This is a genomic window from Mesorhizobium qingshengii (assembly GCF_027563465.1).
Taxonomy (GTDB): domain Bacteria; phylum Pseudomonadota; class Alphaproteobacteria; order Rhizobiales; family Rhizobiaceae; genus Mesorhizobium; species Mesorhizobium qingshengii_A.
In genome coordinates, this window is the sequence record NZ_JAPFQA010000008.1 from 1 (window position 1) to 57671 (window position 57671).

General features: G+C 62.8%; 54 protein-coding genes (1 of these 54 running past the window's edge). 30 read left to right on the plus strand and 24 right to left on the minus strand.

Annotated elements, in window-relative coordinates:
* The 6 genes from OOJ09_RS18520 to OOJ09_RS18545 all read left to right on the plus strand — a co-directional run.
* Positions 1-172: 2-oxo acid dehydrogenase subunit E2 (locus OOJ09_RS18520; protein WP_269906787.1), on the plus strand; the 172-nt coding region annotated here is incomplete at its 5' end.
* A 247-nt stretch (positions 173-419) separates the two neighbouring features.
* On the plus strand, positions 420-1055 hold the full coding sequence (locus tag OOJ09_RS18525) for an SGNH/GDSL hydrolase family protein (protein ID WP_269906567.1): 636 nt from the start codon (positions 420-422) through the stop codon (positions 1053-1055).
* A gap of 16 nt (positions 1056-1071) precedes the next feature.
* Positions 1072-2517, plus strand: coding sequence for a dihydrolipoyl dehydrogenase (gene lpdA, locus OOJ09_RS18530; protein WP_269906568.1), 1446 nt, complete (start codon positions 1072-1074; stop codon positions 2515-2517).
* 102 nt (positions 2518-2619) lie between these two features.
* Positions 2620-2877 (plus strand): GlsB/YeaQ/YmgE family stress response membrane protein, encoded by a 258-nt coding sequence (locus OOJ09_RS18535; protein WP_019858028.1) that lies wholly within the window; start codon positions 2620-2622, stop codon positions 2875-2877.
* Positions 2878-3013: 136 nt separating this feature from the next.
* Complete coding sequence (gene lipA, locus OOJ09_RS18540; RefSeq protein ID WP_269906569.1) at positions 3014-3979, plus strand: lipoyl synthase; 966 nt, start codon at positions 3014-3016, stop codon at positions 3977-3979.
* Positions 3980-3991: 12 nt separating this feature from the next.
* Positions 3992-4450, plus strand: coding sequence for a type II toxin-antitoxin system RatA family toxin (locus OOJ09_RS18545; RefSeq protein ID WP_269906570.1), 459 nt, complete (start codon positions 3992-3994; stop codon positions 4448-4450).
* Here the strand turns inward: OOJ09_RS18545 and OOJ09_RS18550 are convergent.
* Positions 4426-4935, minus strand: a complete 510-nt coding sequence (locus OOJ09_RS18550) for a CinA family protein (RefSeq protein ID WP_269906571.1) — start codon at positions 4933-4935, stop codon at positions 4426-4428. The genes OOJ09_RS18545 and OOJ09_RS18550 overlap by 25 nt on opposite strands.
* Positions 4932-6161 carry a bifunctional 2-C-methyl-D-erythritol 4-phosphate cytidylyltransferase/2-C-methyl-D-erythritol 2,4-cyclodiphosphate synthase gene (locus tag OOJ09_RS18555; protein WP_269906572.1) on the minus strand — a complete coding sequence of 410 codons (1230 nt, stop codon included), beginning with the start codon at positions 6159-6161 and terminating at the stop codon, positions 4932-4934. The genes OOJ09_RS18550 and OOJ09_RS18555 overlap by 4 nt, the downstream gene beginning before the upstream one ends.
* A 244-nt stretch (positions 6162-6405) precedes the next feature.
* On the opposite strand from OOJ09_RS18555, the gene dusB reads away from it, so the two are divergent.
* The 8 genes from dusB to hflX all read left to right on the plus strand — a co-directional run bounded on the left by dusB (position 6406) and on the right by hflX (position 16548).
* Complete coding sequence (dusB, locus tag OOJ09_RS18560; RefSeq protein WP_269906573.1) at positions 6406-7434, plus strand: tRNA dihydrouridine synthase DusB; 1029 nt, start codon at positions 6406-6408, stop codon at positions 7432-7434.
* Positions 7431-8573, plus strand: a complete 1143-nt coding sequence (locus tag OOJ09_RS18565; RefSeq protein WP_269906574.1) for a two-component system sensor histidine kinase NtrB — start codon at positions 7431-7433, stop codon at positions 8571-8573. Before dusB ends, OOJ09_RS18565 begins: the two co-directional genes overlap by 4 nt.
* A complete protein-coding gene (gene ntrC, locus OOJ09_RS18570) occupies positions 8570-10030 on the plus strand; it encodes a nitrogen regulation protein NR(I) (RefSeq protein WP_091586407.1) in 1461 nt (486 codons plus the stop codon). The genes OOJ09_RS18565 and ntrC overlap by 4 nt, the downstream gene beginning before the upstream one ends.
* A gap of 132 nt (positions 10031-10162) precedes the next feature.
* The gene (locus tag OOJ09_RS18575) at positions 10163-12451 is read left to right on the plus strand and encodes a sensor histidine kinase NtrY-like (RefSeq protein WP_269906575.1); all 2289 of its coding nucleotides are present in this window, start codon (positions 10163-10165) and stop codon (positions 12449-12451) included.
* Positions 12441-13802: a sigma-54-dependent transcriptional regulator gene (locus OOJ09_RS18580; RefSeq protein ID WP_269906576.1), complete on the plus strand. Its 1362-nt coding sequence runs from the start codon at positions 12441-12443 to the stop codon at positions 13800-13802. Before OOJ09_RS18575 ends, OOJ09_RS18580 begins: the two co-directional genes overlap by 11 nt.
* A 99-nt stretch (positions 13803-13901) precedes the next feature.
* A complete protein-coding gene (locus tag OOJ09_RS18585; RefSeq protein WP_269906577.1) occupies positions 13902-14765 on the plus strand; it encodes a D-amino-acid transaminase in 864 nt (287 codons plus the stop codon).
* Between the two features lie 145 nt (positions 14766-14910).
* A complete protein-coding gene (gene hfq / locus OOJ09_RS18590) occupies positions 14911-15156 on the plus strand; it encodes an RNA chaperone Hfq (protein ID WP_006202172.1) in 246 nt (81 codons plus the stop codon).
* Positions 15157-16548, plus strand: coding sequence for a GTPase HflX (hflX, locus tag OOJ09_RS18595; protein ID WP_269906578.1), 1392 nt, complete (start codon positions 15157-15159; stop codon positions 16546-16548). It abuts the gene before it with no gap.
* Between the two features lie 6 nt (positions 16549-16554).
* Here hflX and mazG read toward each other — a convergent pair whose 3' ends face one another.
* Both mazG and OOJ09_RS18605 read right to left on the minus strand, forming a co-directional pair.
* Entirely contained in the window at positions 16555-17379 is an 825-nt protein-coding gene (gene mazG, locus OOJ09_RS18600) for a nucleoside triphosphate pyrophosphohydrolase (protein ID WP_269906579.1), read from the minus strand.
* 89 nt (positions 17380-17468) lie between these two features.
* Complete coding sequence (locus OOJ09_RS18605) at positions 17469-18653, minus strand: aromatic amino acid transaminase (protein WP_269906580.1); 1185 nt, start codon at positions 18651-18653, stop codon at positions 17469-17471.
* A gap of 243 nt (positions 18654-18896) precedes the next feature.
* Here OOJ09_RS18605 and OOJ09_RS18610 point away from each other — a divergent pair, with 243 nt between their 5' ends.
* The 5 genes from OOJ09_RS18610 (at position 18897) to OOJ09_RS18630 (ending at position 22485) form a co-directional block, all read left to right on the plus strand.
* Positions 18897-19430, plus strand: a complete 534-nt coding sequence (locus tag OOJ09_RS18610) for a sigma-70 family RNA polymerase sigma factor (RefSeq protein WP_420107524.1) — start codon at positions 18897-18899, stop codon at positions 19428-19430.
* Positions 19427-20200: an anti-sigma factor family protein gene (locus tag OOJ09_RS18615; RefSeq protein ID WP_269906582.1), complete on the plus strand. Its 774-nt coding sequence runs from the start codon at positions 19427-19429 to the stop codon at positions 20198-20200. Before OOJ09_RS18610 ends, OOJ09_RS18615 begins: the two co-directional genes overlap by 4 nt.
* 23 nt (positions 20201-20223) lie before the next feature.
* The gene (locus tag OOJ09_RS18620) at positions 20224-20940 is read left to right on the plus strand and encodes a Bax inhibitor-1/YccA family protein (RefSeq protein WP_091586422.1); all 717 of its coding nucleotides are present in this window, start codon (positions 20224-20226) and stop codon (positions 20938-20940) included.
* Between the two features lie 173 nt (positions 20941-21113).
* Complete coding sequence (locus tag OOJ09_RS18625) at positions 21114-21995, plus strand: aldose 1-epimerase family protein (RefSeq protein ID WP_269906583.1); 882 nt, start codon at positions 21114-21116, stop codon at positions 21993-21995.
* 97 nt (positions 21996-22092) lie between these two features.
* On the plus strand, positions 22093-22485 hold the full coding sequence (locus tag OOJ09_RS18630; protein WP_269906584.1) for a GFA family protein: 393 nt from the start codon (positions 22093-22095) through the stop codon (positions 22483-22485).
* Between the two features lie 71 nt (positions 22486-22556).
* Here OOJ09_RS18630 and OOJ09_RS18635 read toward each other — a convergent pair whose 3' ends face one another.
* Positions 22557-24074 carry a winged helix-turn-helix domain-containing tetratricopeptide repeat protein gene (locus tag OOJ09_RS18635; RefSeq protein WP_269906585.1) on the minus strand — a complete coding sequence of 506 codons (1518 nt, stop codon included), beginning with the start codon at positions 24072-24074 and terminating at the stop codon, positions 22557-22559.
* Between the two features lie 126 nt (positions 24075-24200).
* Between OOJ09_RS18635 and OOJ09_RS18640 the strand changes: the two genes are divergently transcribed.
* Together OOJ09_RS18640 and OOJ09_RS18645 are read left to right on the plus strand one after the other, a co-directional pair.
* The gene (locus OOJ09_RS18640; protein WP_269906586.1) at positions 24201-24461 is read left to right on the plus strand and encodes a DUF1127 domain-containing protein; all 261 of its coding nucleotides are present in this window, start codon (positions 24201-24203) and stop codon (positions 24459-24461) included.
* 457 nt (positions 24462-24918) lie between these two features.
* Positions 24919-25059 (plus strand): hypothetical protein, encoded by a 141-nt coding sequence (locus OOJ09_RS18645; RefSeq protein WP_269906587.1) that lies wholly within the window; start codon positions 24919-24921, stop codon positions 25057-25059.
* Between the two features lie 121 nt (positions 25060-25180).
* Here the strand turns inward: OOJ09_RS18645 and OOJ09_RS18650 are convergent, their stop codons facing one another.
* From OOJ09_RS18650 to OOJ09_RS18695, 10 genes are all read right to left on the minus strand, one after another.
* On the minus strand, positions 25181-25999 hold the full coding sequence (locus OOJ09_RS18650) for an MBL fold metallo-hydrolase (protein ID WP_269906588.1): 819 nt from the start codon (positions 25997-25999) through the stop codon (positions 25181-25183).
* Between the two features lie 3 nt (positions 26000-26002).
* On the minus strand, positions 26003-26797 hold the full coding sequence (locus OOJ09_RS18655; protein WP_269906589.1) for a TatD family hydrolase: 795 nt from the start codon (positions 26795-26797) through the stop codon (positions 26003-26005).
* A complete protein-coding gene (gene metG, locus OOJ09_RS18660) occupies positions 26797-28350 on the minus strand; it encodes a methionine--tRNA ligase (protein WP_269906590.1) in 1554 nt (517 codons plus the stop codon). Before metG ends, OOJ09_RS18655 begins: the two co-directional genes overlap by 1 nt.
* A gap of 89 nt (positions 28351-28439) precedes the next feature.
* Complete coding sequence (locus OOJ09_RS18665) at positions 28440-29495, minus strand: DNA polymerase III subunit delta' (protein WP_269906591.1); 1056 nt, start codon at positions 29493-29495, stop codon at positions 28440-28442.
* The gene (tmk, locus tag OOJ09_RS18670) at positions 29492-30166 is read right to left on the minus strand and encodes a dTMP kinase (RefSeq protein WP_269906592.1); all 675 of its coding nucleotides are present in this window, start codon (positions 30164-30166) and stop codon (positions 29492-29494) included. The genes OOJ09_RS18665 and tmk overlap by 4 nt, the downstream gene beginning before the upstream one ends.
* Positions 30167-30251: 85 nt before the next feature.
* A complete protein-coding gene (locus tag OOJ09_RS18675) occupies positions 30252-31418 on the minus strand; it encodes a D-alanyl-D-alanine carboxypeptidase family protein (protein ID WP_269906593.1) in 1167 nt (388 codons plus the stop codon).
* Positions 31419-31522: 104 nt separating this feature from the next.
* Positions 31523-32755, minus strand: a complete 1233-nt coding sequence (locus OOJ09_RS18680) for a septal ring lytic transglycosylase RlpA family protein (protein ID WP_269906594.1) — start codon at positions 32753-32755, stop codon at positions 31523-31525.
* 419 nt (positions 32756-33174) lie between these two features.
* Positions 33175-33306 carry a cytochrome bd-I oxidase subunit CydX gene (cydX, locus tag OOJ09_RS18685; RefSeq protein ID WP_269906595.1) on the minus strand — a complete coding sequence of 44 codons (132 nt, stop codon included), beginning with the start codon at positions 33304-33306 and terminating at the stop codon, positions 33175-33177.
* Positions 33307-33328: 22 nt separating this feature from the next.
* A complete protein-coding gene (cydB, locus tag OOJ09_RS18690) occupies positions 33329-34483 on the minus strand; it encodes a cytochrome d ubiquinol oxidase subunit II (protein WP_269906596.1) in 1155 nt (384 codons plus the stop codon).
* Positions 34484-34510: 27 nt separating this feature from the next.
* A complete protein-coding gene (locus OOJ09_RS18695) occupies positions 34511-36085 on the minus strand; it encodes a cytochrome ubiquinol oxidase subunit I (protein WP_269906597.1) in 1575 nt (524 codons plus the stop codon).
* A gap of 102 nt (positions 36086-36187) precedes the next feature.
* Between OOJ09_RS18695 and OOJ09_RS18700 the strand changes: the two genes are divergently transcribed.
* The 4 genes from OOJ09_RS18700 (at position 36188) to OOJ09_RS18715 (ending at position 43368) form a co-directional block, all read left to right on the plus strand.
* Entirely contained in the window at positions 36188-37846 is a 1659-nt protein-coding gene (locus OOJ09_RS18700; protein WP_269906598.1) for an ABC transporter transmembrane domain-containing protein, read from the plus strand.
* Positions 37843-39477: an ATP-binding cassette domain-containing protein gene (locus OOJ09_RS18705; protein ID WP_269906599.1), complete on the plus strand. Its 1635-nt coding sequence runs from the start codon at positions 37843-37845 to the stop codon at positions 39475-39477. Before OOJ09_RS18700 ends, OOJ09_RS18705 begins: the two co-directional genes overlap by 4 nt.
* A 143-nt stretch (positions 39478-39620) precedes the next feature.
* Entirely contained in the window at positions 39621-40793 is a 1173-nt protein-coding gene (locus OOJ09_RS18710) for an acetate/propionate family kinase (RefSeq protein ID WP_269906600.1), read from the plus strand.
* Positions 40794-40974: 181 nt separating this feature from the next.
* Entirely contained in the window at positions 40975-43368 is a 2394-nt protein-coding gene (locus tag OOJ09_RS18715) for a phosphoketolase (RefSeq protein ID WP_269906788.1), read from the plus strand.
* Positions 43369-43583: 215 nt separating this feature from the next.
* On the opposite strand, the gene mgtA is transcribed toward OOJ09_RS18715, so the two are convergent.
* The 7 genes from mgtA to OOJ09_RS18750 form a co-directional block, all read right to left on the minus strand.
* Complete coding sequence (gene mgtA / locus OOJ09_RS18720; RefSeq protein ID WP_269906601.1) at positions 43584-46181, minus strand: magnesium-translocating P-type ATPase; 2598 nt, start codon at positions 46179-46181, stop codon at positions 43584-43586.
* A gap of 68 nt (positions 46182-46249) precedes the next feature.
* Positions 46250-46429 carry a hypothetical protein gene (locus OOJ09_RS18725; RefSeq protein ID WP_269906602.1) on the minus strand — a complete coding sequence of 60 codons (180 nt, stop codon included), beginning with the start codon at positions 46427-46429 and terminating at the stop codon, positions 46250-46252.
* Positions 46430-46562: 133 nt separating this feature from the next.
* The gene (locus OOJ09_RS18730; protein WP_420107522.1) at positions 46563-46919 is read right to left on the minus strand and encodes a c-type cytochrome; all 357 of its coding nucleotides are present in this window, start codon (positions 46917-46919) and stop codon (positions 46563-46565) included.
* 43 nt (positions 46920-46962) lie between these two features.
* Positions 46963-47844 (minus strand): YiiX/YebB-like N1pC/P60 family cysteine hydrolase, encoded by an 882-nt coding sequence (locus tag OOJ09_RS18735; protein WP_269906603.1) that lies wholly within the window; start codon positions 47842-47844, stop codon positions 46963-46965.
* Between the two features lie 111 nt (positions 47845-47955).
* Complete coding sequence (locus tag OOJ09_RS18740) at positions 47956-48255, minus strand: YgaP family membrane protein (RefSeq protein WP_420107523.1); 300 nt, start codon at positions 48253-48255, stop codon at positions 47956-47958.
* A 15-nt stretch (positions 48256-48270) separates the two neighbouring features.
* On the minus strand, positions 48271-50115 hold the full coding sequence (locus tag OOJ09_RS18745) for a PHA/PHB synthase family protein (protein ID WP_269906604.1): 1845 nt from the start codon (positions 50113-50115) through the stop codon (positions 48271-48273).
* Positions 50116-50198: 83 nt separating this feature from the next.
* The gene (locus OOJ09_RS18750; RefSeq protein WP_269906605.1) at positions 50199-50582 is read right to left on the minus strand and encodes a phasin family protein; all 384 of its coding nucleotides are present in this window, start codon (positions 50580-50582) and stop codon (positions 50199-50201) included.
* A 212-nt stretch (positions 50583-50794) separates the two neighbouring features.
* On the opposite strand from OOJ09_RS18750, the gene OOJ09_RS18755 reads away from it, so the two are divergent.
* Genes OOJ09_RS18755 through OOJ09_RS18765 form a run of 3 tightly spaced genes read left to right on the plus strand, consistent with a single transcriptional unit; the run spans position 50795 to position 52419 of the window.
* The gene (locus tag OOJ09_RS18755) at positions 50795-51262 is read left to right on the plus strand and encodes a DUF2267 domain-containing protein (RefSeq protein WP_269906606.1); all 468 of its coding nucleotides are present in this window, start codon (positions 50795-50797) and stop codon (positions 51260-51262) included.
* Between the two features lie 3 nt (positions 51263-51265).
* The gene (locus OOJ09_RS18760) at positions 51266-51973 is read left to right on the plus strand and encodes a phosphoribosyltransferase (RefSeq protein WP_269906607.1); all 708 of its coding nucleotides are present in this window, start codon (positions 51266-51268) and stop codon (positions 51971-51973) included.
* Positions 51973-52419, plus strand: coding sequence for a pyridoxamine 5'-phosphate oxidase family protein (locus OOJ09_RS18765; RefSeq protein ID WP_269906608.1), 447 nt, complete (start codon positions 51973-51975; stop codon positions 52417-52419). Before OOJ09_RS18760 ends, OOJ09_RS18765 begins: the two co-directional genes overlap by 1 nt.
* Before the next feature lie 86 nt (positions 52420-52505).
* Here OOJ09_RS18765 and OOJ09_RS18770 read toward each other — a convergent pair whose 3' ends face one another.
* The gene (locus OOJ09_RS18770) at positions 52506-53342 is read right to left on the minus strand and encodes a universal stress protein (RefSeq protein ID WP_269906609.1); all 837 of its coding nucleotides are present in this window, start codon (positions 53340-53342) and stop codon (positions 52506-52508) included.
* Positions 53343-53516: 174 nt separating this feature from the next.
* Between OOJ09_RS18770 and OOJ09_RS18775 the strand changes: the two genes are divergently transcribed.
* Both OOJ09_RS18775 and OOJ09_RS18780 read left to right on the plus strand, forming a co-directional pair.
* Positions 53517-53915, plus strand: coding sequence for a c-type cytochrome (locus OOJ09_RS18775; protein WP_269906610.1), 399 nt, complete (start codon positions 53517-53519; stop codon positions 53913-53915).
* Between the two features lie 53 nt (positions 53916-53968).
* Positions 53969-55522 (plus strand): AAA family ATPase, encoded by a 1554-nt coding sequence (locus OOJ09_RS18780; protein WP_269906611.1) that lies wholly within the window; start codon positions 53969-53971, stop codon positions 55520-55522.
* Between the two features lie 23 nt (positions 55523-55545).
* Here the strand turns inward: OOJ09_RS18780 and OOJ09_RS18785 are convergent, their stop codons facing one another.
* Positions 55546-57671 carry the 3' portion of a bifunctional acetate--CoA ligase family protein/GNAT family N-acetyltransferase gene (locus OOJ09_RS18785; protein WP_269906612.1) on the minus strand. It continues 556 nt past the right edge of the window, so 2126 of the gene's 2682 nt are visible here — the last part of the coding sequence; its start codon lies off the right edge, out of view; the stop codon is at positions 55546-55548.

The window sequence follows — 57671 nt, forward strand, 5'->3', positions numbered from 1 at the left end:
GGTGGGTGCCGGCGAGGAGCGGGCGGTGGTCAAGAACGGTGAGATCAAGATAGCCACCGTGATGTCGGTGACGCTGTCGACCGACCATCGTGCCGTCGACGGTGCGCTGGGCGCCGAACTGCTGGTCGCCTTCAAGCGGCTGATCGAGAACCCGATGGGCATGCTGGTCTAGGCAAGGGGAGAGGCGGTGCGGAAATTCTTCACCAGCCTTTTCGCCTTCATCCTTTCTGGATTCGCCGGCGGCGTTGGTGGCACAGCAACCGGCTGTCATCACCAACGCACAGGAGGAGTACACCCTAGTGTTCTTGCTCTCAGCATTGGTAACAGTTGTCTTCACCCTCTTCTTTTCGTTGAGCGATGGCTTTTCGTGCGCTGGCGAGTGGAGCGCGGTTTGATTGAAGCAAGGACGGGTTGAACGGATGAAGACGGTTCTTTGCTACGGCGATTCGCTGACCTGGGGTTACAACGCCGAAGGTGGCCGGCATGCGCTGCAGGACCGCTGGCCGAGCGTGTTGCAGGCCGGCCTCGGCGGCGGCGTCCAGATCATCGCTGACGGCCTCAATGGCCGCACAACGGCCTTTGACGACCATCTGGCCGGAGCCGATCGCAACGGCGCCAGGCTTCTGCCGACGGTGCTGACGACGCACGCGCCGATCGACCTGATCGTCATCATGCTTGGCGCCAACGACATGAAACCGTGGATTCACGGCAATCCGGTCGCGGCCAAGCAAGGCATATCGAGGCTGATCGACATCGTGCGCGGCCATGACTATCCGTTCGACTGGCCGGCGCCGCAGATCCTCGTCGTTGCGCCACCTGTCGTCAGCCGCACCGAGAACGCCGACTTCAAGGAAATGTTTGCCGGCGGTGACGCGGCGTCGCAACAGCTTGCACCCCAATTTGCGGCGCTTGCCGACGAAGCCGGATGCGGCTTCTTCGACGCCGGTAGCGTGGCGCAAACCACCCCGCTCGACGGCGTCCATCTCGATGCCGAAAACACGCGAAACATCGGCAAGGCGCTGACATCGGTCGTGCGCGTCATGCTGGAATTGTGAATCAAGGAGAAAAACCGTGGCTGAGAACTACGACGTCATCATCATCGGCTCCGGCCCCGGCGGCTATGTCACGGCGGTGCGTTCAGCCCAGCTTGGTTTCAAGACGGCGATCGTCGAGCGTGAGCATCTTGGCGGCATCTGCCTAAACTGGGGCTGCATCCCGACAAAGGCGCTGCTGCGCTCGGCCGAGATCATGCATTATTCCGATCATCTCAAGGACTATGGGCTGAAGCTCGACGGCAAGGTCAGCGTCGACACATCCGCCGTCGTCGACCGCTCGCGCAAAGTCTCGCTGCGGTTGAACGGCGGCGTTGCCTTCCTGATGAAGAAAAACAAGGTCGATGTCATCTGGGGTGAAGCCAAGCTGTCCAAGCCCGGCGAGATCGTTGTGTCCAAGACCGCCAAAAAGCCGATGGAGCCGCAACCGCCGGTGCCGAAAGGCGTCAAGGGCGAGGGCACCTACACCGCCAAGCACATCATCCTGGCGACCGGCGCCCGGCCGCGCGCGCTGCCCGGCATCGAGCCCGACGGCAAGCTGATCTGGACCTACTTTGAAGCCATGGTGCCGACGGAGATGCCGAAATCGTTGCTGGTGATGGGATCGGGCGCCATCGGCATCGAATTCGCCTCCTTCTACCGCACCATGGGTGCTGAGGTGACAGTCGTCGAACTGCTGCCGGCGGTGATGCCGGTCGAGGACGCTGAAGTGTCGAAGTTCGCGCAGAAGCAGTTCGAGAAGCAAGGCATGAAAATCATTCTCGAAGCCAAGGTGACCAAGGTCGAGAAAGGCGCGAACTCGGTCACCGCGCATGTCGAGATGAAGGACGGCAAGGTCGAGAAGATCACCGCCGATCGCATGATCTCGGCCGTCGGCGTGCAGGGCAACATCGAGAATCTCGGCCTTGAAGCGCTTGGCGTGAAGACCGACCGCGGCTGCGTTGTCGTCGACGGTTATGGCAAGACCAATGTGCCCGGCATCTACGCCATTGGCGATGTCGCGGGCCCGCCGATGCTTGCCCACAAGGCCGAGCATGAGGGCGTGGTCTGCGTGGAAAAGATCGCCAGCTTCCCCGGCGTGCATGCCATCGACAAGCTCAAGATTCCCGGCTGCACCTACTGCAATCCGCAGGTCGCCTCCGTCGGCCTGACGGAAGCCAAGGCCAAGGCGGAGGGCAAGGATATCCGCGTCGGGCGCTTCCAGTTCGCCGCCAATGGCAAGGCTATCGCGCTCGGCGAGGACCAGGGCTTCATCAAGACCATCTTCGACAAGAAGACCGGTCAGTTGCTCGGCGCACACATGGTCGGCGCGGAAGTGACCGAATTGATCCAGGGCTTTGTCGTGGCGATGAACCTCGAAACGACCGAGGAAGAGCTGATGCACACGATCTTCCCGCATCCGACGCTGTCGGAGATGATGAAGGAAAGCGTGCTCGACGCCTATGGCCGCGCGCTGAACGCATGATAGATTTGTCGAACGAGACTCAAACACGCAAGCTGCGGGAGCTCGGCGGCAAGGGTGCTCGTTTGCGGATGCATTTTCACCCATCAGACAAGGAGAGGGCATATGCACTTGAACGGCGTCGGCTGGATTGCAGCCATCATCATCGGCGGCCTGGCAGGCTGGTTCGCCGAAATGGTCATGAAGAGCAATACCGGCATCTTCATGAACATTATCATGGGCATCGTTGGCGCGGTCGTGTTGAACGCCATCCTGCAGGCTCTCAATTTCGGCCCATTCGGTGTCGGCTGGACCGCCTATCTGATCACCGGCTTCATCGGCGCCTGCCTGCTGATCTGGGTCGGTCGCCTGGTGCGCCGCTAGTCGATATCGTTCCGGCTATGCGAAAACGGTTGTAGCGGCATGCGCCGCCGCAGCCTTTTTCTTTGTGCTGAAAAGTCCTAGATGACATTGGAGTGACGATCGCCGGCGGGCGGTCGCGAGAAAAGCCAGGGTTCTGATGGTCACTGTCCTCGACACGATCGCCAATGCGCCGCGGCTGCGGCATCCAGAGAAGGCGCACAAGCCTGACCAGGATGTGCTGCGCAAGCCAGACTGGATCCGCGTCAAGGCACCGGTCTCGAAAGGCTATGCCGAGACGCGCGAGATCGTGAAATCGAACAAGCTGGTGACTGTCTGCGAAGAGGCCGGTTGCCCGAACATCGGCGAGTGCTGGGACAAGAAGCACGCCACCTTCATGATCATGGGCGAGATCTGCACGCGCGCCTGCGCGTTCTGCAATGTCGCCACCGGCATTCCGACCGCGCTAGACCCCGATGAACCGGCCCGCGTTGCCCATGCGGTCAAGCAGATGGGCCTGACCCATGTCGTCATTACTTCGGTCGACCGCGACGATCTCGCCGATGGCGGCGCCCAACATTTCGCCGAAGTCATTCGCGCCATCAGGGCGGCGACGCCATCGACGACCATCGAAATCCTGACGCCAGACTTTTTGCGCAAGGAAGGCGCGCTGGAGATCGTCGTGGCGGCCAAGCCCGACGTCTTCAACCACAATCTGGAGACCGTGCCGTCGAACTATCTGACGGTTCGGCCAGGCGCCCGCTACTTCCACTCGATCAGGCTGCTGCAGCGGGTCAAGGAAATCGATCCGTCGATCTTCACCAAGTCCGGCATCATGGTGGGGTTGGGTGAAGAGCGGAACGAAATCCTGCAGCTCATGGATGATCTGCGTTCGGCCAATGTCGACTTCATGACCATCGGCCAGTATTTGCAGCCGTCGAAGAAGCATCATCCTGTGATCCGCTTCGTCACCCCGGAGGAATTCAAGTCCTTCGAAACGATCGGCCGGACCAAGGGCTTCCTGCTGGTCGCGTCAAGCCCGTTGACGCGCTCGTCGCATCACGCCGGCGACGATTTCGCCCGGCTGCGCGCGGCGCGCGAAGCGTTGCTCGCGAAATCGGCTTAACTCGCTGGTTTCATGCCGAAATTTGAAGCCACCCGCCGCGTTGCCCATACGCCGCAACAGATGTTTGCACTGGTTGCCGATGTCGAGGCCTATCCGCAATTCCTGCCGCTTTGCGAAGCGCTGACGGTTCGCTCGCGCAAGGAGCGCGACGGACGCACCGTTCTCGTCGCCGACATGAGCATCGGCTACAAGGCGATCCGCGAAACCTTCACGACGCAGGTGCTGCTGAAGCCCGACGAGAACACCATCGACGTGAAGTACATCGACGGCCCGTTCAAATATCTGAGCAATGTGTGGCGTTTCGAACCCGACGGCGGTGGCTGCGCGGTCCGCTTCTTCATCGACTACGAGTTCAAGAGCCGCATTCTGGGCGCGGTGATGGGAACCATGTTCGATCGCGCCTTCCGCATGTTCGCCGAGGCCTTCGAGAAGCGTGCCGACGTCATCTATGGCGTTGCGCCGTCGGGCTGATGCTGGCCAAGCGCGCGCAAGCCGAGTTCCAGCGCGTGCCTGACCGTTTCGTGGCGGATGAAGTCGCGACCCTTGTCGGCGAACTGCCTGTGGTCAGCAGTCACGGTCCAGCCGTCCAGGCCGACGCCGAACCAGACCAGGCCGACCGGCTTTTCCGCCGAACCGCCGCCTGGCCCTGCGATGCCGGTGACGGCGAGGCTCAGGCCAGCGCGTGAGCGGGCGAGGGCGCCAGCGGCCATCTCGATCGCCGTCTCGCGGGAAACCGCGCCATGAGCCTCAAGCGTGGCGGCGGAAACGCCGAGCATGTCCATCTTGGCTTCGTTCGAATAAGTGATGAAGCCGCGATCGACCACGGCGGAGGAGCCGGCGATATCGGTCAGCGCGGCGATGATCATGCCGCCCGTGCAGCTTTCCGCCGTCGCCAGCATGATGCCGCGCTTCTGGCAGGCCTGCAGCAGGGCATTTGCCAGATCGTTGTTGCTCACTCCGGCACCTCGCCGGGAAAAACCACGCTTGCGGTGGCGATCGCCGCTATGCCTTCCTCGCGGCCGACAAAGCCAAGCTTCTCGTTGGTTGTTGCCTTGATCGAGATGCGGTCCGCGGAAATTCCCAGCATCTGCGACAAGGCGGCCGTCATCGCTTCGCGATGGGGGCCGACGCGCGGCGCCTCGCAGATCAGCGTGATGTCGGCATTGGCGATACGGCCACCGCGCGCACGCACCAGTTTTGCCGCGTGTTCGACGAATATCCGCGACGCGGCCCCTTTCCACTGCGGATCGGAAGGCGGGAAATGCGTGCCGATATCGCCAGCGCCACAGGTCGCCAGCAGCGCGTCGGTCAAGGCGTGCAACCCGACATCGGCGTCGGAGTGGCCGGACAGTTTCTTGCCGTGCGGAATGGCGACGCCGCACAGGGTGACGTGGTCGCCCGGTTCGAAGGCGTGGACATCGTAGCCATTGCCGGTCCGGATATCAGGAAAGCGTGCCCGCTCGCTCGAAAGTCGGTGGTGCGCCATGGCTATGTCCCGTGCCCAGGTGAGTTTGACATTGTCCGGCGAGCCCGGGACGATCTTTACCGGAATATGCGCCCACTCGGCGATCGCCGCGTCGTCGGTGAAGTCCCCTTTCCCCAACTGATGAGCTTTTTCGTGGGCGGCGAGGATTGGCCAGAACGGAAAACCTTGTGGCGTCTGCGCTGCGTGAAGCCCGCTGCGGGAAACGGTTTCTTCAACCACGCCAGTGGCCGACTCGCGCTTCAGCGTATCGGCGACGGGCAGGGCGGGCAGCGCTCCCTCGCGTTCGCCGATGGCGGCGATCGTGCGCTCTATCAGGTCCGCGTCGACGAACGGACGGACGGCATCGTGGATCAAAACCCGCATTGGCGCGTGGCTTCTCAGCGCAAGCAGCCCGAGCCGGACCGATGCCTGCCTTGTCGCCCCGCCAATGACGACGCTGACCCGCTCAGCGTTGACGCCCACCGCTTGTTGGAACAAGTCGTGGTCGTCGGCATGGATGGCGACGACAACCTTGCCGGTTCGCGGGTGCGCCAGAAAAATCTCCAGCGTGTGCGCGATGACGGCTTGGCTGCCAATGCCTTGATATTGCTTCGGTCCATTCTCCTGGCCGGCGCGCGCGCCGCGGCCGGCCGCGACGATCACCACCGCGACTTTATCACCCGCGCCCGAAGCGTGATTTTCACTTGCGTCAGTCATGCCGTTTGGCTTAGCGCACGATCCGGAAAAGTGTAATCGGTTTTCCGAAAAGATCGTGCGCCAAATATGAAAATCCAAGGCGTCCTTTACGCCTCATGAGGGAACGCGCGGCGCCTTGGCCGCGGCCAAAGCCGAAGGCCGGTATTTTCCCAATTGCGCCTTAATGTGGCGTCATTCCGCGTTGCACATTGCGGCGGTTCTGGCTAGAGAATGTGCAGCGAATGAACATGCTTGGTTTTTGTGCATGGTTAACTTGAACAAATTGGCCGCGCCTCTCGACGTCGGCGGCATGAGAATCCGCAATCGCGTATTCCTCGCTCCGATGTCGGGGATATCAGATGAGCCGTTCCGGCAGCGCGCCCATGCGCATGGCGCGGGTCTTGTCGTGTCCGAAATGGTGGCCAGTGGCGAGCTCGCAAAGGGCAGGGCCGGTTTCGATCTGCGCATCCGTCACTCCGGCCTGCCTGTCCATATGGTGCAGCTTGCCGGCCGCGAAGCGTCGCACATGGCCGAGGGCGCGCGAATCGCTGCCGGCGAGGGCGCCGACATCATCGACATCAACATGGGCTGCCCGGCCAAGAAGGTGACGGGCGGCTATGCCGGCTCGGCACTGATGCTGGATCTCGATCATGCATTGTCGCTGATTGAAGCCGTGGTCGGTTCGGTCGACGTGCCGGTGACGGTCAAGATGCGTTTGGGCTGGGACGAAGGCGCGCTCAACGCGCCGATGCTGGCGCGCCGCGCCGAGCAGGCAGGTGTGAAGATGGTGACTGTGCACGGCCGCACGCGCTGCCAGTTCTATCAGGGCAAGGCCGACTGGTGCGCCATAGCCCGCGTCAAGGAAGCCGTGTCCATCCCCGTGATTGCCAATGGCGATGTCTGCTCCCCGGCGGAAGCGGCTGCTATCCTCGATCAGTCCGGCGCCGACGCGGTGATGGTCGGCCGCGCTCACTACGGGGCACCCTGGGTCGCGGGCAGCATCGCGGCGGCCGCGACAGGCGAGGCGGCGCCCAACGTTCCGCAGAACCCGACGGCGCTGGCCGCCTATGTCATCTCCCACTACGAGGACATGCTGACGCTCTACGGCGTCGAAAGCGGCCTGCGCCAGGCGCGCAAGCATCTCGGCTGGTATCTCGATCGCCATGCCGGCGCTGTCGCTGACGATAGCCGAAAGGCGATACTGACCGCGTTCGAGCCTGCCCGCGTCATTGCCATGCTGCGTGATGTGTTTTCGCGCGATCCGCAACCATTGACCCTGCGGAGCGCCGCATGAACGCCGCCGCTGGCCAGGGCGCTGAAATGGCGGATGCCGCCCAGATCGTGCTCAACACCATCCGTCGCCCGGTGATCATGATCAGCGAGGAAGGGTTCATCACGTTCGCCAACGCCGATGCGGAGGACTTCTTTCGCTCGAGCGCGACAATGCTCGCCCGCAACACACTGTCCAAACTCATTCCCTTCGGCAGCCCGCTGCTGACACTGGTCGATCAGGTGCGCGAGCGTCGGGCTCCGGTCAACGAGTATCGGGTCGACGTGTCGTCGCCGCGTCTTGGCATTGAGAAGGTCGTCGATCTCTACGTCGCGCCTGTGCCGGAATTTCCGGGCTCCGTCGTGGTGATGTTCCAGGAGCGGTCGATGGCCGACAAGATCGACCGGCAGATGACGCATCGCGGCGCCGCGCGCTCGGTGACCGGCCTGGCGGCGATGCTTGCCCATGAGATCAAGAACCCGCTCTCCGGCATCCGGGGCGCCGCCCAGTTGCTCGAACTGTCCGCCTCCGACGAGGATCGCGCGCTGACGCGGCTAATCACCGACGAGACGGATCGCATCGTGTCGCTGGTCGATCGCATGGAGGTGTTTTCCGACGAGCGGCCGATCGATCGCTACCCCGTCAACATCCATGTCGTGCTCGATCATGTGAAGGCAATTGCCAAGAACGGTTTTGCAAAAAGGATCAAGATCCTGGAGGACTATGATCCATCATTGCCTCCAGTGTTTGCCAACCGCGATCAGCTCATCCAGGTGTTCCTCAACCTGGTCAAGAACGCAGCCGAGGCGATCGGCAGCGACCCGCATGGCGAAATCGTCTTGTCGACCGCCTTCCGGCCAGGCATCCGCGTTTCCGTTCCGGGCACGCAGGACCGCGTATCGCTGCCGCTGGAATTCTGCGTGCGCGACAATGGCTCCGGCGTCTCGGAAGACATCTTGCCGATCCTCTTCGACCCCTTCATCACCACCAAGCCGAACGGCTCTGGGTTGGGGCTTGCGCTGGTCGCCAAGATCGTCGGCGAGCATGGCGGCATCATCGAATGCGAATCGACGCCGCGCGGAACCACCTTCCGCATCCTGATGCCGGCCTGGAAGGAAACACCATTCGGTGCCGATGAAGATGGTGAAGGAGACCGCAAATGACGGTTCGCGGCAATATTCTCGTCGCCGACGACGATGCGGCGATCCGCACAGTCCTCAACCAGGCCCTGTCGCGTGTCGGCCATGAGGTGCGCGTCACCTCCAACGCCTCGACATTGTGGCGCTGGGTGGCGGCGGGCGAGGGCGATCTGGTCATCACCGACGTGGTGATGCCGGACGAGAACGCTTTCGACATGCTGCCGCGCATCAAGAAGGCCCGGCCGGAGCTGCCGGTCATTGTCATGAGCGCCCAGAACACCTTCATGACGGCGATTCGCGCCTCCGAAACCGGCGCCTACGAATATCTGCCGAAGCCGTTCGACCTCACCGAACTCCTCAACATCGTCAACCGGGCGCTTTCCGAGCCGCGGCGGCCGAAGATCGATGCACGGCCGGAAGAACAGCCTGACGCGATGCCGTTGGTCGGTCGCTCGGCGGCCATGCAGGACATCTATCGCATGCTGGCGCGCATGATGCAGACCGATCTGACGGTGATGATCTCGGGCGAATCCGGCACCGGCAAGGAACTGGTGGCGCGCGCGCTGCATGAATATGGCCGCCGTCGTGGTGGGCCGTTCGTCGCCATCAACATGGCGGCGATCCCACGCGATCTGATCGAATCGGAACTGTTCGGTCACGAAAAGGGCGCTTTCACCGGCGCGCAGAACCGTTCCACCGGCCGCTTCGAGCAGGCCGAGGGTGGCACATTGTTCCTCGACGAGATCGGCGACATGCCGATGGAGGCGCAGACGCGGCTGCTGCGCGTCCTGCAGCAGGGCGAGTACACGACGGTCGGCGGACGCACGCCGATCAAGACCGACGTGCGCATCGTCGCCGCCACCAACAAGGATCTGCGCACGCTGATCAATCAGGGGCTTTTCCGCGAGGATCTTTTCTATCGCCTCAACGTCGTGCCGCTCAGGCTGCCGGCCCTGCGCGAGCGCTCCGAGGACGTGCCCGATCTCGTCCGCCACTTCTTCAAGCTGGGTGAGATGGAAGGTCTGCAGACCAAGCGCATCTCTTCCGGCGGTATCGAATTGATGAAGCGCTATCCGTGGCCAGGCAATGTGCGCGAGCTGGAAAACCTCGTTCGCAGGCTGGCCGCGCTCTATTCGCAGGACGAGATTTCCGCCGAGATCATCGAGGCGGAGCTCAAGACCGGCGAACGCCCCGTGGTGCCGGGCGGCGGCAACCTCATTCCCGACGACCTGTCCATCGGCCAGGCGGTCGAGCACTTCCTGCAACGCTATTTCGCATCGTTTGCCGGCGAATTGCCGCCTGCGGGCCTCTATCAGCGCATTCTGTCCGAGGTCGAATACCCGCTGGTTCTGGCCTCGATGACGGCAACCCGCGGCAACCAGATCAAGGCTGCCGAACTGCTGGGGCTCAACCGCAACACGCTGCGCAAGAAGATTCGCGAACTCGGCGTCAACGTCTACAAATCGTCGCGGCAGTCCTGAGCAGCCTGGATCCGAACCCAGGCTCTTTTCAGGGGACGGCTCGCGAAAGATTTCCGTCTCGGCCCCACTTGTTGCATAATCGCCACAATGCGTTGCATACATCCGACGCAATCACTGGCTCCAGACGGCGACATGGCTCCGCAGGCACCGACCCTCAACGAACCGCTTTTCAGCGAACCCGGCGCGCGCGACGGGCGCCGGCTGCTTGCGTTGCCCGGCATTGTCGCGGTCGCGGGCGCGTTGGCCACGGCGGCGATCTCGTTCACCATCCTCGTTGGCGCCACGCCGATCACGCCGAACGAGTCGACGACGCTGGCGCTGATTGCCCTCAATGCCGCTTTCGTCCTCTTCCTCATCGCGCTGGTCGGACGCGAAGTACATCGCATTCTGATGGCGCGCCGACACGGCAAGGCAGCTTCGCGGCTGCATGTGCGCATCGTCGCCATGTTTGCGCTGGTCGCCGCAATTCCCGCCATCATGGTGGCGATCATCGCCTCGATCACGCTCGATATCGGCCTCGACCGCTGGTTCGAGATCCGCACCAAGACGATCGTCAATTCGTCGCTGTCGATCGCCGACGCCTATGTCCAGGAAAATGCCCGTAACCTCCAGGGCACGACGCTGTCGATGGCCTATGATCTCGATGCGTCGCGTACGCTCTACGGCCTTGATCGCACTGGCTTTCTCGATCTGATGAACAAGGAAGCCGTGGGCCGGTCGCTGGCCCACGCCGCGCTGATCAAGCCGGACGGTTCCTTTGTCATGAGCGCCAAGACCGACACGGATTTCGCCATGCCTGAGCCACCGGAAGGCGCCGTGGCCAGCGCCGCCGACGGCAAGCCGGTGCTGATCGAGCCGAAAACGCGCAACATAATGGGCGCCATCGTCAAGCTGCGCGAGATCGAGGGGCTCTATCTCTACACCATTCGCCTCGTCGACCCCGAAGTGATCAAGGCGCGGCAGATCGTCAGATCCAATACCGATGAGTATCGCGGTCTCGAAGACAACAGGCGCACCTCGCAGGTGGCCTTCGCGTTGCCCTATCTGTCGCTGACGCTGATCATCATCCTGTCGGCCATCTGGACCGGTATCGCCGTCGCCGACCGTCTGGTGCGGCCCATTCGTCAGCTGATAGGCGCTGCCGATGAGGTCGCGACCGGCAATCTCGACGTTGCGGTTCCCGTCAGGCCTTCGGATGGCGATGTCGCCTCGCTCGGCGACACGTTCAACAAGATGCTTCTGGAACTGAAATCACAGCGCAATGAGATCCTGTCCGCCAAGGACCTGATCGATGAACGGCGCCGCTTCTCGGAGGCCGTGCTTGCCGGCGTCACCGCCGGTGTCATCGGTGTCGATCCCTATGGCATCGTCACCATCGTCAACCGCTCGGCCGAGGCGATGCTGGCATTGTCCGCCAGCGCCGCGCTTGGGCAGAACCTGTCCGCCGTGTTGCCACATGTCGGCCGCGTCTTCGAGATCGGCCGCAAGTCCGGCAAGCCTGTCTACCGGGAACAGGTGACCTTCTATCGCGCCGGCGCCGAGCGGACCTTCAACGTGCAGATCACCATCGAGGCCGGCGACGATGGCACGGAGGAAAAATCCTATGTCGTGACGGTGGACGACATCACTGATCTGGTTCAGGCTCAGCGCTCCTCTGCATGGGCAGACGTGGCGCGGCGCATCGCGCACGAGATCAAGAATCCGCTGACGCCGATCCAGCTTTCCGCCGAGCGCATCAAGCGACGCTTCGGAAAGGTCATCACCGAGGATCGCGAGATTTTCGATCAGTGCACCGACACAATCATCCGGCAGGTGGAGGATATCGGCCGCATGGTCGACGAATTCTCGGCTTTCGCGCGCATGCCAAAGCCCGAGATGAAAGTCATCGACCTGCGCGAATCGCTGCGCGAGGCTTCGTTCCTGGTGGAAGTCAGCCGCGCCGACATTGCTTTCGAACGCGTGTTTGGCAACGAGCCGCTCAAGGGCACGTTCGACAGCCGCTTGATGGCGCAGGCCTTCGGCAATGTGATCAAGAACGCCGCCGAAGCGATCGATGGACTGGAACAGAAGGACGGTTCGCACGGCATAATCCGGATTCAAGCCGGGCGCCAGAATGGCGCGATTCGCATCGACGTCATCGACAATGGCAAGGGCCTGCCGCGCGAGAATCGTCAACGGCTGCTCGAGCCCTATATGACAACACGCGAGAAGGGCACCGGGCTCGGTCTCGCTATCGTCAAGAAGATAGTGGAGGACCATGGTGGCAGGCTGGAACTTCATGACGCGCCCGCGGATTTCCACAATGGGCGGGGCGCGATGATCAGCATCATCCTGCCCCCGGCTGCCACAGCCACGCCGCCGCGCGGCGAAAGCAGGACGGAAAACGAAAGAGAAACTGAAAAGGTCGGTAATGGCGTCTGATATTCTCATCGTCGATGACGAGGAAGACATCCGTGAACTCGTCGCGGGCATCCTGAGCGACGAGGGTCACGAAACCCGTACGGCATTCGACGCCGACAGCGCGCTCGCTGCTATAGCTGATCGCGCGCCGCGGCTGATTTTCCTCGACATCTGGCTGCAGGGCTCGCGCCTGGACGGGCTGGCGCTGCTCGACGAGATCAAGACGATGCACCCGACATTGCCGGTGGTGATGATTTCGGGCCATGGCAACATCGAAACGGCGGTCTCCGCCATCCGTCGCGGCGCTTACGACTTCATCGAGAAGCCATTCAAGGCCGACAGGCTGATCCTGATCGCCGAGCGTGCGCTCGAGACCTCGAAACTGAAGCGCGAGGTTTCCGACCTCAAGCTGCGCAGCGGCGAGACCTTCGACCTGATCGGCATGTCGTCGGCGATGAGCCAGTTGCGCCAGACCATCGAGCGCGTCGCGCCGACCAACAGCCGCGTGATGATCATCGGCCCCTCCGGCTCGGGCAAGGAACTGGCCGCGCGCGCCATCCACACGCTGTCGGCGCGCAAGGGCGGGCCGTTCGTGACGCTGAGCGCCGCCAACATCACCCCCGAACGCATGGAGATCGAGCTGTTCGGCACCGAATCGAACGGCGTCGAGCGAAAGGTCGGCGCGCTCGAGGAGGCCCATCGCGGCATCCTCTACATCGACGAGGTGGCCGACATGCCGCGCGAGACGCAGAACAAGATCCTGCGCGTGCTGGTCGAGCAGCAGTTCGAGCGGGTAGGGGGCACGAAGCGGGTCAAGGTCGATGTCCGCATCATTTCCTCGACCTCGCAGAACTTGGAGGCGATGATTGCCGACGGGCGTTTCCGCGAGGATCTCTATCACCGCCTGGCGGTGGTTCCGGTCATGGTGCCGGGATTGGCCGAGCGGCGCGAGGATATTCCCTATCTCGTCGACAATTTCATGAAGCAGATCGCCCGCCAGGCCGGTATCAAGCCGCGCCGCATAGGCGACGACGCGCTGGCCGTGCTGCAGGCGCACAACTGGCCGGGCAACGTCCGCCAACTGCGCAACAATGTCGAGCGTCTGATGATCCTGGCGCGCGGCGACGATGTCGATGCGCCGATCACCGCGGACCTGTTGCCATCCGAGATCGGCGACGTCATGCCGCGCACGCCGAATCAATCCGACCAGCACATCATGGCGCTGCCTCTGCGCGAGGCGCGTGAGCAGTTCGAGAAGGACTATCTGATCGCGCAGATCAACCGGTTTGGTGGCAACATCTCGAAGACCGCCGAGTTCATCGGCATGGAGCGCTCCGCCCTGCATCGCAAGCTGAAGTCGCTGGGCGTCTGACGGGCGACGTCTAGCCGGCCGCGCCTGGGCCAAGCATTTGCCGGTTACGCAAGCGGCGGAATCGCATAAGAAAGCCCGATAGATTTCCAGGGGTCGCCAATGCCGCGCATTGCCTATGTCAACGGGCGCTACGTCACTCACGCCGACGCTTCCGTGCATATCGAGGATCGCGGCTATCAGTTCGCCGACGGCGTCTACGAAGTCTGCGAGGTGGCGCGCGGCTTCATCGTCGACATGCCGCGCCACCTTGCCCGGCTCAATCGTTCCCTGACCGAATTGTCGATCGCTTGGCCGGTCACGCGCGGAGTGCTGCCGCTCATCCTGCGCGAAGTGGTCAACCGCAATCACGTCGTTAACGGCCTGGTCTATGTCCAGGTCACGCGCGGCGTCGCCAGCCGCGACTTTGTCTTCCCGTCGGCGGATACCAAGCCGTCCCTGGTGGTCACCGCCAGGAAGGCCGATCCCGCTGCCGGGGCAAAGCGGGCCGAGACCGGTATCGCGGTCATCACCGTGCCGGAAAATCGCTGGGACCGGGTCGATATCAAGAGCGTCGGACTGCTGCCCAATGTCTTGGCCAAGCAGAAGGCCAAGGAAGCCGGTGCGCAGGAGGCCTGGTTTGTCGATGGCGACGGCACCGTCAAGGAAGGCGGATCGTCGAACGCCTGGATCGTCACCGGGGACGGCGTCCTGGTCACCAGGCCGGCCGATCATGGCATACTGCGCGGCATCACCCGCACGACCATGTTTGAGGTGGCGGCCAAGCTCGGTCTGAAGATCGAGGAGCGCGGTTTTTCCGTTGCCGAGGCCAAGACGGCGCGCGAGGCCTTTATCAGTTCCGCGACCACGATTGCCATGCCCGTCGTGTCGATCGACGGCGATCCGGTCGCCAATGGACACCCCGGCTCAATAACACTTTCGTTGCGTCAAGCCTTTTTTGACATTGCGGAAAAAAGTCCAGCCTGATAACCGCACAGGTGGAATGAACATCAATATATCTCGTTCTGCTTGTCGTTACTGACGACAAGACGGTGTTTGCGCGCTTGACATGTGCCGGTTAATTTGGCGCATTGGCTTGCAAACCGAAGGGGATCGGCGAAAGACAAGAACAATGGCGGAACGATCGCAAAACCTTCAGGACCTGTTCCTGAATTCAGTTCGCAAGAGCAAGAACCCGCTCACCATCTTTCTCATCAACGGCGTGAAGCTGACCGGCGTGGTCACTTCGTTCGACAATTTCTGTGTCCTGCTGCGCCGTGACGGTCACTCCCAGCTCGTCTACAAGCACGCCATTTCCACGATCATGCCGAGCCAGCCGGTTCAGATGTTCGATGGCGAGGAAAGCCAGGGCGCCTGATTGGCTCGTGAGAAAGACGCGGACGAAACGGTTCGCGGAAAACCAGCGCATCATCCCGGGACGGAAGCCAAGGGCCCGACCCGGGCTGTTGTCATCGTGCCGGTGCTTACCCGCCAGCCGCGCGGCGACGATGATACCAACCGTCCGCGGCTGACGCGCTCCGCCGAGGCCCGCCACGACGAAGCGGTCGGCCTTGCCCGCGCCATCAACCTTGACCTGATCCACACCGCGGTGGTTACCCTCAACGATCCGCGCCCGGCAACCTTGCTCGGGAGTGGCAAGGTCGCCGAGTTCGCCGAAATCGTCAAAGAGGGTCATGCGGAAGTGGTCATCGTCGACCACCCGCTGACGCCGGTGCAGCAGCGCAATCTCGAGAAAGAGCTGAACGCCAAGGTGCTGGACCGCACCGGGCTGATCCTCGAGATTTTTGGCGAACGAGCCCGCACCAAGGAAGGCACGCTGCAGGTCGAGCTCGCCCATCTCAACTACCAGAAGGGCCGTCTCGTGCGCAGCTGGACCCACCTGGAACGCCAGCGCGGCGGCGCCGGCTTCCTCGGCGGCCCCGGTGAAACCCAGATCGAATCGGACCGGCGCGTCCTTCAGGACAAGATCATAAAACTGAAGCACGAACTGGAAACCGTGCGCCGCACCCGCGACCTGCACCGCGCCAAGCGCAAGAAGGTGCCGTTTCCGGTGGTGGCGATCGTCGGCTACACCAATGCCGGCAAGTCGACACTGTTCAACAGGCTGACAGGGGCCGGCGTCCTGGCTCAGGACATGCTGTTCGCCACGCTCGATCCGACGCTTCGCCGCGTGCGCCTGCCGCATGGCACGCCGATCATCCTTTCGGACACGGTCGGTTTCATCTCGGACCTGCCGACGCACCTGATCGCGGCTTTTCGCGCGACCCTGGAAGAGGTGGTCGAGGCCGATCTCGTCCTTCACCTGCGCGATATTTCCGATCCCGACACTGCCGCCCAGGCCGAGGATGTCGAACGCATCCTGGCCGACCTCGGCGTCGACGCCAGGGATACAAAGCGGGTCATCGAGGTCTGGAACAAGATTGACCGGCTGGACGAAGGCAACCGGAGCCGGCTGCTTGCCGATGGCGCCGACACAAGCAAGGCGCCGCCGGTTGCCGTGTCAGCCGTGACCGGCGAAGGTATCGATGCGCTGAAGGCGATCATCGAAACCCGGATGGCGGGCGAGCTGGAAGACCTGACGGTGACGATCGCGCCGGCCCAGTTCGGTCTTGTCGACTGGCTTTACCGCAATGGCGATGTCGTCTCGCGCACCGACAATGACGACGGCAGCGCCACCATCTCGCTCAAGGCCACGCGAAGTGCCCGCGAAGAGATCGAAAGCAGATTGCGTCGAAAAAACAACGGGTAGTGGATATTACTTCGCGGTTTTTGCTTCCTGCCAGAGCGCTTCCATCTCGGCCAGGTCAGCCTTTTCCAGCGTATTGCCGGATTTTTCCAGGGCCTGCTCGACATAGTGGAAGCGTGAGCGGAACTTCTCGTTGGTGCCGCTCAGGGCTGCTTCTGAATCCAGCTTGAGGTGACGACCGAGATTGACGACGGCAAACAACATGTCGCCGAATTCGTCCTTGATCGAGGCGGTATCACCCTTGGCCAGTGCCTCGCGCAACTCGCCGATCTCTTCCTCGATCTTGTCGAGGATGGGGGCTGCCTCGCTCCAGTCGAACCCGACGCGGGCCGCCTTCTCCTGAAGCTTCAAGGCGCGCGTCAAGGCGGGCAGGGCGACCGGCACACTGTCCAGAAACCCCTTGCCATTGTCTTCCGGGTCTAGGCCGCGAGCGAGGCGGGCGCTGCGCTTCTGCGCCTTCTCCTCGGCCTTGATCTTTTCCCACATGCCCTTGGCCATGCCGGCGCTGCGGGCTTTCTCGTCGCCGAACACGTGCGGATGGCGGCGGATCATCTTGGTGGTGATGGCCTGAACCACGTCACCGAAGGCAAACTCGCCGGCCTCCTCGGCCATTTGCGCGTGGTAGACGACCTGCAACAGGAGATCGCCGAGCTCGTCGCGCAGATCGTCGAGGTCGCCGCGCGCGATGGCGTCCGCCACCTCGTAGGCTTCCTCGATCGTGTAGGGCGCGATGGTCGAGAAATCCTGTTCGATGTCCCACGGACAGCCGGTCTTCGGTGCCCGCAGCGCAGCCATGATCTCGATCAGGCGCGAAATGTCTTTCGATGGCGTCATGCGGCGGATGCTATCGCGCGGCCGATCTCCCGGCCAACACTGTCAGCCGGCAAGAGGGGCTTGTCCACAGTTGCGCGGTGCCTGTTTTGTCAGTCGAGCACCGAAACGATTGCCTTGGCGAGCTTGTCCATTCCATCCTCGGGCAGACCGGCCACGTTGATGCGGCTGTCGCCGACCATATAGACGCCGTGCTCGGCACGCAGCCGCTCGACCTGCGCTTCCGTGAGGCCAAGGCGGGAGAACATGCCGCGATGGCTGGCGACGAAATCGAAGCGGTCGGAGTTGGATTGCCGGCGCAGCGCCTCGGCGAACTGGACACGGAGTCTCAGCATGCGCAGGCGCATCTCCTCCAGCTCGGCTTCCCAGTCCGCACGCAACGCAGCGTCCTCGAGCACGATGCGCACGGCGGCTGCACCATGGTCCGGCGGCATCGAATACATGGCGCGCGCCGCCGACAGCATCTGGCTCATCGCCACGTCGGCCTGTGCGCCGTCCCTGGCCAGGATCATCGCGGCGCCGACGCGGTCGCGGTAGACGGCGAAGTTCTTCGAGCAGCTGGAGGCAACAACCATTTCCGGAACTTTCGCGGCCAGCAGGCGCAAGCCAACGGCATCGGCCTCCAGGCCATCGCCAAAGCCCTGATAGGCGATGTCGACAAACGGCAGCAGGCCGCGCTCGACGACCAGATCGGCAACGGCCTCCCACTGAGCCGCGTCCAGATTGGCGCCGGTCGGGTTGTGGCAGCAGCCATGCAGCAGCACGACGTCGCCGCTCTTCGCCGTCCGCAGCGCTGCCAGCATGTCGTCGAAACGAACGGCGCCCGAGGCAGCATCGAAATAGGGATAGTCGCGGATCTGCAGACCGGCGGCGCGCATCACCGGCATGTGGTTCGGCCAGGTCGGGTCGGACAGCCAGATTGTGGCATCGGATCGTGTCCGCTTCAGCAATTCCGCCACCAGCCGCAGCGCGCCGGAGCCGCCCGGCGCCTGTGCCGCACGGATGCGCGTCATGTCGGCACCCTGACCGAAGGCAAGCTTTGCCATGACCGTGTTGAAGACCGTGTCGCCGGCGAGCCCGAGATAGGTCTTGGTGTCCTGGCTCTGCAGCAGCCGCTTTTCGGCCTCGCGCACGGCGCGCATGACAGGCGTCTTGCCGTCGCGGTCCTTGTAGACGCCGACGCCAAGGTCGACCTTGTCGGGGCGCGGGTCGGCGCGGTAGAGGCCGATCAAGGCCAGGATCTTGTCGGCGGGAGCTGGCTGGAGATCTTCGAACATCGCTGTGGTTCCGTTGGCGCGGCGGAGTGATACGCAAATCGAACGCGCTTCACCAGCGGTTTCGGTCACACCAAGCCAAAAAGCGGCATTCCGGCCGACTGTCGAAAAGATCGGCGCCGGCGGCACCGCAGGATCGCCCGGCTTTGCCGGTGAGGCGAGGGCAGTTGCGAACGATGTCGTCCAGCGATCGAAAAAAAATCGCACGGCAGGGATTAAAACCCCCACATGCTCCGTAAACAGGGCATGAAACGGTCGATGCCACGCTTCGATATTGTTGGACAACTCGGGTCGCTGCGCCGTTACGCACGCTCCTTGACGCGCGACGGCACGGACGCCGAGGATCTCGTGCATGACGCGCTGGTGCGCGCCTATGAGCGTCGCGGCACGTTCCGCTCCAGCGGAAACCTGCGCGCATGGCTACTGTCGATCGTCCACAACGCCTTCGTCGATCGCATGCGCGCGCGTCGCTCGGAAGCAGCGCGCCTCGATCAGGCCGGATACCTTGCCGATGGCAGCACGCCGGCGCCACAGGAACATTCGGTGCGCCTTGCGCAGGTGCGCGAGGCCTTTCTCGGCCTGCCGGAAGAGCAGCGTTCGGCACTGCATCTCGTCGCCATCGAAGGCCTTTCCTACAGCCAAGCCGCCGATGCCAGCGGCGTGCCGTTGGGCACGCTGATGTCACGTATCAGCAGGGCGCGCGCCGCACTGCGCGAGATGGAGGACGCGACGCCCTCAAAGGCCAAAAACCACCTCAGGATCGTTGGAGACCCGTCATGATCGCAACTGTCGATCCCGTGACCGATGCCGACCTCGATGCCTATGTCGACGACCAGCTCGACGTCAGCCGCCGCATCGAGGTCGAGGCGTTTCTGTCCACCCGTCCAGAGGCCGCGGCGCGCGTGATGTCGGATCTGAGGACCCGCGACGAGCTGCGCGTGGCGCTTGCCGGCTCCAGGGGCATGGCGAGGCTGGCGACCGCCGATGCCGCGCGGCGGCTGGAGAGGGGGCTTGCCCGGGGCCGCATCTTCGGCGTGTTGCAGCGCGCTGCTGCGATTGCCGCCTTCATTGCCGCCGGCTGGCTGGCGAACGGGATCATCGGGCCAATGTCGGTGACCAAGGTGGTCGCTTCGCCGCAGCCGCCGGCCTATCTGGAGGAGGCGATTAGCGCGCACAGAACGACGCTGGTACGCGAGAGCATGCCATCGCAGCCGGAAGCGCCCAACTACAACGCCGGCGAGATCCGTGCCGCGACCGCCATCGTCATGCCGTCGCTACCCAAGGGATGGAAGGTGCGCGACGTGCAGATCTATCCTTCGCGTTTCGGCCCGAGCGTCGAGATGGCGGTCGAGACCAAGGACATGGGCCTAGTCTCGCTGTTTGCCATCCGGCCGGGAAACTTCGATGTCGTCAAGCCGACGGTCGCGCCCTCTGGCGACATTTCCTCGGCCTATTTCCAGATCGGCGAGGTCGCCTACGCGGTGGTGGCGCGAAGCGAGGTCCATGACCTCGACCGCGCCGCCGAGACGCTCGCCAGAACGCTCTACTGACCGATCCACAAAGGAGAATTCAAATGAACACTCCCAATCTGGGATACCGCGCGGGCGCCGGCGCCCAAACCGGAGCCATTTATGACGAGGGCCTGCGCCAGCACATGCTGCGCGTTTACAACTACATGGGCCTTGGCCTCGTTGTCACCGGCCTGGTCGCCTTCATGGTGTCGTCGACGCCCGCGCTTTACGTGCCGATCTTCTCCAGCCCGCTGAAATGGGTGGTGATGCTGGCGCCGCTTGCCTTTGTCATGCTGTTCTCGTTCAAGATGCAGACCATGTCGGCGGCCAGCGCCCAGGCGATGTTCTGGGCCTTCTGCGCGGTCATGGGCCTGTCGCTGGCCTCCGTGTTCCTGGTCTTCACCGGCACCAGCATCGCGCGCACCTTCTTCATCGCCGCCACCATGTTCGGCGCCACCAGCCTCTACGGCTATACTACCAGGCGCGACCTGACCCAGTTCTCGTCGTTCCTGATCATGGGCCTGATCGGCGTGGTGATCGCCAGCATCGTCAACATCTTCCTCGGCTCGACCGCGCTGCAGTTCGCCATCTCGGTGATCGGCATCGCCGTGTTCGTCGGCCTGACCGCGTGGGATACGCAGACGATCAAGGAGCAGTATGCGGAGAATTTCGACGCGGAGTCGCGCCAGAAGCTCGCCGTCTTCGGCGCCTTCTCGCTCTATCTGAATTTCATCAATATCTTCCAGCTGTTGCTGAACTTCACCGGCGAACGCGAGTAACGACTGTCCGTTGCGGGTGAGGGCGAGGAATATCGCCCGGGATGTAAAGAGGTGGCCGGGGAGATCCTCCGGCCACAATTCGTTCTGGCGAGGCCCGGCCACACCTTGAGTCCCCAAGAGCTTTTGTTAGTCTGCCCACCGCACCAGCCTTCAACAACGGCCCGCGAGGACATGTGGCACAGGACAGCCAAACGCTTCATGGCGACGGCATCTCGGCGATCATAGTCGCGCAGGGCGCCGAACTGGTTTCGCTGCAAGATGCGCAGGGATTTGAGTTCCTCTGGCAGGCCGGGCCGGCCTGGCGGCGCCATTCGCCGGTGCTGTTTCCGATCGTCGGCCGGTTGAAGGCAGACCAACTGCGCCATAGAGGCCGGACCTACCCGATGACGCAGCACGGCTTCGCCCGCGACAAGCCATTTGCCTGGGCGGAGAGGGGGCCGCGATCCTGCACGATGGTTCTCACCGACGACGCCGATACCCGTGCGCACTACCCCTTCGCCTTCCGTCTGGCGGTGACCTACACGCTGGATCGCCAGCAGCTTGGCGTGACCTTCGACATCACCAACACCGGCGATGAGCCGCTGCCGGCGTCAATCGGAGCGCATCCGGCGTTCAATTGGCCGTTGCTGCCGGATCTGGCCAAGACCGATTACCGGCTGACTTTTGCCGACGATGAGCGGGCGCAGATCCGCCGGCTGAAGGACGGCCTGCTTACGGCAACGCTGGAGCCAACACCTGTCGCAGGCATGACCCTCGATCTCTCCGAACGCCTGTTCGACGATGACGCCGTCATTCTCGATCAACCCGCCAGCACCAGCGTGCGCTACGCCGCCAGGCGTGGTCCGGCGATCGAGATGGCGTGGCAGGGATTTCCTGTACTGGGCATCTGGTCAAAGCCCGGTGGCGCGCCGTTCCTGTGCATCGAACCCTGGCATGGCATTGCGAGCCCGGTGGACTTCGATGGCGACTTCATCGACAAACCTGGCCTTATGCTGATCGCGCCAGCAGCGAAGCGCCTGCTGAGCTATCAGATCCGGCTGATCGGATCGGTTTGAAAACCGGGGCGGAGAGGAAGCCCGGGACCGGGTGCGCAGAGCATCGTGGACGCCGGCGCCGGGACATTCCGACGCTTGATTTTAGAGGAGACGCAACATGGACCGATTCACGGGCGGCTGCCTTTGCGGCGACGTCCGGATTATCGCGTCGGGACGCCCATACCGGGTGGGCATTTGTCACTGTCTCGACTGCCGCAAGCATCATGGGGCGCTTTTCTACGCTGCCGCGGTGTTCGCTCAGGACGCGGTGACGATCGAGGGCGAAACACGCGACTACGCCGGGCGTTTTTTCTGTCCCCGCTGCGGGTCGTCGGTTTTCGCCCGCAGCGCGGACGAAATCGAAGTGCACCTGGGAGCCCTGGATGCCCCTGACCAACTGATGCCAACCTACGAAAGCTGGATCGTCCGTCGCGAGTCCTGGTTGCCGCCGTTTCCGCTCACGCGGCGATACGAGCGCGACCGTGACGCCACGGGTCGCTTTGAGGAGTAGGTGGGACGAGCGGTTCGAAGGCCAAATTTGTGCCTTGATCGAGATATCAAACCTTCGATCCCGCCGGCGCGTCACTCCGGAAGACCGGCCTTGCGGAAGCCATCGACGAAATGCTCGAGCGTCGCCGCATCGCGGAACGGCTCCGTCGCGACCCAGTGGCGGGTCGTGAAATGCGGGTTGCTGACGAGGAACAGTTCGACCTCCGCGCGCGCCTCGTCGAGCCGGCCGAGTTGCGCAAGGCTTGCCGCCAGGAAACGGCGTGAGCTGGTGCGATAAGTCTCGTCCCTGCGCAGCGTCTCGACCGCGGCGTCGTATTCGTGCGCCGCATATTGTGCCGCGCCGAGCGTCAGATAGTACCAGCTTGCCGGAAACGGGTTCAGCCGGAACGCCTTGCGAATATGCTCGAGGCCCTCTTCGACCCGCCCGGCCAGAACCGCGATATCGGACAATGTCGCCCATGCGTCGGCCTCGTTCGGGTCGAGCTGAAACGCGTTGGCGAATTCCGCATCCGCCTCGGCGAAGCTGCGCTCATAGGCAAGCAGGTTGGCCAGGACCCAGTGGCAGCCAGCGTCGTTGGGGTCGATCGCCACGGCTTTGCGCGCCAGTTCCAGGGCAAGGCGACGGTTTGGCTCAATGGGTTCGCCCCAGTGCACCCATCCCATCCAGTGGTTCATGGCAAGCCAGCGATAGGCCTCGGCGTATTCCGGATCGAGCGATACCGCGCGCGTGAGCATCAGATGCGCTTCCCGCGCCGTCTGCGGCGAATCGTCGATCAGCTTGCGCGCCCGCACGCAGAGATCGTAGGCCTCGAGATTTCTGGGCCGGTTGCGCGGCGGCGGTGCGCGCAGCCGGCCGAGCAACGCCTCCACGATCTTGGCCGTTACCTCGTCCTGAACGGCAAAGATATCTTCCAGGCTGCGATCAAAGCGTTCCGCCCATAGATGTTCGCCGCTCACAGCGTCGACCAGCTGGGCGTTGATGCGCACGCGCCCCGCGGCGCGTCGTGCGCTACCCTCCAGCAGATAGCGCACGCCGAGCTCCTCAGCGATCGCACGCACGTCCATCGCCTTGCCTTTGTAGGCAAAGGTCGAGTTGCGCGCGATAACGAACAGGCCGGAGATTCTCGACAGGTCGGTGATCAGGTCTTCGGTCAACCCATCGGCAAAGGAGTCCTGCTCGGGATCGTTGCTGAAATTGACGAAGGGCAGCACGGCTATCGATGGTTTGCCGGGCAGCGGCAGGGGTTTTCGCTTCGCGCCACCGAGTTGTTCGATGGCCCCCGTGAAGCGGTAGCCGACGCGCGGAACCGTGGCGATCCATTCACCGCCATCGGCGGCCGGGCCAAGCAGCTTGCGCAGCTGCGCGATCTGGACGGTGAGGTTGCCTTCCTCGACGGCCGTGCCCGGCCAGGCCGCGTCCATCAAGTCGGCCTTGGCCAGGATTTCACCGGGTCGTCCGACGAGCGCCGCAAGCAGCTTTAGCCCACGATAGCCAACGGCAACGGGCACGTCGTTCCGAAGCAGCGTTCCCGCACCGGAATCAAGCACGAATGGACCAAAGGCAAAGCGCTCTCCCTGCATGGGGCGCATCTATAGCCCGTTTGGAAGTTTTGAGAACTATTTGGGAAGGCTTAATTACGGCGCTGTTCGCATCCTGCAGAATTCAACCTCTTTCAGGTCGAGGGCCCTGGGCCCCTAAACCACATGGAGGTTGCCATGAACGATATCCTTGCGTCGGCCCCGCATCAGGCAGCACGGCCGGGAACGCCGGTGGGGCTGGCGGACGTGCCGGTCCGGCACTTGGCGACCCTGCGAAGCATTATCGCGACCTTGCGCGAGCGGACCTGGCGCGAGCGGATACGCTTTCGCTGGGAACTCGAGCAAATGTCGAAGGACAATCCGCATTTGATCGACGATATCGGCATGACGAGACGGCAGGTCGAGGCAGAGATCGCCAAGCCCTTCTGGCAACGATAAGGCGAAACCCTTGAAGCCCGCTTGCCACCCCCAAGGCCGACCGGTGCACCGAGCGGTGCTTGTCGAAAGGTCCATAGGGAAGGGAGGTTGCCTCGCGCATGATCTCGGGACAACCCGCGCGGCTTGATATTGTAGTCGCCGCTTGTGCTCTCGCCGAGACATCCAAATGCCGGCTGTCATCATACCGGCTGTTGTGCATTTCCTCAGCGCCTCCTTGCTAATGGCTGGTTGGGGGCGCTCGGTCCGCTTCTCGCACGCGAGCGTCGTATCTAGGTCTGCCCGATTGTCACGCCCCAGGTCCAGCACGGTGTTCGACGCTGCGACGTCCGTTGCTTGGTCTGCCGCCGTGTTTAAGCGAATGAACGAGGCGGACCCGCAGGCTCCCTTGGCCGCCATCCGAAAGTCGCATAAGATAGATTATGGAACTGACGCGTTGGGCTGAGACTGGAAAATGCTGATGTTTTTCATCGGCTTGACGGTTGGCAAACTGGCCGTTGAACCAACCACGTGGTTCGGCTGCAAGCACCGCGTAATGTGCAACGGCAGTGGTCCGGACGCGCTCAAGGCCCAGGAGGACTTGGCCAGCGAATGCCGGTGACGTGGCTTGGCTCGCTTCAGCGGTCTTGGCCAGATCGACTGGATTTGCGTCGGAGACCAAGACCAGGAAAAGCCCGTTGCTGTAATGCGACAATGCCGACGGCAATGAAGAGCCGTTCCTATCACGCTGATCTATAAGGAGTTTCAATCACCATTCCGTCATAGGCCGGCTCGACGTTCGCGGGTGTCTCGGCCATCACCGTGGCGTAGTCGAGCGGCACATGCATATGCGTCAGGACGGCGTGTTTTGGCGCCAGCCGCTCGATCCAGCCAAGTGCCTCGCCAAGCGACAGATGACTTGGGTGCGACCGGTATTGCAGCGCGTCGATGATCAGTGCGTCGAGGTCGCGCAGTCGCTCGACGGTGGCATCCGGAAAGTCGCTGATATCAGGGCAATAGGCGATGCCGCCGATGCGAAAACCGAGCGAGATGATGTCCCCGTGGACCTGCGGCAATGGCTCAAGGGTGAGGGCACCCCCCTCTCCTTCGATGACCACCGGTCTGACATGGTCGATGATATGTGCCCTGACGATCGGCGGATAGGAACTGCCTTGCGGCGTCTCGAAGCAGTATCCGAACGCTTGCCGCAGCCGAAGCATTGTTACCCCGTCGGCATGGATGTCGATCAGCTGGCGCTGCTCGAGGACGAAACCGCGCAGATCGTCGATGCCGTGGATATGATCGGCATGCGGATGGGTATAGACGACCGCATCGAGACGCTTGACCGATGCCAGCAGCATCTGCTGGCGGAAGTCAGGTCCGGTGTCGATGACAACGGTGGTGCGAGCGCCGTTCGCCGCGATCCGTTCGACCAGAACAGCGGTGCGCATGCGCCGGTTCCTCGGGTTGTTCGGGTCGCAATTGCCCCAGTCGCCAGTGATGCGCGGCGCACCTGGCGACGAGCCGCAGCCGAGAATGGTAACGCGCAGCCGGTCGGTCATCGTTCAGGCGCTTTGCTCGGCAGGTCGCGGCATCTTGCCGAACAGACGGAAGAAATTGTTCGTCGTCAGCGTCGCGATTTCGGCCTCGCTGACGCCGATTGTTTCCGCCAGCACCTTGGCCGTGTGCGCGACATAGGCCGGCTCGTTGCGCTTGCCGCGAAACGGTATGGGCGCCAGGTAGGGTGCGTCGGTTTCGACCAGCAGGCGGTCATGCGGCACGTCGGCGGCAATGGCGCGCAATTCGGCCGAGTTCTTGAAGGTCAGGATGCCCGAGAAGGACACATAACCGCCGAGCGCGACGCCAATTTCGGCCAGCCGCCTTCCGGAGGAAAAACAGTGCAGGATGAAGGGGAAGGCGCCCTTCCCTGTTTCGTCCTCGAGAATGGCTGCCATATCGTCATCGGCGTCGCGCGCATGAATGACCAGTGGCAGCGCTGTCTCACGGGCAGCGGCGATGTGATTGCGAAACACCCGCGCTTGCGCATCGCGCGGCGCTTTGTCGTAGAAGTAATCCAGCCCCGCCTCGCCGATCGCCACCACTTTCGGATGAACCGACAGATGGACAAGATCCGCGGCGGTGACGTCGAGCTCTTCCGCGGCATTGTGCGGATGGGTGCCGACCGAGCAATAGACTTCGTCGAAAGTCTCTGCGATTTCAAGGATTTGCTGAAACCGCTTGACGCGCGTCGAGATCGTCACCATGCGGCCAATTCCGGCCGCTTTGGCGCGGGCGACAATGGCCGCCCGCTCCTCGGCGAAGTCTGGAAAATCCAGATGGCAATGGCTGTCGACGAGCATCAGCTGTTCGCGTCCGGCTGTTCGACGTAACGCGGAAACACCCCCTCCGGCACGGGCAACGCAGTGCCAGGCACCAGCGCATGGTCCGCGTGGACATGCACGAAATCGCGCCTGTCAGCCGGCACCGCCAGCAGGTCGAGCAGCTTGGTGGCCGACCCTGGAATGAAGGGCTGGCACAGCAGCGCCACGCGCCGCACCACTTCGGCGGTCGTCCACAGCACCGTTTCCATGCGCGCCGGGTTGGTCTTCTTCAGCGCCCATGGTTCCTGCCCGGCGAAATACCGGTCGGCTTCGGCCACCACGCCGAAGATCGCTGCCAGCGCCAGATGGATGCCCTGCTCGACCATTGCCTTGCGCGCGATGGCAAGAGCGCTGACCGCCTGATCGAGGATCGCCTTGTCGGCGTCCGTGAGGTCGCCGCGTTTGGGAACCACGCCGCCACAATTCTTGGCGATCATCGACAGTGAGCGCTGCGCCAGATTGCCGAGACCGTTGGCGAGGTCGGCATTGGTGCGGTTGACGATCGCTTCATGGCTGTAGCTGCCGTCCTGGCCGAACGGCACTTCGCGCAGGAAGAAATAGCGCACCTGGTCGAGACCGTAATGCTCGATCATGGTGAACGGGTCGATGACGTTGCCGACCGACTTCGACATCTTCTCGCCGCGGTTGAACAGGAAGCCGTGGCCGAAGACGCGCCTCGGCAGTTCGATGCCGGCCGACATCAGGAAGGCTGGCCAGTAGACGGCATGAAAGCGGACGATGTCCTTGCCGATGATGTGCGCGTCGGCGGGCCAGAAACGCCAATTATCAGCATTTTCATCTGGATAGCCAACACCGGTGATGTAATTGGTCAAGGCGTCGACCCAGACATACATCACATGCTTGTCGTCGCCCGGCACCGGCACGCCCCAGTCGAAGGTGGTGCGCGAGATCGACAGGTCCTTGAGGCCTGACTTGACGAAGCTCATCACCTCGTTGCGCCGCTCGGCCGGGCCGATGAAGTCGGGCTGGCTTTCATAGAGCGAGATGAGCTTGTCCTGATAGGCCGAGAGGCGGAAGAAATAGCTCTCTTCCTCGACCCATTCGACCGGCGTTCCCTGCGGCCCGTAGCGGACATTGTCGGGGCGGACCTCTGTCTCTTCCTCGCCGTAGTAGGCTTCGTCGCGCACCGAGTACCAGCCGGCATAGCCGCCCTTGTAGATGTCGCCATTGCCGGCCATCGCCTTCCAGATCGCCTGCGACGCCGCATAGTGACGCTCTTCCGTGGTGCGGATGAAATCGTCGTTTGAAGCGTTGAGCGCAATCGCCATGCGCTGGAAATCGGCCGAGTTGCGGTCGGCCAGTTCGCGCGCCGAAATGCCTTCCCGCTTCGCCGTCTGCAGCATCTTGATGCCGTGCTCGTCGGTGCCGGTAAGGAAGAAAACCTGCTTGCCGTCAAGCCGCTGGAAGCGCGCAAGCGCGTCGGTGGCGATCAACTCGTAGGCATGGCCGATATGCGGCTTGCCGTTCGGATAGGAAATCGCGGTCGTGATGTAGAATGTGTCGCGTGACATGAATGAACCGTCATGAATGTCTGAATGGAAGGCGTGGCGGTGGATATCGCATCGGGGCGGCGATTGCCATCCCGGGGCCGGAAACCCCGTCACATTCGCATTGCAGAAATCAGGCGGTCGATCATGGTCAGGGCGTGCTGCTTCTTGTCGAGATTATAGGTGTCGGTCTCAGATATAGCGTCCAGCGCTTCATGCCAAGTGTCCGACAGCGTTTTGGCCCGGGCGAGATCGCCTGCCAATGCTGCCTGGCTCGCGGCGTTCGATAACAGCTCCAGCGCCCGGCGGTTGAAGATGTCGAACTGGATCGCCTGGTCGCGGCCGGCGACAGCCTCGGCAAGGCGAAACGCTCCGCCGACATCGCTCTTTCTTGCCGCCACCAGGGCGTCGAGCGTCTCGGCGATTTCCAACCCGCCATATTGCGTCAACAGGATGGCGCTGCGCGCGCTGCCCCCTGCCCGCTCGGCCAGTGCCGCCCGCGCTGCCGGGTCGACCGGCGGCGGCGGTTCGGCTGTTTCCAGCACCGCCATCAGGTCGTCGGCCCCGAGCGGCGTCAACCGCACCACTTGGCAGCGCGACCGGATCGTCGGCAGCAGGCTGCCCGGCGCATGGACGATGAGAATGAACAGGGTTCGTGCCGGCGGCTCCTCGAGATTCTTCAGCAAGGCATTGGCGGCATTGGTGTTCATGTCGTCGGCCGGATCGACGATGACGACCCGGTAGCTGCCGTCATGCGAAGTCAGCGACAGGAAGCGGCTGACCTTGCGGATCTCGTCGACCGTGACGACGGTCTTGAAGCTCTTGGTCTTGTCGTTCGCCGGGCGGGTCAAATGCAGTACGCAAGGGTGCGCCCCGGTGGCGATCTGGCGAAACAGCGACGAGGCCGGATCTGGAACGGCAAGGCTTTCCGGCGCTTGCTCGAAGGCCGGGTGCTTCAACAGATGATGCGCAAGATGGAAAGCGAGCGTCGCCTTGCCGATGCCGACCGGTCCGGCGAAGATCAGCGCATGCGGCAGCTTGCCGGAACGATAGGCGGCGGTCAGCATGTTCGCCGCCTGGGCATGTCCTACCAGACGTGGCGTTTCGGACGGCTCGGGCACGCCGTCCAGCGTGTCGTGCTGCTCCGGTGCGATGCGTTCGAAGATCATGCCGGTGTTACCTGCCTGTCGCGCGCTGGCGCTCTTGCCTCGAGCGCCGCGAACACGGCGGCGGTAACGACATTCTCCACCGTATCGGGATCGGCGGCCGCGTCGATGACGATACAGCGTTCCGGCTCGGCCGCCGCAATTGCCAGAAATGCCGCCCGGCGGGCCTGATGGATGGCCAGCGTCTCCTTTTCGAAGCGGTCGGCTGCTGCTTCGGAGCCGCGGCGCGCCGTGGCGCGCCTGAGGCCCTCGGCCGGGTCTATGTCGAAGATCAGCGTCATGTCTGGCATCATGCCGTTGATGGCGACCTGCTCCAGCCTGTCCATGAACGCCTGATCGATGCCCCCGGTGACACCCTGATAGACACGTGAAGAATCCAGGAAGCGATCACAAAGCACGATAGAGCCACGCTCGACCGCTGGCCGGATGACCTGCTCGACATGGTCGGAGCGCGCGGCGGCGAAAAGCAGCGCTTCCATCTTTGGCCCGAACGGTTCGGCGGCGCCCGAAAGCAGCACGTGCCTGACCGCTTCGGCGCCTGGCGAGCCGCCAGGCTCACGGGTGAGGAGGACATCATATCTCTTGGCGCGCATCTTGGTCGCCAGCCGCTCGATCTGCGTCGACTTGCCTGCTCCCTCGCCGCCTTCGAAGGTGATGAAAAATCCTCGCGCCAATCGAAAGGCCTTTGTCCATGCATGAGTGGATTGATCTTAGCGCTCTAGATAGTCCGCGTCCGGGAAAACGTCCATGCCGTCGGTGCTATCGCAGCCAGCCGATCGCCAGTTCCTTTGCAGCGTCAAGAGCGCGCTGCGGCAGCGTGCCGACGCCGATCGACTCGGCGGCGAAAAGCGGCGTCTCCTGGCTGAGCGTGTCGCCGATCCAGACGCGCAGCGCACCCACTGGCTGCCCCTCCTCCACTGGCGCGGCAACCGGGCCGGTGTAGACGATCCTGGCTGTCAGCTTGTCGCGATTGGTGATCGGCAGGAAGATCTCGATCGGCCCTTTGGCCTTCAGCATCACCCCGGATTTCGCGCCGCCAAAAACCTGGGCTTCGCCGACAACCTCGTCCTTGGCGAAGATTTCGGTCTTCTCGAAAGAGCGAACACCCCAGTCGAGCAACTTGCGCGCCTCCTCGGCGCGCTCCTTGTCGCTGGCCAGCCCGCTCATTGCCGCGATCACCCGCGTGCCGTTGTGGCTGACCGAACCGACGATGCCGAACCCTGACGCCTCGCTCGCGCCAACGGCCAGGCCATCGGCGCCGATGTCCATCGTCAGGAGCGGATTGCGGTTCCTCTGCGAGATCTTGTTCCAGGCAAAATCCTTCTGGCCATAGTAGCGATAGAAATCCGGATAATCGCGCCACAGATGCAGGGCCAACTGCGCCAGTTCGCGCACGGTCGTCTGCTGGCCGTCGGCCGGCAGGCCGGTCGAATTGACGAAAGTCGATGTCTTGAGGCCGATCTGGCGGGCGCGTTCGGTCATCTGCGCGGCGAAATTGTCCTCGGATCCGGCCATGCCTTCGGCGATGACGATGCAGCCGTCATTGGCCGCCTGCACGGTAACCCCTTGAATGAGGTCCTCGAGCCGGATCGACGACTTGAGCTTGGCAAACATCGTCGATGTTCCCGACGGTGCACCGCCTTTGCGCCAGGCATTCTCGCTCACCACAAACGTGTCGTCGAACTTCAGCCGTCCCGACTTGATGGCGTTGAAAACCACTTCCATGGTCATCAGCTTGGCCATCGAGGCCGGCGGGATCGGTTTGTCGGCATCTTTGGAAAACAGCACCGTGCCGGTCTCGGCGTCGATCATGAAGACCTGCGTGGCCTTGGTCTCGAAAAGCTGCGCGCGGGCTGGAGCCAAGGAAAGCACTAACAGGCAAAAAGCCAGAAGCCCGACGAAAGGCTGGAGCAAGCGAAATGACATGATGTTCGACCCGTTGGCCGGAAGGTCCGGCAAGCCCGGAAAAAGTATCAGGCTTTTTCTACAACTGATCAACCGCATAGCGGAAAATCCAGGCCGGCTTCCGCTCAGTTACGCACAGCCAGTGCATCCGGCGCGCCATGCGCCCAAGCCGCTTGCAGCAAATCATCCACGCTGCCGTGGCCGTCCGGATAGAGGTTCACCGAGTACCAATCCTTGCCATCCAGATCGGAACGCTGGATTTCGGCCTTGCCAAAGGGTTCAAGCGCTGCGGCCAGGCGCCTTGCTTCTGCTGCGTCATCGAAGGAGCCGGCGGCGACATAGTCGGAAGCGGGCGATGACGCCCGCGAATTTGATTTTTTCCACGACTGCAGGATATCGGCGGGCGACATGCCGTTGTCGTCCAGCGCGGCAAAGACATCGGCGCGCTGCACGTGCTCATCCGCATAGGACAGCGAGGCCACGGCAAACGGCGATTGCGGGGGCAGATTGATCTCCGGGCGCTCCGGCACGATCGGGCCAGAATCGGGCAGCGCCAGATCGCCAAGGGCCGGCGACTGCGCCGACAGGACCGGCTCAGCCGCCCCTGAATCAGTCAACTGACCGGGAAACGGTACGGCGGCGGCACCGACGGGGAGGCTCGGAGACGGTCCATTCATGGCGACCATGACGCCGGTCGGCAATCCATCCGACGGATCCGGCGCCCTGTTGCCGGGGTGATAGGAAGCCATCAGATACTGGTCGTCATTGCCGTCGAGCGGCGCACGGCCGACATACTCGACCTTTACCTCGGCGGTGCCGATGTTGGCATAGTCAAGCATCTGGGCGGCGCGCTCCGACACATCGATGATGCGACCCTCGTGATAAGGGCCGCGATCGTTGACGCGCACGATGACCGAACTGCCGGTCTTGAGATTGGTGACGCGGGCATAGCTTGGCAGCGGCATGGTCGGGTGCGCCGCCGTCAGGTGCGTCATGTCGTAGACTTCGCCATTGGCGGTAAGCCGGCCATGGAAGGCATCGCCATACCAGGAGGCTAGGCCAACCTTGGCGTAATGCTTGTCTTCCTTGGGATAGTACCACTTGCCGCGGACCTGATAGGGCTTGCCGAGCTGGTCACGGCCGCCGCCACGTTGCAGGCCAGCCATCTTGAAGGTGACACGCGGGCTTGCCTTCACGCCATATTCGGATTCGGAGAAATATTCCTTGGAGCGGGTCTTCTTGTAGACCATCGCTTTCGGTTCAGGCTGCGACGCGCAAGCCGCCAGCAAGGCAGCCGACATGGCGAACAACGCGACCGTAGCAGCGCGACGGAGACGCGGGTGCGTCATAGCCTGCATTTTCCTGAAGTCCCCTACAGTCTCGACTGAGACGCCGCTGCCTAACCATCAGAGGAGCCAAAGCACTCACTCGACGAATACCAACGACGCCTTGAACCCCGATCCTTTGTGCGCAGGAATTGTTTATCACCGTATTAATCGATTGTGGCCGGAACCGGGCAAGATTGTGGCGCCTCCACTGCGTTGACAGCCCTGAGGAGCAACGGCTTTCCGTTCGTTCGGGCGAAGGTCAGGCTCGGGATTGTCGGTGGCCCGCCCGGGATCAGAGCGGGCACTCGAGCAATCGCAAATTGCCGAAGGAATAGCCGAGCAGTTCAAGGCGCCGGTCTTGAAATCCGCTTGCAGCCTTAGCGTCCTGCCCTGCCGTCTTGCCTATAGTCCTTTGTTTGCAAGACAATCGCCGGGCTGAAGCCGCCCTGTCATGGCGTGTTTAGATGCTCATTTCTTTCTGACGGTTGCGCGCGAACCGCGCGCAACTCGTACCAGAGGGCATTTAGGATGCCGACCGTGGTGGCCAGTCCGAGGCCGAGGATCCAGGCGAAATACCACATCGTTGCAATCTCCAATCTCGTTTCAGTACGCCGATGAACCGGCCCCGCGTACCGAGCGTTCGCTGACCTTGCCCCAAAGCACGCTGTAGACCCAGGCTGTGTAGGCAAGGATCAGCGGTAGGAAGATGACAGTTGCGATCAGCATGTTGCGCAGCGTCGCCCGGCTCGAGGATGCGTCGAACACGGCAAGCGAATGGCCCGGATTGCTGCTTGACGGCAGGATGATCGGGAACATCGCCAAGCCGACAGTCGCGATGATGCAGAGCACGCCAAGCTTCGATGCGAGGAAGGTGAGGCCTTCGCGACGCGTACGGAAGCCGGCCGCGGCGACCAGCGGCGCCACGATGCCCAGCGCGGGCACCAGGCAAAGGACCGGCGTGGCATTGAAGTTGCGCAGCCAGGCGCTCGAATTCGCGATCACTGTCTTGCCAAGCGGATTGGACGGTCCATCCCAGACGATGGCGCTGGTCACCTCATAGCCGCCGAGCAGCCCGAGCCAGACAAGCACGCCGCCGCCGGCAAACAGGACAGCCGCGGCAAGCGCGGCCTTGCCGCCGATGATGCGGGCGCGGTCGGCCACCGGCCCTTCCGCCTTGAATGTCAGCCATGCCGCGCCGTGCATGACAAGCATGGTCAGTGAAACCAGGCCGCAATAAAGCGCCACCGGATTGAGCAGGCCGAACAGGGTGCCTTCATAGAACGGCCGCAGGTCGGTGGAGAAGTGGAACGGCACGCCTCTCAGCGCATTGCCCACCGCCACGCCGAAGATGAGCGCCGGCACGGCGCCGCCGATGAACAGCGCCCAGTCCCAGTTCGAGCGCCAGCGGGGATCCTCCCGCTTGGAGCGGTATTTGAAGCCGACCGGCCGCAGGATCAGCGCGAACAGCACCAGGAACATGGCGAGGTAGAAGCCCGAGAAGCTCACTGCGTAGAGCGCCGGCCAGGCAGCGAAGATGGCGCCGCCGCCCAGGATAAACCAGACCTGGTTGCCTTCCCAGACCGGTCCGACGGTGTTGATGGCAACACGCCGCTCGATATCGGTTTTTGCGACGAACGGCAGCAGTGCCCCCACGCCCATGTCAAAGCCGTCGGTCACCGCGAAGCCCATCAAAAGAACGCCAAGCAGCGCCCACCATATGATCCGCAGCGTTTCGTAGTTGAAGAGAAAATCGATCATCGTCGTTGTTCCTTGCAGGTCCCGGGTTTATCGGGCGGCCGCCAGATGGACTTGTGTGCCTTCGCCGAAGGGAGGCGCGATGTCCGCGCCGACAGCCGGCCCTTTCGCTATCGCCTGCAACATCAGCTTCACCTCGATCACCGCCAGCACGCCATAGACGAGGGTGAAGCCCAGGATGGTAATCAGAAGGTCGGGAATACCGAGCTCGGACGTCGCCAGGAACGTCGGCAGCGTGCCCTCGATGATCCAGGGCTGGCGGCCGAATTCGGAGACGAACCAACCGAGCTCCGCGGCTAGCCATGGCAATGGCATCGCGATCAGCGCGATGCAAAGCAGCCAGCGCGGCGCCGGCGTCTCGCGCATCGTATGCCAGAGCGAGATCGCGAAGACGGCAAGCAGCAGGAAGGCGCACAGCACCATGATCCGGAAGGTGAAGAAGATCGCCGGCACTTCCGGCACGGTCGACCATGCCGCCTGCTTGATCTGATCGTCATTGGCCTGGCGTGGATCATCGATATAGCGCTTCAGCAGCAGGGCGTAGCCAAGATCCTTGCTTGTCGCGTCGAAGCTGGCGCGTGCCGCCGCGTCGCCATGGTTGACCTTGAGCTTTTCCAGGGCGTCGTAGGCTGTCAGCCCGTTGCGGATCCGCCCCTCGGCCCTCTGGACGAGTTCGAAGATGCCGGGAATCTCCTTGTCGATCGAACGGGTGCCGATAAGGCCCATGACCCAAGGGATACGCACGGCGAAACGGGTCGTGCGATCACTCATGCTGGGAACGCCGAACGCTGTGAAGGAGGCCGGAGCCGGCTCGGTCTCCCACATCGCCTCCATGGCGGCGAGCTTCATCTTCTGGTTGTCGGTGATGTCGTAGCCGCTCTCGTCACCGAGTACGATGACCGACAGCGATGAGGCGATGCCGAAAGCCGAGGCGATAACAAAAGACCGCTTGGCGAGTTCGATGTGCCGCCCGCGCAGCATGTAGTAGGCCGAGACGCCGAGCACGAAGACGGCGCCGCAGACATAGCCCGCCGAAACAGTGTGGACGAACTTCGCCTGCGCCACCGGGTTGAAGATGACGGCCATGAAGTCCGTCACCTCCATGCGCATCGTGTCCGGGTTGAAGGCTGAGCCGACAGGATTCTGCATCCAGCCATTGGCGATCAGGATCCATAGCGCCGAGAAATTGGTACCCAGCGCGACAAGCCAGGTGACCACCAGATGCGAGCGCGCCGAGAGCTTTTCCCAGCCGAAGAAGAACAGCCCGACGAAGGTCGCCTCCAGGAAGAACGCCATCAGGCCCTCGATCGCGAGAGGGGCGCCGAACACGTCTCCGACATAGTGCGAATAATAGGCCCAGTTCATGCCGAACTGGAATTCCATGGTGATGCCGGTGGCGACGCCGAGGGCGAAATTGATACCGAACAGCACACCCCAGAATTTGACCATGTCGCGCCAGATCGTGCGGCCGGTCATGACATAGACCGTCTCCATCATCGCAAGCATGATGGACAGGCCCAATGTCAGCGGGACGAACAGGAAATGGTACATCGCGGTCAGCGCGAATTGCAGTCGCGACAACTCCACAAGCAGTGGGCTGGTCATGGGAGAGCTCCGTTAAGGCGTTCCCTTCGATAGCGTGTTCGGCGGTCGCGCCTTTTGATGTGCGTCAATTCGCTGACGGCCCCGGCATGAGATTGAACCGTCATGCTCGAAACCGTTCTGAAACACCGCGGCAAACGCCCAACGGGGGCAAATCCGCCGCAGGCGGCCAATCCAGGGGCGCCCGCCCCCGGCAAGACACTCTGCGTTGCGCGCGGCCTTGCCGCTCCCGGCTTGCGTTCCGCCCTTGCATTGCAAGCGACGCGCGCGATGCTGCGGCTTGCCTTCATAGGTCTGGCGGCAATGTTCGTGGGCCGCATGATCTCGGGGAATGCAAGCTGGCTGCTGCTTGGCGCGACGCTGGTCAGCCTGATCCTCGGTTCTGTCGTCGGCCTGGTGGCCGACCGAGCTGTCGCCAATACGGAACTGAAGGTCGCCAACGGCCTGCTCGAGGCGCTGCGTCGCGCCCTCGCCGCGGCTCTTCCCTGCGACATCCAGGCGATGCCGCTCGGAACATTGATCGCCGGACTGCAACGCTATCCGCAAGCCGTGGCCGACCTGGCGGTCGGGCATCGCCTCGCGTCGACCATGTTGGGGCTGGGCCCGCTGCTTGCCGCAACCGTGATTGTCGCCGTTTCGTGGGAGGCGGCACTGGCGCTCGTCGTGCTGACCCCGGTGATGATCGTCTTTTTCGCTCTGATTGGCGGTGCGATCCGTAGCGGCGCCGACGCTCAGGAAAAGGCGTTCGGCCGTCTCGCCGCACAGTTCGCCGATCGCATCCGCACCTTGCCGACCATTCTTGGAAACCACGCGCTGAGCCGGGAAAGGCGCAAGCTCGCGGTGCGGCTGGATACCTATGCCTCGGGCACGATGGGCGTGCTCAGGATCGCCTTCCTCAACGCCGGCATCATCGACTTCTTCTCGTCGCTGTCGATCGCGATGCTCGCCGTGTTGCTCGGTCTCGGCCATCTCAAGCTGATCAGCATCCCCGGCTTTACCGACCTCCAGCTTTGGCAGAGCCTGTTCATCCTGATGATCGCGCCGGAGTATTTCGCCCCGTTCCGGCGCTACGCGGAGCAGTATCACGCCAAGGCCGAGGGCCTCGCCGCCGCCACCGCGCTCGACACGCTCGTTCTGGCCGCTCATCCGCAATCGCCGGCTTTCGAAGCCGCCATGGTGACCCGCGATCTGGCCGGTGCCGCATCGCTTCTGCCCCGAACCGGGCTGGTAGCCATCACCGGACCGAGCGGATCGGGCAAGTCGACCCTGCTGCGCCACCTTGCCGGGATCGGGTCCGCGCCATCTTTCGATGCGGATTTCGACACCCGCCCAGGCATCGCTTGGTGCTCCACCGACATCTATGTGCCGGAAGGCACGCTTGGCGCTGCCATCGCCTGGCAAAACGACCCATGTTGCCGGACCCGGCTGCTGCTTGCCGCGGGCAATGTCGGTCTTCTCGACGATGTGCTTCTGCCCGGTGGGCTTGACGCGCTGATCCAGGCCGGCGGTGAGAACCTCTCCGGCGGGCAACGGGTGCGCATTGGCCTGGCGCGTGCGCTGATCTCGGGCCGGGCCATCTTTGCCGACGAGCCGACCGCCAAGCTTGATCCCGGCAACGCCGCGATGGTGCGTCGTGCGCTTGCGGATGCGGCGTGCAGCCGGCTCGTCCTGGTGGCAACGCATGACAGAAGCCTGGCCCTGCTTGCCGGCACAACCATCGACCTCGGCGCGGACAACCGTCAGACACGGGAGAAAGTCGCATGAACGCTGCCGCGTCCTCGATCTCCGCGCAAGCGCGGATCGGCCCACCGCAAGAGCCTGTGCGAAACAGGGCACCGTGGCGCCTCGCCCTCGTTCTGGCATTTGCCGCCCTGGCGGGCGGCATCCTGCTGACCGGCGTGTCCGTGTGGTTTCTCGGCGCGGTCGCCCTGGCGGGCCTGACGCCCGCCGCGTTGACGTTCAACTTCCATGTCCCCGCCGCATTGATACGCCTGTTCGCCCTGACGCGGACGGCGGCAAAATATGGCGAGCGCGTTGTCGGCCATCGGGCGGCGCTCACGGATCAGGTCCGGCGCCGCTCGACGCTGTTCGCCGCGATGGCGGCGGCCCCCTCGGTGCGCAAGGCCGGCTGGCAGCTTGGCAACCAGGATCGCCTTGCCGACTATCTCGACGACGTCGAGGACGTGGATTATGCGCGCCTGCGCGTCAGCCTGCCGTCAGCGACCCTTGGCGTCGCCATTCTCTTGCTTGTCGCCGCGACCCTGTGGATAGCGCCGCTGGCAGTCGTGCCAATCCTGCTGCTCATCACGGTAAACACGGTCGGGGCCTATTTCCTGGCAAGCCGAGCCGACGCCGATCTGGCGGCCATGCGCGAAGGCAGGCAGCAGGCCTCCCGCCGGCTTGGCGCCGCGATACAGGCCGTGGTGCCATTGCAGGGCGAACGCCGCTGGGCTCTCATGCTTGAAGCGCCGTTCGATGGCTACGCCAATGCCCAGACGCGCGCGTTGGCGCTTCGCCACAGACAGGCCTTGTTCGATACGCTGGCCAACTGCGTGGCGCCATGCGCCATGCTGAGCGTCCTGGTGTCCGCCTGGTTGTCGGGCCTGCGCGGCGAGGCCCTTTTGGTGCCCGCCCTGCTGGCCTTCGCCTGGCTGGCCGTTGGGGAATCCGTACTGGGCGCATCGAAGATCGTCGTCGCCTTCGCGCGCGAGAAGCGGGCCCGGTCGACCCTGGCCAAGTGGAATACCCCGGACGGCGTGTCGCGCAAGCATGTCCCGGAGCGTATCTCCTCATTGACGCTAGACCGGTTGCCACGCCATGCCCCGGATGGCCGGCTGATTGGAAGGCCGGTCAGCGTGACCTTCAACGCTGGCAGGCCAACGGTCCTGCATGGCGCCAGCGGCTGCGGCAAGACCTCCTTGTTGAAGCAGATCGCCGGCTGGCTGGACGTCGGTGACGGATGCGTCTTGAGCGACGGCATCGGTCTCGATGTGGATGCGCGTCGCGCCATCAGTTGCTTCTGCCCCCACGATGCGACGGTTCTCGCCGACACCGTGCGCGAGAACCTGTTTGCCCCGCACGCCAGTGACGACGAATTGTGGAGTGCACTGAGCAGCGTGGAACTTCAGGACCGGATAAGGGCGGCGGGCGGCCTGGACGGCTGGATCACGCAGGATGTGCTATCGCTCGGCGAGGCGCAAAGGCTGAACCTCGCCCGTGCATGGCTGTCCAACCGGCCTGTCGTGCTTCTGGACGAGCCGACCGAGCATCTCGATACCGAACAGGGCAAGCGCGTTCTCGATGCGCTACTGCACCGGCTGCGGCAACGCATCGTCATCCTGTCGAGCCATGACGAGCTGACACCGAAAGGGACCGCGGCGGTTCGATTGCAATGATGCGACAGGGAACGATTTTCCGAAGTCGCGATATTTGAAGCGTTGGCACAGGACCAGTTCGAGGGGTAACTCCCGACTTGCAAGGCGGTCGCGTGAAAGACGGTCGGTGACCGGTCAGATCGAAGCACGGAGAAGGCGAAACCATGAGCGGTCCGATCGTGCTGACGTTCAACCCCGGCTCTTCCACCATCAAGCTTGCCTTGTTCGCGATCGGGACGCACGGGCCGCGGCCCCTGGCCAAGGGAGTCGTCGACCTGCGGCACCTACCCCTGACGCTGCGCGTCGAGGAGGAAACCAGCGCATTCGACGTCGTGTTGAAGGCAACGGTGAGCGACGATCTCCACGCTCTGATCGACGAAATCCTGGCGTGGATCGAGAACCACTTCTCCGTGAACGAACTCTGCGCGGTCGGCCATCGGGTGGTGCATGGCGGCGACCGTTTTGACGGGCCGGCATTGGTCAGCGACGACGTGTTGGCCGCGATCGAAGCTTTGGTGCCGTTGGCTCCTCTCCACCAGCCTCAAAGCATTCGCCTGATCCGCGCCGTCAGCCACTTGCGGCCGGGACTACGCCAGGTTGCGTCCTTCGACACCGCCTTCCATCGCAGCCAGAGCGATCTGGTCCGCCGCTTTGCCCTGCCGCGCGAACTGTTCGACCAGGGCATCAAGCACTACGGCTTCCATGGCCTCTCCTACAAATTCATCGCTTCCAGGATACAGGAGCTTGCGCCCGACACGGCCGCCGGACGCGTCATCGTCGCCCATCTCGGCAGCGGCGCGAGCCTGTGCGGGCTCGCCGCAGGCGTCAGCCGCGACACCAGCATGAGTTTTTCGACGCTCGACGGCATTCCGATGGCAACGCGCTGCGGCGCACTGGACCCTGGCGTCATCATCCACCTGCTGAAGCAGCGCGGACTGGGGGTCGAGGATATCGAGGACATGCTCTATCACCGCTCCGGCCTGCTGGGCATTTCGGGCATCAGCGCCGACAGCCGCGACCTGATCTCCAGCAAGGATCCAAGAGCACGCGAAGCGCTTGAACTATTCGCCTTTCGCATTGCGCGGGAAACGGCGGCCATCACCGTAGCGCTGGGCGGGCTCGACGGCATCGTCTTCACCGCCGGCATCGGCGAGCATCAGCCGGAGATCCGTGCAGCCATCTGCAAGCACCTCGGATGGCTGGGCGTGGTCATCGATGCCGCGGCGAATGCTCGGAACGCCACGCGGATCGAGGCGGCAGGCAGCAAGGTCGTCGTCATGATCGTTCCGACTGATGAGGAACAGGTGATCGCGCGGGAGGCCCTGTCCATCATCTGAGGCCGACACTCCCCGCCGCGGTTTGGGCCGGCGGACGCAACCTGTTGGAGCGCGGACGCTTGTTGTTGATCGGGATCAATGTGAAGGGATCATGCCCGCAGCAATGTCGAGCCGTTCGGCGATGCGAACTGAATCGGCGGCGTGCGTACGCGTAATTGACAACCAGAGACGGAACATTTCCATGGACGCGACGGAACGGGACGCGGTGCCGACAGGACAGGTCCTGACGGCGGATGAATTGAAGCTCATGCACGCATGGTGGCGCGCGGCGAATTATCTGTCCGTCGGTCAGGTTTATCTGCTTGCCAATCCCCTCTTGCGAGAACCGCTCAAGATCGAGCACGTCAAGCCGCGCCTTCTCGGCCACTGGGGCACCACGCCCGGATTGAACTTTGTCTACGTGCATCTCAATCGCATCATCCGGACCAGGGGCACCAATGTGCTTTTCGTTGCCGGCCCGGGACACGGGGCTCCCGGTGTCGTGGCCAATACCTATCTCGAAGGAACCTATAGCGAGCTCTATCCCGACATATCTCGCGATGAGGAAGGCCTCTGTCGGCTGTTTCGCCAGTTTTCTTTCCCTGGCGGCATACCCAGCCATGCTGCGCCGGAAACGCCCGGTTCGATTCACGAGGGTGGCGAACTCGGCTATTCGCTGGCGCATGCCTATGGCGCCGTGCTCGACAATCCCGACCTCGTCGTCGCGTGCGTGATCGGCGATGGCGAAGCCGAAACCGGACCGCTGGCGACATCATGGCACGCCAACAAGTTTCTCAATCCCGCGGCCGATGGCGCCGTTCTGCCGATCCTGCATCTGAACGGCTATAAGATCGCGAACCCCACGGTGCTGGCGCGCATCCCGCCCGAGGAACTGGAGGCGCTGTTGCGCGGCTACGGCTATGCGCCCCTGTTCGTGGAAGGCGATGAGCCCCAGACAATGCATCAGAAAATGGCCGGTGCGCTGGAAGAGGCTTTCGCACGCATCAAGGCTATTCAATCGGCCGCGCGCGGAGACGGCCAGGCCCAGCGGCCTCAGTGGCCGATGATCGTGCTGCGCAGCCCAAAGGGCTGGACCGGCCCGAAGACGGTCGACGGCCTCAAGGCCGAGGGTTTCTGGCGCTCGCATCAGGTGCCCTTCAGCGACATGACCAAGCCCGGTCATCTGCAACTTCTGGACGATTGGCTGCGAAGCTACAAGCCCGAGGAGCTGTTCGATGAAGCGGGCGCTCTACGCACCGAGATCGCCGCGCTCGCTCCAGCGGGCGAGCAGCGCATGAGCGCCAATCCACATGCCAATGGCGGAGCGCTGATGCGTCCGCTGCGGCTGCCCGGATTCGAGTCCTACGCCATTCCGGTCGCGCACCCCGGGGAAGCCAATGCGGAGGCGACCCGGATCATGGGCACGTTCCTGCGTGACGTGATGCGGGAGAACGGGGCAAGCCGGAACTTTCGCGTCTTCGGTCCGGACGAGACCGCGTCAAACCGGCTTCAGGCGCTGTTCGAGGTCACGGACAGGGCTTGGGATGCACGGACCATTGCCGAAGACGACCATCTGGCGCCGGCTGGCCGCGTGATGGAAATCCTCAGCGAGCATCTGTGCCAGGGCTGGCTCGAGGGCTATCTGCTGACTGGCCGCCACGGGCTGCTTTCCTGTTACGAAGCGTTCATCCACATCGTCGATTCCATGTTCAATCAGCACGCGAAGTGGCTCAAGACTTCGCGGGACGTAGCCTGGCGGCGCCCGATTGCATCGCTGAACTATCTGCTGACATCCCATGTCTGGCAGCAGGATCACAACGGTTTCAGCCATCAGGATCCCGGCTTCATCGACCATGTCGCGAACAAGAAGGCCGATATCGTCCGCATCTACCTGCCGCCGGACGCCAATACGCTGCTCTACGTCACCGATCACTGCCTCCGAAGCTGGGGGCGGATCAATGTCATTGTCGCGGGAAAGGCCCCTGCCCCACAATGGCTCGACATGGACGCGGCGATCAAACACTGCACCCAGGGCGTCGGCATCTGGGAATGGGCCAGCAACGACCGGGGCGGTGAGCCGGATGTCGTACTAGCCTGCGCCGGGGATGTGCCTACCCTTGAGACCCTCGCGGCGGTGGATCTGCTGCGCCACTACCTTCCGGAATTGAAGGTGCGGGTGGTCAACGTGGTGGATTTGATGACGCTGCAGCCGAACACGGCTCATCCGCACGGCTTGAGCGATCGTGACTTCGACGCACTGTTCACCAAGGACAAGCCCGTCGTCTTCGCCTATCACGGCTATCCGACGCTGATCCACCGGCTGGTCTACAAGCGCACCAACCACCAAAACATCCATGTGCGCGGCTATCAGGAGGAAGGGTCGACGACGACCACGTTCGACATGGTGGTTCGCAACAAGCTCGACCGCTTCCATCTCGCGGCCGACGTCATCGACCTCGTGCCAGGGCTCGGCGCGAGTGCCGTCTACGTCAAGCAGGCCATGCGCGACAAGCTCGTCGAACACGAACGCTACATTCGCGCCCACGGCATCGACATGCCCGAGATCCGCGAATGGCGCTGGACCGTCGGGGCTTGAACAGGACAAAACCGTTCAATTTCGGCCGGCCGAGGAACGAAATCCTTGCCGGCTAGGCCCTCGCCCTCTCGATGAACTGACACTGGCCCACGCGATCCATGTCCTGCAGACACGCAGCAGGCGCTTGCTGACGTGCATCCGCGCGGATGTTCCTTGTCGCCATTCCCTTCTGGATCATATCTGGCGCCACCCATCAGGCCGATTGTGGCATTCTGCTACCCGTCGACGGTCTTGCCGGAAAGCATTCGATGATGATGATGCTTCTCGTGATCGAAGAACCAGCGCTTGGTTACCTCCGAGGCCAACAGATAGAGCGCGGTGATGGCGACGAGCCCGACAAGCACGGACAGCGGCAGCGGCACAAAGCCGAACCATGCCGCAAAGGGGGCATAGGGCGAGATGATCGCGATAACCGCGACAGCCAGCGTAAGCCAGGCAAGCAGCGGGCTTGGACGGCTCGCCCAGAACGCCTTGTGGGTGCGCACGATAAGCACGATCGCCAGTTGGGTCGTGAGCGACTCGACGAACCACGCGGTTTGGAACATGGCGGGCGCTGCGTTGGCGATGAACAGCAGGAACGCGAAGGTCGCAAAGTCAAACAGGGAACTGATAGGCCCAAAGCTGAGCATAAACCGCCGCACGGAGCCAATGTCCCAGCGGCGCGGTCGGTGCAACTGCTCCGCATCGACATTGTCAGTGGCGATCGCCAGCGAGGGAATGCTGGACAGCAGGTTGTTGAGCAGGATCTGCGTTGCCAGTAGCGGCAGGAAAGGCAGGAACAGCGAGGCGGCGGCCATGCTGATCATGTTGCCGAAATTGGCGCTGGTCGTGATGGAGATGTATTTCATCGTGTTGGCGAAGGTCTTGCGGCCGTCGTCGACGCCGCGCACCAGAACGCCCAGATCCTGTTTGAGAAGAATGATGTCGGCGGCCTCGCGTGCGACATCGACCGCGGTGTCGACCGAGATACCGATATCAGCTTCGTGCAGGGCGGGCGCATCATTGATGCCGTCTCCCATATAGCCGACGACATGGCCCCGGCTTCGGAATGCCTCGACAATGCGTTCTTTTTGATTGGGGTCGATTTCGACAAACAGGTCGGTGTGTCGCACGGCTGCGAAGAGAGCGCTTTTTGTCAGCTTCGACAGATCCTCGCCGGTCATGATCCTCTCGGCGCGCAAGCCAACCGCCGTGGCGAGATGCGCGGTGACATAGCGGTTGTCGCCCGAAATGACCTTTACCGCGATACCCCTGTGGGTTGCCGCCGAAAGCGCCTCCTTGATCCCCTGCTTCGGCGGATCGAGGAAAAGCAGGAAGCCCGCGAAGGCGAGATCGGTCTCGTCCTTCCTGGATAGGGCACCCCCGCTTTCGAAACGGCGGATAGCCATGCCCAGGACCCGATAGCCGTCGGCACTCCAGCGTCTAAATTTCTCGTCGATCGCGGCACGATGCGTGTCACCCAGGGGTTCCAGCCCATTCGCAGTTCGAAGGAAGCTGCAGACTTCGAGGACATTTTGCACTGCACCCTTGGTGATCAGAAGGTCTTCGGCGCCGTTGTGGTGGACAACAATGGACAGCCGCTTGCGGATGAAGTCGTAGGGAATCTCATCGACCTTCGTGAAGGACCTCAATGTTGCACCGTCGTCGCCTTGGGCACTGGCTATCGCTTCGTCCAGCGGGTTTTTCAACCCGGTCTGCAAGGTGGCGTTGAGGCGTGCCCAAAGGAGGACATCCGTCGAGGGATGGCCGTCGACGTCGAGCCATCCATCGAGGTGGATGACACCTTCGGTCAGCGTTCCGGTCTTGTCGGTACAGAGCAGGTCCATGCTGCCCAAATTCTCGATGGCATCGAGCCGGCGCACGATGACACCGTTGGCCGCCATAGCGCGGGCACCTCGAGCCAGCGTCACGCTGATGATGGCTGGAAGCAGTTCCGGCGTGAGACCCACGGCCAGCGCCAGCGAGAACAGCAGCGATTCAATCAGCGGCCGATGGAGCAGCAGATTGGCGAAGAACACGATGATGACGATCACCAGCATGATCTCCGTCATCAGGTAGCCAAAGCGTCTGATGCCCTGGGCAAAGCCTGTTTCGGGAATACGTCGCTCGAGGGCCGCGGCGATTGAAGCGAACTCGGTGCGTTCACCGGTCGCCGCCGCCAGTACAGTCGCGGTGCCGCTGCGGACCGACGTGCCGGTGAAGACGGCATTGCTGCGCTGCGCGATGGAAGCTTCTGGCGCGGATCGGCCCGGTGTTTTCACAACCGGAAACGTCTCACCGGTCAGCACCGCCTCGCTGACATTGAAATCGCGCGCATCCAGAATGACACCGTCCGCGGGAATGAGGTTTCCGGCCGAGAGCCGGATCACGTCCCCAGGCACGATGTCTTCGGCATTGATGGCGCATTCGGCACCGTCGCGCAGGACAATAGCCTTGTGTGAAACACGCTGTTTCAGTGCTTCCGTCGCTCGCGACGCGCCATATTCCTGGGTGAAGCTCAGGACGCAGCTCGCCAGCACGATCGCGCCGATGATCGCTGCCTCCTGGCCCTCACCAACGAAAGCCGACACGCCGGCCGCAAAAATGAGGATCAGGACCAGTGGACTGCGGAACTGCCCCACAAATATGGTCAAAGCCGACGTGCCGGATCGAGACTCCGGCGTGTTTCGGCCGAACTTTGCAAGCCTTGATGCGGCCTCGGAGGTGGCAAGCCCCGAGCCCGATGTCTCGAGACGATGCAGGAGGTCATTGGCCTCGATCGACCAATAGGCATCTTCGTCAGGAATGCCCGCCGATGCAGGGACGGGTTGCATCGCAATTCCTGTTTGCCCGTCCTGCCGCGTTGGCTGTTCAACATCGCTCGGCACGGTGCGAGACACCATCAATGCGACATGAAGCGGTTGGTGCCGCTTTCCTCAACCAGCGAACGCTTGACGCGGCCAAAGGCCGCCATTTCGACGTCGGCGGCGACATGCGCGCCGCGTGCAGTCAACCCACTCGCAAGAGCGGCGTCGGTTCCTGATCCGATCCCTGCCACGATCTTATCCTTGAAATCCTTCATCATCTCGCTCCGTCGAGAAGTTGCCATTCTAGGCTCGCTGCGAGATGGGGACTTGATCGCCATCAAATGCCGACTGATTGCGCACGAACACCCGTCAGGTGCGGCCGGCCGTGCGCCTGGTCGGTGGCGTCGGTCACGGCTGCTGGACGCTGGCTATATAGGCGATGATCGCATCGATCTGTTCGGGGCTGGCAACCCATTCAGGCATGTCCGGATGACCGGTCGAAATGCCTTCTGCGAGCGCCTCCTCAAGATCCGTCAGCGGATAGCGCTTTGACAGGGTGCGAAAGGCGGGAGCGTCCGGATGGCTGCTCTTGTCGGTTTTTCCAATAGCGTGGCAGCGGGCACAATTGAACTCCACCAGGGCCTTGCCGCGCTCCGTCATGCTGTCGGCCAGCGCCGGCAGAGCGGGCAAAACCAGCGAGAGGGCGAGGACAAGGGCCCGCAGGGAATGATGTCGGACGGTGCTATCTACGATGGAAGCGTTCATTGCGGCAATCTGCGCTCATGGCCGTCCCTTGCCTTGATTTCCATCAATCGGCGTTGGCATGCCATGCCAACGCAATGTCGGCGGCCAGCGTTCGGCGTGATGCACTTTCCCATTGTGGCGAGAGACTTCTGACATAGAGAATCAGGTCGAGATTTGATTTTCCAACAGCGGCCAGGGCAACGACCTCGTCGGGCAAAGTGGTCTGACGACCGTAGAGGCGACGGGCAGGCAGCCCGGCTTCCGGCATCACGTGATTGATCAGTTCTGTACAGTATAGCCGCTCCGTACTTGCGTTGTCGAAATGGAAATCGAAGCGCTGGCCCATATGCTCGAGGAGCCCGGCGATCACCCCCCTGCGCCGTCGATTGCTCCTCAGATGTGGCCGCAGGACCACCACCCGATCGGCATTGAGCACGACACGCGCCGGCGACAGATGAATCCCGTCCTGATCGGCTTCGATCATAATCGCGCCTGCCCGTATCCGCTCCCGGTACGGCACGATGTGTGGATCATCCCAGGCGCCTATTTGGCGCAGTTCCGTCTCGGTACCGAGATAGACAGCGGCATGGCCAAAAAGCCCGGGGATGGTGTGGCCGGACATTCGGCCTTTTGAACTCAAAACAAGGATGTCGAGGGGTCTCAGCACACTCAGAATTGTCTTCTGGGCCATGTCATTGGCGAGATAACCCTGCCTCCAGACAACATGCGCAATCGTGCGCCCGACGAGCGGCGCCGCTGGTTCGACCAGATCCACCAGCCAAGCCGGATATTTCTCGGCATTGAGACAGCACTGCGACAGGTTGCCGGCGAATGTGGTTGCGCCCATGGAGGTGGGTTTCCCCGGCTGGTGGATGCATCCCGCAAGCGCAATGGTCACCAGCAGCAGCACATAGCCGCGAACTGTCCTCGCAAGAGTGTCCCTCATCTCGCAGCCATTCTGGATCAGGCGTTGATTTCGTTTTCGGGGGATCGAGGTTCGCCTGAAGCGGCGAGCCGCCGGCGCTGAAAAGCGCCAGCATGACTTAGCTAAGTCAATTCAGGCGCTTCGTGCCGGGCAGGTCGAGATTCCGAGCAGTGTGTAGAGGGGACACGTTCCGAACAATCCCGTTAGCAGTGGAACCAGCCCCACGAGCAAACCATAGCGCCAGGCAGCGCCCGGATAGATGAAGAAAAGCGAAAGCAGCGCAAGGCCGACGATCACGCGTACAACGCGATCGACAAAGCCGACATTCATCTTGAGCATGCTGGTACTCCAGGCATTTCGTGGATTCGCGGCGGTCTGCCGATAACGCCATCCCAACACCTTGCCGCTCGAGAGGGCATTGATCGGCGTCAAGCCATCTTCGCCGTATCAGGGCTCAAGCACGTATGTTCCAGGAGCTGTACAGACTGGCCGGTAACGCCCGGTGCCCCCGCCTGCGGGCAGCGGCGGAATACCAGCGCCGGAATGGAGAGCCAGCCAGTCCGCCCATTCCCGCCACCAGGAACCATCGACGGCAGCGGCGGATGCCGACCAGGTTTCGGGGTCCGGATGAGGTTGCCCGCTCACATGCTGTAGCCGCTTGTAGCTCCGGCCCGGGTGACCCGGCTCCGACACGACGCCGGCATTGTGGCCACCGCTCGTCAGGACGAAGTCGATGTCCGTGTCGAGCAGGTGCGTCAGCTTGAAAACGGAACGCCACGGTGCGACGTGATCGGTCACCGTTCCCAGTGCGAACACCGGAACCTTGATGTCCTCGACATGGACCGGCCGGCCATCGACTTGGAAACGGCCTTGCGAGAGATCATTGCCGAGATAAAGCTGGCGCAGATATTCTGATTGCATCCGGTATGGCATGCGCGTCGCGTCGGCGTTCCATGCCATCAGGTCCGACATTGGCGGGCGTTCGCCGATCAGGTATTCGCGCACGATGCGTGACCATATCAAATCCTGGGAGTGCAGCATCTGAAAGGTGCCAGCCATGCGTCGCTGATCGAGAAAGCCCTCGCTCCACATCAGATCCTCGAGCATGGACACCTGGCTTTCATCGATAAACAGACCGAGTTCGCCTGGTTCTTCGAAATCGATCTGGGCTGCTATCAGCGAAAGCGACTTCAGCCGGTCGTCGCCGTCGCGCGCCATCGCCGATGCCGCGATGGAAAGCAGCGTTCCACCCAGGCAGTAACCCACCGCGTGCACCTTCGCGCCACTGGTGACATCACTGATCGCATCAATCGCCGCCATGACGCCATGCGAGCGGTAGTGGTCGATCGACCACTCCCGCTGTTCGCGCCCGGGATTGCGCCAGGAAATACAGAACACCGTGAAGCCCTGGGCGACCAGATACCGGATGAGCGAATTGTGCGGTGACAGATCGAGGATGTAGTATTTCATGATCCAGGCCGGCACGATGAGGATCGGCTCCGACTTCACCGTTTCCGTGACCGGCCGGTACTGGATCAGTTCGATGAACTCATTGCGATACACGACGTCGCCGGGCGTCGCCGCCACTTCCAGGCCTGGCCGGAAATGATCCGTGCCGGCCGCCGGGCGGCCTGCCGATTGCCGCGCCAGATCGTCGACCAGATTCGCCAGCCCCGCCCAGAGGTTCGAACCGCCCTCGCCCATCGTCTTTGACAGAACCTCGGGGTTGCTGCCGACGAAATTCGACGGCGACAGCATGTCGAGGAATTGCCGGCTGTAGAACTCGACCAGTCTTTCGTGCTTTGCCGAAACGCCGTGCACGTCGCTGGTCGCGTTATGCCACCATTGCTGCCATAGCAGAAAGGATTGCTGATAAGCGCTGAACGGAAAAACCTGCCAGCCTGAATGGCCAAAGCGCCGGTCCTGTGGCAGGGGTGAAATGCAAGGCTGGGAAAGCCCCTTCCTTTCGATGCAACTGGCCAGGAATGTCGCCAGGCGAGCCGATTTTTCGATCGCCTTTACATAAAGCTCGTACTGCTTGCCCGGCGAGATCGCCAGATGCACGCCCCAGTCCTGCAAGGCCTGCAGAAGGCTGATCGGTGAAATGCCAAAGCTCGCCTGCGCCATCCCGGCGTGAACGAGACGGTCCACCTGGCGAAATGTTTCGTCCAGGCTCTCGGGTGCTACACCCTGGCCGGGTGCTGCATGGCCAGGCTTCAATGCGACATCGCCATGCGAAGCAGCAGGGACGGAATCCGGGGATCGCCTTCGAGTTTCATTGCGGGTCGCCATCGAACCGTCTCCAGATCCAATCGGGAAGTCGAGCAGCCGACGCGGGAGGACCAAACCGTCCCACGCCGGTTAAGCTTTGCGGTCTACGCGACTGTTTTCGCTGCCATATCCTCGATCGCGGTATCGGCTTCCTTGCGCACGCGCCGGGCTGTTTCCGAAGTGAGTTTCGAGGTCAGCGCCGCGACCTTGCCGGCTTCCGTAACATATTCCGATGTCGCGTTCTGCAGGAAGGTCGAAAAGACGTCGAACGCGTCATTGAACTCGGAACCGGCGACCAGATCTTCGGCCAGCTTAACGTCTTGCTCGTAACGATGTTTCAAGAACGCGAGCGTTTCGATCTGATAGCGCATCATCGTTTTGAAGGCGTGTGCCTGCAGGGATGCAGCGGCGAGGATCCACTTTTGGCCATTTTCCAACATCGGCAGGGGCTGCATGCCGAATTGCGACGGCTCGGAATGAGTTTGCATGATCGGTGCTCCATTGTGAGGCAGTCGCAAACAAGACGTCTGCAGGAAAACACCTACCGCCATTGGCCATGGCGTCGTTGATCAGGATCAACATCTGCATGACGTTTTCCGCATCGTTCCACCGGCTGGTCTGGAATCGAGAGAATGCGTACCAGTGTGTCGAGAAGGCCAATTGATCCGGCGCAATGCGCAAACGTTCGCGAAGCTCGAAAATGATGTGGTTCTTCAGAGGGGAGCACGTCATGAGCCACATGTCCCACACCTCCTTCGCCAGCTTCACCCACGCCGCCCAGCAGGCGCAGCAATGGGTCAACGAACTTGCGACGGATCTTTGCTGGAGTGAGCCGAGCGCATACCGGCTCCTCAAGACCGTTCTCCACGCTGTGCGCGACTGGTTGTCGCCGGCCGAAATGGCCGATCTTTCGGCGCAGCTGCCGGTCTTGATCCGCGGCGTCTTTTTCGAAGGCTGGGCCCCAACCGCTGCGAACGCATGCGAACGCAAGAAGCGCGATTTCATCGTCCGTGTCGAAGCCAGTTTCGGGTGCGATGACGAAGTCGATTTCGATGTCGCCATCAACGCTGTGTTCAAGCTGCTCGATCGCCATATTTCACATGGTGAGATCATCCAGGTGCGAAACTCGATGAAGAAGTCTCTTCGTGAGCTCTGGCCGGTGGATTGACCGATGTTCCGCGACCGCAAGGAGGCTGGAGAAAGGCTCGGCATCGAATTGGCGGAGCTCGACCTTTACCAGCCAATTGTGCTGGCGCTGCCGCGCGGTGGGGTTCCCGTCGCCGCCGAGGTCGCCAAAGCCCTCGGTGCGCCGCTCGACCTGCTCATCGTCCGCAAGGTCGGTGCGCCGGGCAATCCGGAACTGGCCGTTGCCGCTGTCGTGGAGGGCAATCCGCCCGACGTCGTGCTCAACCGGGAGATCGTCGAGGCCTATTCGCTCGACGATGCCGATCTTGCCGCGCTGGTGGCTCTCGAACGCCCCGAACTCGAACGTCGACGCATCACCTATAAGGGCAACCGCAAGTCGTTGTCAGTCGCCGGGAAGACCGTGATCCTTGTCGACGACGGCGCCGCGACCGGCACGACGATGAAGGTTGCCATCCGTGCGCTGCGGCATCGCGCGCCCATGGAGATTGTCGTGGCCGTGCCCGTTTCTCCACCGGATACCGTGGCCGAACTGGCTCATGAGGCGGACCGCGTGGTATGCCTTAGCCAGCCTGGGCGGTTCCGTGCGTTGGGTTATCACTATCTGCGGTTCCCGCAGCTCTCAGACGGCGAAGTGATTGCCGCCATGGACGAAGCCGCCCAGTTGCACAAGATACGCCGGCGCGACGTCGCTGGCGATGGCTCAACGGCCGAGAAGAACAGGAGATCGCATTGATGCTGGTCCGGACGCTTTCTGTGCTGGAATCGACCAAATTGCTGTCCGCCAGCCGCCTGGGCCACCTGGCTTGCGCGAAGGATGGCCAGCCCTATGTCGTGCCCCTGCACTATGCCCATTCGGACAATCACCTCTATGCGTTCTCCTTGCCGGGCAAGAAGATCGACTGGATGCGGGCCAATCCGCGGGTGTCGGTCCAGGTTGGCGAACACGGCCAGGGACGAGGATGGAGAAGCGTGATCGTCGACGGCCGCTATGAAGAACTGCCCGACCGCATCGGCCACAAGCTTCAGCGCGATCATGCGTGGTCGGTCCTGAGCCAGCACGCCGACTGGTGGGAACCTGGCGCGCTCAAGCCGGCCATTCCCCCGGTTGCCGACAGCGCCCCGCACGTCTTCTTCCGGATATCGATCGAGCAGGTGTCCGGACGCGAAGCCAGCGAGTGAGTTCGTCCCACCAGTTCGTTGCAAGAAAAAGAACGGGCCGGCGCAACCTCCTGCCGGCCCGTTCTTTTTTTCCTGCCGTTGAACTGTTATCGTGCCATCAAGACCGGCAGCGATTGATCCTCGAGCATCGACTTCGTGACGCCGCCGAAGATGCGCTCGCGCAACCGGGAATGGCCATAGGCGCCCATCACCATCAGCTCGGCGGCAACATCGACGGCATGCTGGCGAAGCACGTCGGCGACCGAGTGGTTCGAACTCGGCAACCGGTCAACCGTGACCTTCACGCCATGCCGGGCAAGATAGACTGCTGCGTCTGCTCCGGGTTCCGCACCATGATAGTGTTCGCCCTCGATCGGATCGACCATGACCAGGCGCACCTCATCAGCGCCTTTCAGCATGTCCAGCGACTCGCGAACGGCGCGCGACGACTCGAGACGGGCGTCCCATGCGACAAGAACGCGTTTGGGCTTCAGGGTCGCCCGCGCCTTCCCGGGAACCAGTAATACTGGCTTTCCCGATGAAAACAGCGCGCCCTCGATCACTTTGTTCTTCAGCGCCTCGCCGGCAAGCATTTCCGGCCCGATTACCGTGATGTCGGCGTAGCGGGCGCGCCGGCCGATTGCTTCGTCGGCGGAGCCTTGTTCCGGATATGCGTTGGCGATGTCCGCGGAAAGCGCCCGGCCAACGATGAAATCCGACACGGCGGCGGTTCTCTTCTTCAGGCGTTTCAGGTCGTCATATCTTTCCTTCGACCAGGTATCCGAGACCACAGCCGCGTATTCGCCAACAGGCAACGGCGGCGCAATGGCGACAACGAGTACGGAGAGATGGGCGTCGATCTGTTCGCAAAGGTCAGCCGCGAGCTTCAGATCGCCCTCACCGTGGTTCAGCCCAGTAACCGTAAGCAGTGTCCGGAATGTCACGGAGGCAACTCCTGATCTCGAGGAAATGTTCAATCGTGGTTGCCGCTATACAGAGGGGCGCGGGCGCGCTCATTGCGCTGAATCAAACACGCTTTCGCGGCTGCATTTGATCCGCATCAACGTACTTGCAGGGCGCGGCTGTAGGTTTCAGCCAATTAACCGATGGAGACGCAAGTGAGACTCCTGATCGCCGCGGTGTTCGCAGGCTTGGCCTTCAATCCGGCCGCCGCTCAGGAACTGGGCAACGGCAAGGCGGAATACATGAACTCCTGTGCCGTCTGTCATGGCCCCGAAGGCAAGGGCGATGGCCCCTTGGGCGACGAGCTGTTGAAGCGCCCCGCCGACCTGACGCGTCTCTCCAGGCGAAATGGTGGCGAATTCCCCTACTGGCGGGTTTTTGCCGTGATCGACGGCCGCGCCATGGTGCCGGCGCATGGCGAGCGCGACATGCCGGTCTGGGGGCGCCAGTTCCTTCCCGGTGACGTGAAGAAATATGGCCCGAACGCAGGGGAAATCGTCACCAGGGAACGGATCCATGATCTGGCTGGCTATGTCGAGACACTGCAGCAATGAGAACACATGGCGGAAACGGTCTCCGCAAGACACAAGCATCAAGGAGGCGGTCCATGATCGTTGATGACCAGCAAGCCGCCGTCGCGTTTCTGCTTGATCCTGCCTCATACGCCGCTGCCGGGCCGGTCGAGGCGATCGAGACCCATATCTCGCGTATTTTTCTGACTGGCGAACGCGCCTACAAGATGAAGCGGGCAGTGAAGCTGCCCTATGTCGATTTCTCGACGCCGGCACTGAGGCTGGCCGCTTGCGAGAAAGAGGTGGAACTCAACTCGAGGACCGCACCCGGCCTCTATCTGGGTGTGTGTCGCATCACACGCGAGGCCGACGGCAAACTGGCCTTTGACGGCGCCGGCCAGATGGTCGACGCAGCGATCGAGATGGTCCGCTTCGATCAGTCGAGGCTCCTCGATCGGATGGCAACCAACGGAGAATTGACGCCGGCACTGATGACCGCCGTCGCACGCATGATCGTGGGATATCACCGTGCCGCGCCGACAGTCCACGATGGCAGCGGGTCGTCCAACATCGCGGGTGTGCTCGACATCAACGAGGCCGGCTTTGCCACCAGCCATGTTTTCACAGAGGCAGAGGTCAAGGCCTTGGCCGACGCCTTTCGCACCGCCCTCGCCCGGCATTCCGGATTGCTCGACCGTCGCGAAGCCGCGGGCAAGATCCGTCGGTGCCATGGTGACCTGCACCTGCGCAACATCTGTCTTTTCGACGGCGAGCCGCGCCTCTTTGATTGCATCGAATTCAACGACCAGATCGCCAGCATCGACGTGCTCTACGATCTTTCCTTTCTGCTGATGGATCTTTGGCACCGGGGTTTTCCCCAACTCGCCAATCTCGTGATGAACCGCTACCTCGACGAGGCCGACGACGAGGATGGCTTTGCCCTGTTGCCCTTTTTCATGGCGGTCCGTGCCGCGGTACGCGCGCACGTCACCGCAACGCAGGTCGAGGAAGGCAGTGCCGATTCCGACAAGCTGATTGCCCAGGCGAGATCCTATTTCGAACTTGCTCGAGCATTTCTCCAGCAAACCTCGCCGCGCCTCGTTGCCGTCGGCGGCCTGAGTGGTTCCGGCAAGACGACTGTGGCCGAAGCGCTCGCCGCCCAGGTCGGAGCGCCGCCCGGCGCCCGCATTGTCGAAAGCGACCGCATCCGCAAGGCCATGCATGGGGTGCCCGCCGAGACGAGGCTGCCGGACCGGGCCTATCGGCCGGAGGTCTCCGACCGCGTCTACCACGAAATGGCATGGCGCGCCGGCTTGATCCTTTCTGAGGGCGCCTCGGTTGTCGCCGATGCCGTTTTCGACAGGCCGGCGGATCGGGAGCGGATCGAGAAGGCGGCGCGCGACCGGGGTATCACATTCTCCGGATTTTGGCTGGAAGCGGACCCACTCGTGCTTTGGCAGCGGGTCAGTGAACGCAAGGGCGGCCCTTCGGACGCCACCATCGATATCCTCTCACGGCAGTTGCAGCGAAATGCCACGCAGGTTGGCTGGCGCAAGATCAACGCCGATCGAAAGCTCGTCGACATCGTCGCGGAATTGAAAGGGTTTTCCGAGAGCGATACTTCCAAGACCCTGCGCACAGCCTCCTGACTGGTACGGCAGGCAGGTCGACCTCAACGGAGTTCGAGCCTTGCCTCGACGAGGCCGGGCTCGTCCGGAAGATACCCTATCGAGAAGCCGAACTCGCGGCACATTGCCAGCATCCTCGCGTTCTCGCTGAGTACAATGCCTTCGATCCGACCGATCCCATCGGCCTTTGCATAATCGACGATCTGCCGGAGCAATTCCCAACCCAGGCCATGGCCCTGCAAGTCCGTCCGCACCAGCAGTGCGTATTCGGCGCTGACATGGTCCGGATCGCAGGACAGCCGGCTGATACCCGCCAGTGCGCCGGTGCCCGTCTCCAGAGCGACGAAAGCCATGTTGCGGTCGTAGTCGAGCTGAGTAAGCCGCTTCAACATCTGGTCGGAGAAACTCTTGCGCGGCGACAGGAAACGCAGGCGCAGATCGTCCGGTGAAATCTTGGCGAGGAATTCGGGATAGAGCTCGACGTCGGCCGGTTTGATCGGCCGGATGTGATAGTGGGCGCCGCCTGCCGAAAAGTCCCTGGTCCAGCCTGTCGGATAAGGCCTGATGGCGAGCGCCAGGTTCGGCCCTGGCTCCTCCACGCGTTCCGGCTCGATCTCGATGCGAGCATCTAGTGCGATCACGCCGGCAGTGTCGGCGAGCAACGGATTGATGTCCATTGATACGAGGCACGGAAAGTCGACAATCATCTGCGACAGAGCGTTGAGCGCCGCGACGATCGCCTGCCGATCCGCGGGTTTGCGGTCGCGGAACCCGGCGAGCAGGCGGCCGATCCGCGTTCGTCCGATCAGGTCGCCGGCAAGAACGTCGTCGAGCGGCGGCAACGCGATCGCGGTATCGTCCATCACCTCAACGGCGACACCTCCCGCCCCGAACAGGAGAACCGGGCCGAAAATCGGGTCGCGGCTGACACCAAGGATCAGTTCCTGTGCCTGTTTTCGCACCACCATCGGCTGGACGGCGTAGCCCTCGATATCGGCCTGAGGATCGTGCTTGCGCAATCGAGCCTCGATTGAGCGCGCGGCCTCCCCGGCGGCGGCGGCGCCGGTAATGCCGAGCACCACCCCGCCAATGTCCGACTTGTGCGAGATCGCCTTTGACAGCAGCTTGACGACGACTTGCTCGCACGTTCTGAGAAGCCGGCCGGCCGCCGCCTCCGCTTCGGCCGGGGATCTGGCGATGATCGTCTCGGGCACCGGAATGCCGTAAGCGGAAATCGCCGCCTTGGCTTCAGGCTCGGTGAGCATTCGCCGACCTTCCTTCGCGACCTGCCTGAATATCGCAAGCACTGCTTCTCGGTCGCTCGTGGCGTCCTCGTCGCGGCTCGACGGCGTGCGCAGCAGGGCCCGTTGGGCGCGCGACCAGTCGCTGAGATAGGAGACCGCGGTCGCTGCGTCGGCGGGCGTCTCGAAGCTGGCAATGCCCGCATCTTGAAGAACACGACGCCCTTCTCGCGCCGTGTGTTCGCCAAGCCAGCAGGTCAGGACCGGTTTGCCGCCGATCTTGCCGTCCCGCGCGAGCGTCGTCACGGCGCTTGCCGCCGCGAGCGGCGAGCCGAGCCCGGTCGGGCAATTCATGACCAGGACAACGTCGGTCCCGGCATCGGCCGCGACAGCCTCGACCGCGGCCCGGTAGCGCTCGGGCGGAGCGTCGCCAATGATGTCGACTGGATTGGCGTGGGACCATGTGGCCGGCAGGACGGCGTCCAGGCGGGCTATCGTTTCCGGCGAAAGCTCTGCCAGTTCGCCGTTGCAGTCGATGAGTTGATCGACGGCAAGCACGCCGGCGCCGCCGCCATTGGTGACAATGCCGAGGCGGGCTCGTTCCAGCGGAGCGAAACGGGCGGTCGTTTCAACCGCATCGAACAACTCGGCCAGGCCTTTGACGCGCAGGATGCCCGCGCGCAGCAATGCCGCATCGACGACACGATCCGCGCCGGATAGCGCGCCGGTGTGGGTCGCGGCTGCTTTGGCCGATTGCTCGTGCCGGCCCGACTTGATGGCGATCACCGGCTTGAGGCGCGCGGCCGCGCGCGCCGCCGACATGAACTTGCGTGGATTGGGAATGGTCTCGAGATACATCACGATGGCGCGGGTGTGCATATCGCCCGCCAGCATGTCGAGACAGTCTCCCACGTCGACATCCGCCATGT

Coding starts and splice junctions, on each gene's coding strand:
- OOJ09_RS18640 (WP_269906586.1), top strand. CDS start 24,201: ATGAACGATATCCTTGCGTCGGCCCCGCATCAGGCAGCACGGCCGGGA.
- OOJ09_RS18680 (WP_269906594.1), bottom strand. CDS start 32,755: ATGCAGGCTATGACGCACCCGCGTCTCCGTCGCGCTGCTACGGTCGCG.
- OOJ09_RS18700 (WP_269906598.1), top strand. CDS start 36,188: ATGCTCGAAACCGTTCTGAAACACCGCGGCAAACGCCCAACGGGGGCA.
- OOJ09_RS18630 (WP_269906584.1), top strand. CDS start 22,093: ATGGACCGATTCACGGGCGGCTGCCTTTGCGGCGACGTCCGGATTATC.
- OOJ09_RS18755 (WP_269906606.1), top strand. CDS start 50,795: ATGATGTGGTTCTTCAGAGGGGAGCACGTCATGAGCCACATGTCCCAC.
- cydX (WP_269906595.1), bottom strand. CDS start 33,306: ATGTGGTATTTCGCCTGGATCCTCGGCCTCGGACTGGCCACCACGGTC.
- mazG (WP_269906579.1), bottom strand. CDS start 17,379: ATGACGCCATCGAAAGACATTTCGCGCCTGATCGAGATCATGGCTGCG.
- ntrC (WP_091586407.1), top strand. CDS start 8,570: ATGACGGTTCGCGGCAATATTCTCGTCGCCGACGACGATGCGGCGATC.
- metG (WP_269906590.1), bottom strand. CDS start 28,350: ATGTCACGCGACACATTCTACATCACGACCGCGATTTCCTATCCGAAC.
- OOJ09_RS18695 (WP_269906597.1), bottom strand. CDS start 36,085: ATGACCAGCCCACTGCTTGTGGAGTTGTCGCGACTGCAATTCGCGCTG.
- OOJ09_RS18750 (WP_269906605.1), bottom strand. CDS start 50,582: ATGCAAACTCATTCCGAGCCGTCGCAATTCGGCATGCAGCCCCTGCCG.
- OOJ09_RS18605 (WP_269906580.1), bottom strand. CDS start 18,653: ATGTTCGAAGATCTCCAGCCAGCTCCCGCCGACAAGATCCTGGCCTTG.
- OOJ09_RS18675 (WP_269906593.1), bottom strand. CDS start 31,418: ATGTCATTTCGCTTGCTCCAGCCTTTCGTCGGGCTTCTGGCTTTTTGC.
- OOJ09_RS18635 (WP_269906585.1), bottom strand. CDS start 24,074: ATGCGCCCCATGCAGGGAGAGCGCTTTGCCTTTGGTCCATTCGTGCTT.
- OOJ09_RS18610 (WP_420107524.1), top strand. CDS start 18,897: ATGAAACGGTCGATGCCACGCTTCGATATTGTTGGACAACTCGGGTCG.
- OOJ09_RS18760 (WP_269906607.1), top strand. CDS start 51,266: ATGTTCCGCGACCGCAAGGAGGCTGGAGAAAGGCTCGGCATCGAATTG.
- OOJ09_RS18765 (WP_269906608.1), top strand. CDS start 51,973: ATGCTGGTCCGGACGCTTTCTGTGCTGGAATCGACCAAATTGCTGTCC.
- mgtA (WP_269906601.1), bottom strand. CDS start 46,181: ATGCAACCCGTCCCTGCATCGGCGGGCATTCCTGACGAAGATGCCTAT.
- OOJ09_RS18545 (WP_269906570.1), top strand. CDS start 3,992: ATGCCGAAATTTGAAGCCACCCGCCGCGTTGCCCATACGCCGCAACAG.
- dusB (WP_269906573.1), top strand. CDS start 6,406: ATGGTTAACTTGAACAAATTGGCCGCGCCTCTCGACGTCGGCGGCATG.
- cydB (WP_269906596.1), bottom strand. CDS start 34,483: ATGATCGATTTTCTCTTCAACTACGAAACGCTGCGGATCATATGGTGG.
- OOJ09_RS18735 (WP_269906603.1), bottom strand. CDS start 47,844: ATGAGGGACACTCTTGCGAGGACAGTTCGCGGCTATGTGCTGCTGCTG.
- OOJ09_RS18555 (WP_269906572.1), bottom strand. CDS start 6,161: ATGACTGACGCAAGTGAAAATCACGCTTCGGGCGCGGGTGATAAAGTC.
- OOJ09_RS18620 (WP_091586422.1), top strand. CDS start 20,224: ATGAACACTCCCAATCTGGGATACCGCGCGGGCGCCGGCGCCCAAACC.
- OOJ09_RS18725 (WP_269906602.1), bottom strand. CDS start 46,429: ATGAAGGATTTCAAGGATAAGATCGTGGCAGGGATCGGATCAGGAACC.
- OOJ09_RS18705 (WP_269906599.1), top strand. CDS start 37,843: ATGAACGCTGCCGCGTCCTCGATCTCCGCGCAAGCGCGGATCGGCCCA.
- OOJ09_RS18535 (WP_019858028.1), top strand. CDS start 2,620: ATGCACTTGAACGGCGTCGGCTGGATTGCAGCCATCATCATCGGCGGC.
- OOJ09_RS18780 (WP_269906611.1), top strand. CDS start 53,969: ATGATCGTTGATGACCAGCAAGCCGCCGTCGCGTTTCTGCTTGATCCT.
- OOJ09_RS18525 (WP_269906567.1), top strand. CDS start 420: ATGAAGACGGTTCTTTGCTACGGCGATTCGCTGACCTGGGGTTACAAC.
- OOJ09_RS18710 (WP_269906600.1), top strand. CDS start 39,621: ATGAGCGGTCCGATCGTGCTGACGTTCAACCCCGGCTCTTCCACCATC.
- OOJ09_RS18580 (WP_269906576.1), top strand. CDS start 12,441: ATGGCGTCTGATATTCTCATCGTCGATGACGAGGAAGACATCCGTGAA.
- OOJ09_RS18575 (WP_269906575.1), top strand. CDS start 10,163: ATGGCTCCGCAGGCACCGACCCTCAACGAACCGCTTTTCAGCGAACCC.
- OOJ09_RS18715 (WP_269906788.1), top strand. CDS start 40,975: ATGGACGCGACGGAACGGGACGCGGTGCCGACAGGACAGGTCCTGACG.
- OOJ09_RS18585 (WP_269906577.1), top strand. CDS start 13,902: ATGCCGCGCATTGCCTATGTCAACGGGCGCTACGTCACTCACGCCGAC.
- lipA (WP_269906569.1), top strand. CDS start 3,014: ATGGTCACTGTCCTCGACACGATCGCCAATGCGCCGCGGCTGCGGCAT.
- hfq (WP_006202172.1), top strand. CDS start 14,911: ATGGCGGAACGATCGCAAAACCTTCAGGACCTGTTCCTGAATTCAGTT.
- OOJ09_RS18565 (WP_269906574.1), top strand. CDS start 7,431: ATGAACGCCGCCGCTGGCCAGGGCGCTGAAATGGCGGATGCCGCCCAG.
- OOJ09_RS18665 (WP_269906591.1), bottom strand. CDS start 29,495: ATGATCTTCGAACGCATCGCACCGGAGCAGCACGACACGCTGGACGGC.
- OOJ09_RS18650 (WP_269906588.1), bottom strand. CDS start 25,999: ATGACCGACCGGCTGCGCGTTACCATTCTCGGCTGCGGCTCGTCGCCA.
- OOJ09_RS18745 (WP_269906604.1), bottom strand. CDS start 50,115: ATGGCGACCCGCAATGAAACTCGAAGGCGATCCCCGGATTCCGTCCCT.
- OOJ09_RS18730 (WP_420107522.1), bottom strand. CDS start 46,919: ATGAACGCTTCCATCGTAGATAGCACCGTCCGACATCATTCCCTGCGG.
- OOJ09_RS18615 (WP_269906582.1), top strand. CDS start 19,427: ATGATCGCAACTGTCGATCCCGTGACCGATGCCGACCTCGATGCCTAT.
- OOJ09_RS18655 (WP_269906589.1), bottom strand. CDS start 26,797: ATGCTCGTCGACAGCCATTGCCATCTGGATTTTCCAGACTTCGCCGAG.
- OOJ09_RS18645 (WP_269906587.1), top strand. CDS start 24,919: ATGTTTTTCATCGGCTTGACGGTTGGCAAACTGGCCGTTGAACCAACC.